At 59.9% G+C, this 56001-nt stretch carries 58 protein-coding genes, 1 tRNA gene, 3 pseudogenes and 1 riboswitch (2 of these 63 cut by a window edge); of the genes and pseudogenes, 24 read left to right on the top strand and 38 right to left on the bottom strand.

The window, feature by feature from the left end; all coding sequences use genetic code 11:
• Positions 1-33, bottom strand: the beginning of a protein-coding gene (locus ASF66_RS10240; protein WP_056843767.1) for a dermonecrotic toxin domain-containing protein. 5277 nt of this gene lie to the left of the window's left edge; 33 of the gene's 5310 nt are visible here — the first part of the coding sequence; its start codon is at positions 31-33; the stop codon falls past the left edge of the window.
• A gap of 112 nt (positions 34-145) precedes the next feature.
• Complete coding sequence (gene metR / locus ASF66_RS10235) at positions 146-1063, bottom strand: transcriptional regulator MetR (protein WP_056843944.1); 918 nt, start codon at positions 1061-1063, stop codon at positions 146-148.
• Positions 1064-1169: 106 nt separating this feature from the next.
• On the opposite strand from metR, the gene metE reads away from it, so the two are divergent.
• Together metE and ASF66_RS10225 are read left to right on the top strand one after the other, a co-directional pair.
• Positions 1170-3479: a 5-methyltetrahydropteroyltriglutamate--homocysteine S-methyltransferase gene (metE, locus tag ASF66_RS10230; protein ID WP_056843766.1), complete on the top strand. Its 2310-nt coding sequence runs from the start codon at positions 1170-1172 to the stop codon at positions 3477-3479.
• Between the two features lie 91 nt (positions 3480-3570).
• Positions 3571-4590, top strand: a complete 1020-nt coding sequence (locus ASF66_RS10225; RefSeq protein WP_056843765.1) for an alpha/beta fold hydrolase — start codon at positions 3571-3573, stop codon at positions 4588-4590.
• Between the two features lie 128 nt (positions 4591-4718).
• Here ASF66_RS10225 and ASF66_RS10220 read toward each other — a convergent pair whose 3' ends face one another.
• The 8 genes from ASF66_RS10220 to ASF66_RS10185 all read right to left on the bottom strand — a co-directional run bounded on the left by ASF66_RS10220 (position 4719) and on the right by ASF66_RS10185 (position 14070).
• Complete coding sequence (locus ASF66_RS10220) at positions 4719-6038, bottom strand: sigma-54-dependent transcriptional regulator (RefSeq protein WP_056843764.1); 1320 nt, start codon at positions 6036-6038, stop codon at positions 4719-4721.
• Positions 6035-7924 carry a sensor histidine kinase gene (locus ASF66_RS10215; protein WP_056843763.1) on the bottom strand — a complete coding sequence of 630 codons (1890 nt, stop codon included), beginning with the start codon at positions 7922-7924 and terminating at the stop codon, positions 6035-6037. The genes ASF66_RS10220 and ASF66_RS10215 overlap by 4 nt, the downstream gene beginning before the upstream one ends.
• Before the next feature lie 63 nt (positions 7925-7987).
• Complete coding sequence (locus ASF66_RS10210; protein WP_043185416.1) at positions 7988-8722, bottom strand: amino acid ABC transporter ATP-binding protein; 735 nt, start codon at positions 8720-8722, stop codon at positions 7988-7990.
• Positions 8719-9387 carry an amino acid ABC transporter permease gene (locus ASF66_RS10205; RefSeq protein ID WP_049862144.1) on the bottom strand — a complete coding sequence of 223 codons (669 nt, stop codon included), beginning with the start codon at positions 9385-9387 and terminating at the stop codon, positions 8719-8721. The genes ASF66_RS10210 and ASF66_RS10205 overlap by 4 nt, the downstream gene beginning before the upstream one ends.
• The gene (locus ASF66_RS10200; RefSeq protein WP_049862143.1) at positions 9384-10130 is read right to left on the bottom strand and encodes an amino acid ABC transporter permease; all 747 of its coding nucleotides are present in this window, start codon (positions 10128-10130) and stop codon (positions 9384-9386) included. The genes ASF66_RS10205 and ASF66_RS10200 overlap by 4 nt, the downstream gene beginning before the upstream one ends.
• Before the next feature lie 84 nt (positions 10131-10214).
• On the bottom strand, positions 10215-11129 hold the full coding sequence (locus ASF66_RS10195; protein ID WP_056843762.1) for a glutamate/aspartate ABC transporter substrate-binding protein: 915 nt from the start codon (positions 11127-11129) through the stop codon (positions 10215-10217).
• 301 nt (positions 11130-11430) lie between these two features.
• Complete coding sequence (locus tag ASF66_RS10190) at positions 11431-12705, bottom strand: glucarate dehydratase family protein (RefSeq protein WP_056843761.1); 1275 nt, start codon at positions 12703-12705, stop codon at positions 11431-11433.
• A gap of 60 nt (positions 12706-12765) precedes the next feature.
• Positions 12766-14070: an MFS transporter gene (locus tag ASF66_RS10185; RefSeq protein WP_177327981.1), complete on the bottom strand. Its 1305-nt coding sequence runs from the start codon at positions 14068-14070 to the stop codon at positions 12766-12768.
• Positions 14071-14209: 139 nt separating this feature from the next.
• On the opposite strand from ASF66_RS10185, the gene ASF66_RS10180 reads away from it, so the two are divergent.
• Positions 14210-15121, top strand: a complete 912-nt coding sequence (locus ASF66_RS10180) for a LysR family transcriptional regulator (protein WP_056843760.1) — start codon at positions 14210-14212, stop codon at positions 15119-15121.
• Positions 15122-15392: 271 nt separating this feature from the next.
• On the opposite strand, the gene ASF66_RS22035 is transcribed toward ASF66_RS10180, so the two are convergent.
• Positions 15393-15560, bottom strand: a complete 168-nt coding sequence (locus ASF66_RS22035; RefSeq protein ID WP_082223724.1) for a DUF2897 family protein — start codon at positions 15558-15560, stop codon at positions 15393-15395.
• Between the two features lie 204 nt (positions 15561-15764).
• Here ASF66_RS22035 and pyrF point away from each other — a divergent pair, with 204 nt between their 5' ends.
• On the top strand, positions 15765-16466 hold the full coding sequence (gene pyrF / locus ASF66_RS10175; protein ID WP_056843759.1) for an orotidine-5'-phosphate decarboxylase: 702 nt from the start codon (positions 15765-15767) through the stop codon (positions 16464-16466).
• On the opposite strand, the gene ASF66_RS10170 is transcribed toward pyrF, so the two are convergent.
• The 9 genes from ASF66_RS10170 to ASF66_RS10130 all read right to left on the bottom strand — a co-directional run bounded on the left by ASF66_RS10170 (position 16467) and on the right by ASF66_RS10130 (position 21964).
• Positions 16467-17231, bottom strand: a complete 765-nt coding sequence (locus tag ASF66_RS10170; protein WP_056843758.1) for an SDR family NAD(P)-dependent oxidoreductase — start codon at positions 17229-17231, stop codon at positions 16467-16469.
• 98 nt (positions 17232-17329) lie between these two features.
• Positions 17330-18523 (bottom strand): benzoate/H(+) symporter BenE family transporter, encoded by a 1194-nt coding sequence (locus tag ASF66_RS10165; RefSeq protein WP_056843757.1) that lies wholly within the window; start codon positions 18521-18523, stop codon positions 17330-17332.
• 109 nt (positions 18524-18632) lie between these two features.
• Entirely contained in the window at positions 18633-19004 is a 372-nt protein-coding gene (locus ASF66_RS10160; protein WP_056843756.1) for a glutaredoxin, read from the bottom strand.
• Between the two features lie 28 nt (positions 19005-19032).
• On the bottom strand, positions 19033-19578 hold the full coding sequence (gene folE, locus ASF66_RS10155) for a GTP cyclohydrolase I FolE (RefSeq protein ID WP_043185450.1): 546 nt from the start codon (positions 19576-19578) through the stop codon (positions 19033-19035).
• A 148-nt stretch (positions 19579-19726) separates the two neighbouring features.
• On the bottom strand, positions 19727-20011 hold the full coding sequence (locus tag ASF66_RS10150) for an XRE family transcriptional regulator (protein WP_056843755.1): 285 nt from the start codon (positions 20009-20011) through the stop codon (positions 19727-19729).
• On the bottom strand, positions 20008-20364 hold the full coding sequence (locus ASF66_RS10145) for a type II toxin-antitoxin system RelE/ParE family toxin (protein ID WP_056843754.1): 357 nt from the start codon (positions 20362-20364) through the stop codon (positions 20008-20010). Before ASF66_RS10145 ends, ASF66_RS10150 begins: the two co-directional genes overlap by 4 nt.
• A 60-nt stretch (positions 20365-20424) precedes the next feature.
• Entirely contained in the window at positions 20425-20982 is a 558-nt protein-coding gene (locus tag ASF66_RS10140) for a Smr/MutS family protein (RefSeq protein ID WP_049862134.1), read from the bottom strand.
• A 36-nt stretch (positions 20983-21018) separates the two neighbouring features.
• On the bottom strand, positions 21019-21339 hold the full coding sequence (locus ASF66_RS10135) for a hypothetical protein (protein ID WP_049862133.1): 321 nt from the start codon (positions 21337-21339) through the stop codon (positions 21019-21021).
• 34 nt (positions 21340-21373) lie between these two features.
• Positions 21374-21964, bottom strand: coding sequence for a cysteine hydrolase family protein (locus ASF66_RS10130; RefSeq protein WP_056843753.1), 591 nt, complete (start codon positions 21962-21964; stop codon positions 21374-21376).
• Positions 21965-22101: 137 nt separating this feature from the next.
• Between ASF66_RS10130 and prmB the strand changes: the two genes are divergently transcribed.
• Positions 22102-23010, top strand: coding sequence for a 50S ribosomal protein L3 N(5)-glutamine methyltransferase (prmB, locus tag ASF66_RS10125; RefSeq protein ID WP_056843752.1), 909 nt, complete (start codon positions 22102-22104; stop codon positions 23008-23010).
• A gap of 30 nt (positions 23011-23040) precedes the next feature.
• Here the strand turns inward: prmB and ASF66_RS10120 are convergent, their stop codons facing one another.
• The gene (locus ASF66_RS10120; protein WP_056843751.1) at positions 23041-23823 is read right to left on the bottom strand and encodes a hypothetical protein; all 783 of its coding nucleotides are present in this window, start codon (positions 23821-23823) and stop codon (positions 23041-23043) included.
• Between the two features lie 74 nt (positions 23824-23897).
• The gene (locus ASF66_RS10115; protein ID WP_236707091.1) at positions 23898-24863 is read right to left on the bottom strand and encodes an alpha/beta hydrolase; all 966 of its coding nucleotides are present in this window, start codon (positions 24861-24863) and stop codon (positions 23898-23900) included.
• Positions 24864-24990: 127 nt separating this feature from the next.
• Here ASF66_RS10115 and aroC point away from each other — a divergent pair, with 127 nt between their 5' ends.
• From aroC to ASF66_RS10100, 3 genes are read left to right on the top strand one after another with little or no spacing between them, the layout of a single operon-like run.
• Positions 24991-26082 carry a chorismate synthase gene (aroC, locus tag ASF66_RS10110; RefSeq protein ID WP_056843750.1) on the top strand — a complete coding sequence of 364 codons (1092 nt, stop codon included), beginning with the start codon at positions 24991-24993 and terminating at the stop codon, positions 26080-26082.
• Positions 26083-26087: 5 nt separating this feature from the next.
• The gene (locus ASF66_RS10105) at positions 26088-27266 is read left to right on the top strand and encodes an MFS transporter (RefSeq protein WP_056843942.1); all 1179 of its coding nucleotides are present in this window, start codon (positions 26088-26090) and stop codon (positions 27264-27266) included.
• A 19-nt stretch (positions 27267-27285) separates the two neighbouring features.
• Positions 27286-27831, top strand: a complete 546-nt coding sequence (locus ASF66_RS10100) for a hypothetical protein (protein ID WP_056843749.1) — start codon at positions 27286-27288, stop codon at positions 27829-27831.
• Positions 27832-27967: 136 nt separating this feature from the next.
• Here ASF66_RS10100 and ASF66_RS10095 read toward each other — a convergent pair whose 3' ends face one another.
• Entirely contained in the window at positions 27968-28246 is a 279-nt protein-coding gene (locus ASF66_RS10095) for a DUF3509 domain-containing protein (RefSeq protein ID WP_043185483.1), read from the bottom strand.
• 355 nt (positions 28247-28601) lie between these two features.
• Between ASF66_RS10095 and ASF66_RS10090 the strand changes: the two genes are divergently transcribed.
• The 10 genes from ASF66_RS10090 (at position 28602) to ASF66_RS10045 (ending at position 38117) form a co-directional block, all read left to right on the top strand.
• Positions 28602-29123, top strand: a complete 522-nt coding sequence (locus tag ASF66_RS10090) for an ankyrin repeat domain-containing protein (protein ID WP_056843748.1) — start codon at positions 28602-28604, stop codon at positions 29121-29123.
• 63 nt (positions 29124-29186) lie between these two features.
• Positions 29187-29717, top strand: coding sequence for a hypothetical protein (locus ASF66_RS10085; RefSeq protein WP_056843747.1), 531 nt, complete (start codon positions 29187-29189; stop codon positions 29715-29717).
• Between the two features lie 90 nt (positions 29718-29807).
• Positions 29808-29999 (top strand): PLDc N-terminal domain-containing protein, encoded by a 192-nt coding sequence (locus ASF66_RS10080; RefSeq protein WP_043185491.1) that lies wholly within the window; start codon positions 29808-29810, stop codon positions 29997-29999.
• A 199-nt stretch (positions 30000-30198) separates the two neighbouring features.
• The gene (locus tag ASF66_RS10075; RefSeq protein WP_056843746.1) at positions 30199-32298 is read left to right on the top strand and encodes an LTA synthase family protein; all 2100 of its coding nucleotides are present in this window, start codon (positions 30199-30201) and stop codon (positions 32296-32298) included.
• Positions 32299-32476: 178 nt separating this feature from the next.
• Complete coding sequence (locus ASF66_RS10070) at positions 32477-32713, top strand: hypothetical protein (protein WP_049862124.1); 237 nt, start codon at positions 32477-32479, stop codon at positions 32711-32713.
• 220 nt (positions 32714-32933) lie between these two features.
• Positions 32934-33275 (top strand): ribonuclease E inhibitor RraB, encoded by a 342-nt coding sequence (locus ASF66_RS10065; RefSeq protein WP_049862123.1) that lies wholly within the window; start codon positions 32934-32936, stop codon positions 33273-33275.
• A 376-nt stretch (positions 33276-33651) separates the two neighbouring features.
• Positions 33652-35061: a circularly permuted type 2 ATP-grasp protein gene (locus ASF66_RS10060; protein WP_049862122.1), complete on the top strand. Its 1410-nt coding sequence runs from the start codon at positions 33652-33654 to the stop codon at positions 35059-35061.
• A gap of 12 nt (positions 35062-35073) precedes the next feature.
• The gene (locus ASF66_RS10055; protein ID WP_049862121.1) at positions 35074-36024 is read left to right on the top strand and encodes an alpha-E domain-containing protein; all 951 of its coding nucleotides are present in this window, start codon (positions 35074-35076) and stop codon (positions 36022-36024) included.
• On the top strand, positions 36021-36854 hold the full coding sequence (locus ASF66_RS10050) for a transglutaminase family protein (RefSeq protein WP_056843745.1): 834 nt from the start codon (positions 36021-36023) through the stop codon (positions 36852-36854). The genes ASF66_RS10055 and ASF66_RS10050 overlap by 4 nt, the downstream gene beginning before the upstream one ends.
• A gap of 537 nt (positions 36855-37391) precedes the next feature.
• Entirely contained in the window at positions 37392-38117 is a 726-nt protein-coding gene (locus ASF66_RS10045; RefSeq protein ID WP_056843744.1) for an amidotransferase, read from the top strand.
• 37 nt (positions 38118-38154) lie between these two features.
• Here ASF66_RS10045 and ASF66_RS10040 read toward each other — a convergent pair whose 3' ends face one another.
• The 3 genes from ASF66_RS10040 to ASF66_RS10030 all read right to left on the bottom strand — a co-directional run bounded on the left by ASF66_RS10040 (position 38155) and on the right by ASF66_RS10030 (position 40682).
• On the bottom strand, positions 38155-39126 hold the full coding sequence (locus ASF66_RS10040) for a magnesium and cobalt transport protein CorA (protein WP_056843743.1): 972 nt from the start codon (positions 39124-39126) through the stop codon (positions 38155-38157).
• Positions 39127-39185: 59 nt separating this feature from the next.
• The gene (locus ASF66_RS10035; RefSeq protein WP_056843742.1) at positions 39186-39908 is read right to left on the bottom strand and encodes a lysophospholipid acyltransferase family protein; all 723 of its coding nucleotides are present in this window, start codon (positions 39906-39908) and stop codon (positions 39186-39188) included.
• A gap of 84 nt (positions 39909-39992) precedes the next feature.
• On the bottom strand, positions 39993-40682 hold the full coding sequence (locus tag ASF66_RS10030; RefSeq protein WP_056843741.1) for a crotonase/enoyl-CoA hydratase family protein: 690 nt from the start codon (positions 40680-40682) through the stop codon (positions 39993-39995).
• A gap of 212 nt (positions 40683-40894) precedes the next feature.
• Here ASF66_RS10030 and ASF66_RS10025 point away from each other — a divergent pair.
• A tRNA-Ser gene (locus ASF66_RS10025) sits at positions 40895-40984 on the top strand.
• Between the two features lie 407 nt (positions 40985-41391).
• Here ASF66_RS10025 and ASF66_RS10020 read toward each other — a convergent pair.
• Positions 41392-42360 (bottom strand): DUF932 domain-containing protein, encoded by a 969-nt coding sequence (locus ASF66_RS10020; protein WP_056843740.1) that lies wholly within the window; start codon positions 42358-42360, stop codon positions 41392-41394.
• A gap of 682 nt (positions 42361-43042) precedes the next feature.
• On the opposite strand from ASF66_RS10020, the gene ASF66_RS10015 reads away from it, so the two are divergent.
• A complete protein-coding gene (locus ASF66_RS10015; protein ID WP_162240083.1) occupies positions 43043-44374 on the top strand; it encodes a YfjI family protein in 1332 nt (443 codons plus the stop codon).
• On the opposite strand, the gene ASF66_RS22475 is transcribed toward ASF66_RS10015, so the two are convergent.
• A complete protein-coding gene (locus tag ASF66_RS22475; RefSeq protein ID WP_156463173.1) occupies positions 44371-45615 on the bottom strand; it encodes a hypothetical protein in 1245 nt (414 codons plus the stop codon). The two genes, ASF66_RS10015 and ASF66_RS22475, sit on opposite strands and share 4 nt — an antisense overlap.
• Before the next feature lie 501 nt (positions 45616-46116).
• Here ASF66_RS22475 and ASF66_RS10005 point away from each other — a divergent pair.
• Together ASF66_RS10005 and ASF66_RS23245 are read left to right on the top strand one after the other, a co-directional pair.
• On the top strand, positions 46117-46353 hold the full coding sequence (locus ASF66_RS10005; RefSeq protein WP_056843737.1) for a helix-turn-helix transcriptional regulator: 237 nt from the start codon (positions 46117-46119) through the stop codon (positions 46351-46353).
• Between the two features lie 346 nt (positions 46354-46699).
• A complete protein-coding gene (locus tag ASF66_RS23245; protein ID WP_056843736.1) occupies positions 46700-47326 on the top strand; it encodes an inovirus Gp2 family protein in 627 nt (208 codons plus the stop codon).
• A 146-nt stretch (positions 47327-47472) separates the two neighbouring features.
• On the opposite strand, the pseudogene ASF66_RS09995 reads toward ASF66_RS23245, so the two are convergent.
• The 6 genes and pseudogenes from ASF66_RS09995 to ASF66_RS09980 all read right to left on the bottom strand — a co-directional run.
• Positions 47473-48254, bottom strand: a pseudogene (locus ASF66_RS09995) (IS3 family transposase); the annotation flags it as partial.
• A 331-nt stretch (positions 48255-48585) separates the two neighbouring features.
• Positions 48586-49350 (bottom strand): SDR family NAD(P)-dependent oxidoreductase, encoded by a 765-nt coding sequence (locus tag ASF66_RS09990; RefSeq protein ID WP_056843735.1) that lies wholly within the window; start codon positions 49348-49350, stop codon positions 48586-48588.
• A 95-nt stretch (positions 49351-49445) separates the two neighbouring features.
• Positions 49446-49928, bottom strand: coding sequence for an amidohydrolase family protein (locus ASF66_RS22930; protein WP_236707090.1), 483 nt, complete (start codon positions 49926-49928; stop codon positions 49446-49448).
• Complete coding sequence (locus ASF66_RS22925; protein ID WP_236707089.1) at positions 49929-50375, bottom strand: hypothetical protein; 447 nt, start codon at positions 50373-50375, stop codon at positions 49929-49931.
• A 122-nt stretch (positions 50376-50497) separates the two neighbouring features.
• A pseudogene (locus tag ASF66_RS23240) lies at positions 50498-50875 on the bottom strand (methyl-accepting chemotaxis protein); the annotation flags it as partial.
• A 4-nt stretch (positions 50876-50879) separates the two neighbouring features.
• Positions 50880-51854: a PAS domain-containing protein gene (locus ASF66_RS09980; RefSeq protein ID WP_236707088.1), complete on the bottom strand. Its 975-nt coding sequence runs from the start codon at positions 51852-51854 to the stop codon at positions 50880-50882.
• 439 nt (positions 51855-52293) lie between these two features.
• Positions 52294-52355, top strand: a riboswitch (Fluoride riboswitch).
• 141 nt (positions 52356-52496) lie between these two features.
• Between ASF66_RS09980 and crcB the strand changes: the two genes are divergently transcribed.
• Both crcB and ASF66_RS22915 read left to right on the top strand, forming a co-directional pair.
• Complete coding sequence (gene crcB / locus ASF66_RS09975) at positions 52497-52871, top strand: fluoride efflux transporter CrcB (RefSeq protein WP_056843734.1); 375 nt, start codon at positions 52497-52499, stop codon at positions 52869-52871.
• Positions 52872-52892: 21 nt separating this feature from the next.
• Positions 52893-52985 (top strand): annotated as a pseudogene (locus ASF66_RS22915) (DUF190 domain-containing protein); the annotation flags it as partial.
• A gap of 123 nt (positions 52986-53108) precedes the next feature.
• Here the strand turns inward: ASF66_RS22915 and chrA are convergent.
• From chrA to ASF66_RS09955, 4 genes are all read right to left on the bottom strand, one after another.
• A complete protein-coding gene (gene chrA, locus ASF66_RS09970; RefSeq protein WP_056843733.1) occupies positions 53109-54326 on the bottom strand; it encodes a chromate efflux transporter in 1218 nt (405 codons plus the stop codon).
• A 119-nt stretch (positions 54327-54445) separates the two neighbouring features.
• Positions 54446-55180, bottom strand: a complete 735-nt coding sequence (arsH, locus tag ASF66_RS09965) for an arsenical resistance protein ArsH (RefSeq protein ID WP_056843732.1) — start codon at positions 55178-55180, stop codon at positions 54446-54448.
• Positions 55180-55650: an arsenate reductase ArsC gene (locus ASF66_RS09960; RefSeq protein WP_056843731.1), complete on the bottom strand. Its 471-nt coding sequence runs from the start codon at positions 55648-55650 to the stop codon at positions 55180-55182. The genes arsH and ASF66_RS09960 overlap by 1 nt, the downstream gene beginning before the upstream one ends.
• Positions 55651-55659: 9 nt before the next feature.
• On the bottom strand, positions 55660-56001 hold the end of the coding sequence (locus ASF66_RS09955) for an arsenic transporter (RefSeq protein WP_056843941.1). The gene runs 948 nt beyond the window's last position; only the last 342 of its 1290 coding nucleotides appear in the window; its start codon lies beyond the right edge, outside the window — the gene reads right to left on this strand; the stop codon is at positions 55660-55662.

Here is a 56001-nt window from a genome sequence, read left to right as displayed (position 1 = left end):
ACGGGCAACGAAAGGGGTAGGGGCTTCGCTCATGTGGACGGTTTCCTGATGTCGAGGCGATGACCGGTAGGGTCATCGCGCTCGCCATTACGAACCGTGAGCGAGGCGCCAGGGCGCTACTTAAATAGTGCTTGGCCTGCCGGACTCAACGTACGGCGCTGACGCCGTCCAGGGTGGAGAACGAGGTGTCCTTGGCAGTCAGCAGGAAGTCACGCATGTAGGGCGCGTCGAGCATGTCGGTGCGCACCGCTGCGTACAGCGTTGCAAACAGGCCCTTGTCGCCCAGGCGCTTGGCCTTCACATAGCCGCGCGAACTGTATTCGTGCAGCGCCCAGTGGGGCATGCCACAGACGCCGCGACCGCTGGCCACCAACTGCATCATCATCACTGTCAGCTCGGAGGTGCGTACCTGCGCCGGCTCGATGTCGGCCGGTTCGAGGAAGCGGGTGAAGATGTCCAGCCGGTCGCGCTCCACCGGGTAGGTGATCAGGGTTTCGCTGGCCAGGTCTTCGGGCACGATGAAGGGTTTGCTTGCCAGTACGTGCTGGTTGGCCACCGCCAGCATGGCCTCGTAGGTGAACAGCGGGACATAGGTAATGCCCGGCAGCTCCAGCGGGTCGGAGGTCACCACCAGGTCCAGGTCGCCACGGGCGAGGGCCGGCAAGGGTGCGAAAGCGAAGCCGGAGGCCAGGTCCAGTTCCACTTCCGGCCAGGCATCGCGGAATTGGTCGATGGTCGGCATCAGCCACTGGAAACAGCTGTGGCATTCGATGGCCATGTGCAGCCGGCCTGCGGTGCCGCCGGCCAGACGAGCGATGTCACGCTCGGCGCCGCGCAGCAACGGCAGTGTGGCGTCGGCCAGCTGCAGCAGGCGCAGCCCGGCGCTGGTGAAGCGAATCGGTTTGGTCTTGCGCACGAACAGTTGCATACCCAGGCGCTCCTCCAGTTCCTTGAACTGGTGGGACAGCGCCGACTGGGTCAGGTGCAGGCGCTCGGCGGCTTCCACCAGGCTGTCGGCCTCGCGCAGGGCGTGCAGGGTTTTCAGGTGACGGATTTCGAGCACCTTGGTCTCCATGAGTAGAACTTGTGATCAACACGAAAAGATTGAGTTTGTCTCATGTTGGTGTGGTTGTCGACAATGGCGCCATCATTTACAAGGAGCTGCACTCATGGCACTGGCCCACACCCTCGGATTTCCTCGTATCGGCGCTGACCGCGAACTGAAGAAGGCGCTCGAAGCGTATTGGAAAGGCGATCTTGACCAGGTAGCCCTGCGTCAGACCGGCCGCGAGCTGCGCGCCCGCCACTGGCAGTTGCAAGCGCAGGCTGGCCTCGAGTTGTTGCCGGTGGGCGACTTCGCCTGGTATGACCAGATGCTCGCGCACTCGGCTGCCTTCGGCGTGGTGCCCAGCCGTTTCGCCGATGCCCTGGGTGCCGATGGCAGGCCCACGCTCGACACGTTGTTCGCCATGGCGCGTGGTGCCGGAAGCTGTTGCGGCGGTGCAGCGGGCGAGACCCAGCATGCTTTGGAGCTGACCAAGTGGTTCGATACCAACTACCACTACCTGGTGCCTGAATTTTCTGCCGACCAGCGCTTCGTGCTCAGTTGGGAGCAGCTGTTCGAAGAGGTCGACGAGGCCGTCGCGCTCGGTCACAAGGTCAAGCCCGTGCTGATCGGGCCGCTCACGTACCTGTGGCTGGGCAAGGCCAAGGGCTCGGCCTTCGACAAGCTCGACCTGCTGGAACGGCTGTTGCCGGTGTACGGTGAGATCCTTTCGCGCCTGGCCCGGCAAGGGGTGGAATGGGTGCAGATCGACGAACCGATCCTTGGCCTGGATTTGCCCCAGGACTGGAAGAATGCGTTCGAGCGCGCCTACCACATTCTCCAGTACTCACCGCTGAAGAAGCTGCTGGCGACCTACTTCGCCAGCCTGGACGACAACCTCGGCCTGGCTGCGGGCCTGCCGGTAGATGGTCTGCACGTCGACCTGGTGCGCGCGCCCGAGCAACTGCCGGCAGTGCTCGATCGCCTGCCCACCTACAAGGTCCTCTCGCTCGGAGTGGTCAACGGCCGCAACGTCTGGCGCTGCGACCTGGAGGCGGCGCTTGCGCACCTGCAGCAGGCCCGCGAGCGTTTCGGCGCCAATCTGTGGGTGGCCAGTTCCTGCTCGTTGCTGCACAGCCCGGTCGATGTGCGCCGCGAGGACCGGCTCGATGCCGAACTCAAGAGCTGGCTGGCCTTCGCCGTGCAGAAGTGCGAGGAAATCGCCGTGCTCGTGCAGGCTCTGAACACGCCCGAAGCGCTGCAGGTAAAGCAGGCGCTGGCGCAGAGTCAGGCGGTAAGGGTCAGTCGCGAGCACTCACCGCGCATTCACAAGCCGGCCGTGCAAGCGCGCCTCGCAGCGGTGACGCCTGCCGACACGCAGCGTTCGTCGGCCTTCGCCACACGCATCGACGTACAGCGGGCGCACCTGCGCTTGCCGGCGTTTCCTACCACCACTATTGGCTCCTTCCCGCAAACTGCGTCGATTCGTCTGGCTCGCCAGGCGTACAAGTCCGGCAAGCTCTCGGCCAATGACTACACCGACGCGATGCATGTGGAGATTCGCCATGCGATCCAGGTCCAGGAGCGTCTGGGTCTGGATGTGTTGGTGCATGGTGAGGCCGAGCGCAATGACATGGTCGAGTACTTCGCCGAGCAGTTGGATGGCTACCTGATCACCCGCTTCGGCTGGGTACAAAGCTATGGTTCGCGCTGCGTCAAACCGGCGGTCATCTATGGTGACATCAGCCGCGAGCGCGCCATGACCGTGGACTGGATCACCTATGCCCAGCGACAGACCGGCAAGTGGGTCAAGGGCATGCTGACCGGTCCGGTGACCCTGCTGATGTGGTCGTTCGCCCGCGAAGACCTGCCGCGGGAAGTCCAGGCACGGCAGTTGGCCCTGGCGGTCCGCAACGAAGTGCAGGACCTGGAGCGCGCCGGGATCCGCATCATCCAGATCGACGAAGCGGCGTTTCGCGAGGGGATGCCGCTGCGTCGGGCCCAGTGGCCGGTCTACCTGGAATGGGCCGTGCAGGCGTTCAGGCTGTGCGCCAGTGGCGTGGCCGATGCGACGCAGATTCACACGCACATGTGCTACAGCGAATTCAACGACGTGATCGAGGCCATCGCCGCCATGGACGCGGATGTCATCACCATCGAGACCTCGCGCTCGGACATGGAGTTGTTGCAGGCCTTCGAAGCGTTCGAGTACCCCAATGACATTGGTCCAGGCGTGTACGACATCCATTCACCGCGGGTCCCGGACACCGAACAGATGCTGCGCTTGCTGACCCTTGCCGCAGCGCGTATCCCGGCCGAACGGTTGTGGGTCAACCCCGACTGCGGGCTGAAGACCCGTGCCTGGCCCGAAACCGAAGCGGCGCTGGTCAACATGGTCGCGGCCGCGCGCCAGGCCCGGCAACGGCTGGCCTGAGCGCGAACCACAGACCGTACAGCGGAGTTCATCAAACCGTCACAGAAGTGTGGCAGCGCGATGTACGAAAAGTCATCAGACTCGCGCCTCAATGGGGTTCTGCGTTCTGGTGCAAGTCATGCGTCTATGGGTGTTTCTGACCGCGCTGCTGTGCGGTCAGTGGGTTTTTGCAGCTGCACGCTGCGATGTCGATGTTCCGCTTCAACACGCTCCACTGGCTCAAGTCAGCCTGGCCTATCAAAGTATCGGTCGCGTCCAGGACCCAGCGCTGTTGCTGGTGATGGGGCTGGGTGGACAACTGATCGACTGGCCCGACGAAGTGGTCAGCGCCCTGTGTGAGCAGGGCTTTCGGGTGATTCGCTACGACAATCGCGATGTCGGCCTGTCGACCTGGTCGCAGCCGCCGTCGTCGGCCAACCTGGCCTTCGAGGTGCTGCGCTACAAGCTGGGCCTGGCGGTGTCGGCGCCGTACAGCCTGACCGACATGGCCGATGACGCGCTGGGTTTGATGGATGCGCTGCAGGTGCAGCGCTTCCACGTGTTGGGCGCGAGCATGGGCGGGATGATCGCCCAGCACCTGGCCGATCGTGCGCCGCAGCGGGTGCAGAGCCTGACGCTGATCATGTCGAGTTCCGGCGCGCCGGGCCTGCCGGAGCCACGTCCAGCCTTGCTTCAGCTGCTGGCCAAGCGCAGCGCGCCGAGCCGGGAGTTGGCGCTGCAGCAGCAGGCTGACTTGCTGGCAGCGTTGGGCAGCCCGCAGGTCGCCGACGATCGCGCCGAGTTGTTGCATCAGGCGCAGGTGTCATACGACCGGGCTTTCAATCCACTGGGGGTGCAGCGACAGGTCATGGCGATTCTGGCCGAGCCCAGCCGGGTGGCCTTGCTCAACCGCCTGCGGGTGCCGACGCTGGTGGTGCATGGCACGGCCGATCCGCTGCTGCCGGTGATGCACGGGGTGCATCTGGCGGCGCATATCAAGGGCAGCCAGTTGCGGCTGATACCGGGGTTGGCGCATCGCTTCCAGGAAGCCTTCAAGGCCCCGCTGCTGGGGGCGGTGCTGCCGTACCTGGCGCAGCAGCGGCAGCGTGAAGGGGTGTTGGCGGGGTTGTAACGGGTTTTGGGGTGTCAGGTAGGGCCTCTTCGCGGGCAGAGACCCGCTCCCACAAAAAAGCTGGTTGAGCGTTGACTTGTGGGAGCGGGTCTCTGCCCGCGAAGAGGCCCGCAAGCCAACCACACCTATCAGTTCAGCCCGTACTTCTTGACCTTGTCGAACAGGGTGGTCTTGGCCATGCCCAGCTCCTGGCTGGCCTGGCTGAGGTTGCCCGCCGTTCGCTGCAGAGCCTCGGTCAGCAAGCTACGCTCGAACGCCTCCACCGCTTCGGAAAAGCCCAGGCTGACCACGCTGGCCGCATCGTTCTTCTTGAAGGCCGGCAGGCCCAACGCATAGCGCTCGGCCACGTTGCGCAGTTCGCGGACGTTGCCGGGCCAGTCGTGGCTCATCAGGCGCGACACCGTCTGCGCATCGAGTTCCAGCGGCTCGCGGTCGAAGCGCAAGGCGGCCAGCTGCAGAAAATGCTGGAACAGCTCGAGAATGTCCTCACGACGCTCGCGCAGTGGCGGCAGCTCCAGCGTGACCACGTTGAGGCGGTAATACAGATCGCTTCGGAACTGGTTCTGCCGGCTCAACGCGTCCAGATCCGACTTGGTGGCAGCGATCAGGCGGCAATCCACGGCAATGCTCTGGTTCGAACCCAGGCGTTCCAAGGTGCGCTCCTGCAGCACCCGCAGCAGCTTGATCTGCAAGGGGATGGGCATGCTTTCCACTTCGTCGAGGAACAGCGTGCCCTGGTCGGCGTGTTCGATCTTGCCGATGCGGCGCTTGCCGGCACCGGTGAAAGCATTGGCCTCGTGACCGAAAATCTCGCTTTCGAACAACTGTTCCGGCAGCCCGCCGCAGTTGAGCGCCACGAACGGCTGTGGCTGACGGCGGCTGAAGTCGTGCAGGCAGCGGGCGACCAGCTCCTTGCCAGTGCCAGTTTCGCCTTCGATCAGCACGTTGGCCGAAGTGTCCGCGACATTGGCGATCAGCTCGCGCAGGTTCTGCATGGCCGGCGAGCGGCCGATGATGCGACCCTCCAGGGAGCTGCGCTCGGCCAGTTGCCGACGCAACGAGCTGACCTCGCGGGCCAGGCCGCGCTGCTCCAGCGCGCGGCGGACCACGTCCACCAGGCGTTCGGGCGAGAAGGGCTTTTCCATGAAGTCGTAGGCGCCGCTGCGCATGGCACCTACCGCCATGGAAATGTCGCCATGGCCGGTGATCAGCACCACCGGCAGGCTGGGGTCACGCGCCTTGAGTTGGCTCAGCAGTTCCAGGCCGTCCATGCCGGGCAGGCGGATATCGCTGACGACGATGCCGGCGAAGTCGTCGCCGATGCACGCCAGCGCGGCCTCGGCACTGGCCACGCCCTGGCTGGGAATGTCTTCCAGCGCCAGGGCCTGCTGGCAGCCGAGCAGTACATGGGGGTCGTCTTCGACGATCAGGACGGTCAAGGCGTTCATGGCGACTCGCTGGGCGACGCTGCCGCAAGCGGCAGGCTGAGAATGAAAGTGGTGCCACCGTCGGCCGGGTGCTCGACGGCCAGGTTGCCACCGGCGGCGGCCGCCAGGCTGGCCGACAGGGTCAGGCCAAGGCCCAGGCCGTGATCGCCGGGCTTGGTGGTGAAGAACGGTTCGAACAGGTGCTTGCGGGTCTCGACATCGATGCCGTGGCCGTTGTCGCGCACGCGCAGGGCGTAGCGCTCACCCTCCATGCGGCCGTCCAGCCACAGCGTCGGTTCCGATGCGCCAGCGGTGGCATCCAGCGCGTTGCCGATCAGGTTGACCAGAATCTGCTCGAGACGGGTCTGGTCAATGGCCAGTTGCAGCTCGGCGCACGTGCGTTGCACGCTCAGGTGGCTGGCCTCGATGCGGCTGGACAGCACCTGCAGCGCACCGTCCAGGGCCTTGCCCAGACTGGCCTGGCCCTTGTCGTCGCCACGCCGGGCGAAGGAGCGCAGGCTGGCGGTGATGCGGCCCATGCGATCGATCAGTTCGTTCATGGTGCTCAGGTTGGTGCTGGCCGTGTCCAGCGCTCCGCGCTCCAGGAAGCGCACGGTATTGCCCGACAAGGTGCGCAGCGCTGCCAGCGGCTGGTTGAGCTCGTGGGCGATGCTGGTCGACATCTGCCCGATGGCCGCCAGCTTGCCTGCCTGGACCAGCTCATCCTGAGCCTTGCGCAAGGTTTCTTCGGCCTGGCGGCGTTCACGGATCTGGCCCTTGAGCCGTTCGTTGCTGGCGCGCAGGTCCTGGGTTCGCTCGGCGATGCGGCGCTCCAGGTGGCTGTTGGCCTGTTCCAATGCCTCACGAGCGGCCAGGCGGGTGGCCAGCACCTTGCGTCGCTCGTTCCAGGCGATCAGCAGGAAGGCCAGCAAGGCAAACGCCACGGCCACCAGCACGCCCTGGACGATGGCTTCGTGACGCAGGTCCTGCAGGGAGGTGAGCAACGTGAAACGCCAGGGTGTGTCGGCCAGGCGCCGTGACTGCGACAGGTAGGTGACGTTGATGTCCTTGCCCGGCTTGTCGGTGTGGGTGGCGAAGGTCAGCAGCTCCACGCCATCGGCCAGGCTCTGGCGGGCGAGGGGTTCGAGCTCGTTGAGCGGCCACCAGTAATACTGCAGGCTGCGCGCCAGGCGCTCCTTGATTTCCGGGGTCAGCGGGCGTATCGACTTCAGCCGCCGTGCCGGATCGCTGGAGAGGATGATGATGCCGTTCTCGTCGCTGACGAAGGCTTCCAGCCGAGCTTTCTGCCAGCGTTCCTCCAGCGCCTCCAGGCGCACCTTGATGACTGCCACGCCGATCAGCTTGCCGTGCTCCTCAAGCCCATGAGCAAGGAAGTAGCCGGGTTCGCCGGTGGTGCTGCCGATGCCGTAGAAGCGACCGGGCTGGCCGCGAATGGCCGCCTGGAAGTAACCGCGGAAGGACAGATCCTCGCCGAGGAAGCTGTCGGCATCGCGCCAGTTGCTGGTGGCCTGCACGCGGCCGGTGGTGTCGAGCACATAGATGGCGCGGCTGCGGCTGCGCCGGTTCAGGCCTTCCAGGTAGTCGTTGACCGCTTGGCGATGTTCGCCGTCGGGGTCGTTGAGCAGGGTCGAGACGCTGTCTTCTAGCTCCAGCAGGCTGGGCAGGTAGGTGTACTTGGTGATTTCGCTTTCGACCGCACGCGCGTGCAGTTCGAGCTGGCGCTCGCCGTTCTCGGAGAGGGCGCGAATGCTGTTATGCTCGCTGACCAGAAAGCCCACGTAGCCCAGGCCCAGCGTCAACAGCAGGATCAGGGGCGGCAGGAACAGTTGGCGAATCAGGCGGGGCTTCACGATCAGGTCAGGCTTTGTGGCGGGCAGGCATTTCATCACAGTCGCCTTCAAGCAGCCAGCGTCCCGCGCCCGACAGCGCGGGCGCAGGACGGCCGGTCATCAGTGCTGCAGGATCTTGGCGAGGAATTGCTGAGCGCGGTCTGAGCGCGCGCTGACATCGCCGAAGAACTCTTCCTTGGGGCAGTCTTCGACGATCTGTCCCTGGTCCATGAAGATCACCCGGTTGGCAACCTTGCGCGCGAAGCCCATCTCGTGGGTCACGCACATCATGGTCATGCCTTCGTGGGCCAGTTGCACCATCACGTCGAGCACTTCGTTGACCATTTCCGGGTCGAGCGCCGAAGTCGGCTCGTCGAACAGCATGACCACCGGATCCATCGCCAGCGCACGGGCAATCGCCACACGCTGCTGCTGGCCACCGGACAGCTGGCCGGGGTGCTTGTGCGCGTGGGCCGACAGGCCGACGCGTTCGAGCAGTTGCAGGCCCTTTTTCGTGGCCTCTTCCTTGCTGCGGCCCAGCACCTTGATCTGCGCGATGGTCAGGTTTTCGGTGATGGTCAGGTGCGGAAACAGCTCGAAATGCTGGAACACCATGCCCACCCGCGAGCGCAGCTTGGGCAGGTTGGTCTTGGGGTCGGCGATGGAGGTGCCGTCGACCACGATGTCGCCCTTCTGGAAAGGCTCCAGGGCATTCACGCACTTGATCAGGGTCGACTTGCCCGAACCCGAGGGACCGCATACCACGACCACTTCGCCTTTCTTGACCTCGGTGCTGCAATCGGTGAGCACCTGGAAGTCGCCATACCACTTGTTGATGTTCTTGATGGAGATCATACGGCTAACCTTTTTTGCAGACGCTTGACCAGAAGGGAGGCGCTGAAACTGATGACGAAGTACACCACGCCGGCGAAGATCAGGAACTCGTTGGCCCGACCGATGATGTCGCCGCTGGCACGCGCCGAGTTGAGGAAGTCCACCAGGCCGACGGTGTAGACCAGCGAGGTGTCCTGGAACAGGATGATGCTTTGCTGCAACAGCAGCGGGGTCATCTTGCGAAACGCCTGGGGCAGGATGATCAGGCGCATGGTCTGACCGTAGTTCATGCCCAGCGCTTGCGCGGCGCCCATCTGACCCTTGGAAATGGACTGCACACCGGCGCGCACGATTTCACAGAAGTACGCGGCCTCGAACATCATGAAGGCCACGAGGCACGAGGTGAAGGCGCCCACCGGCGTGTCTTCGCCGGTGATCCAGCGCAGCACGAAGGGCACCGCCAGGTAGAACCAGGTGATCACCAACAGCAGCGGAATGGAGCGGAAGTAGTTGACGTAGGCGCCGGCGAAGCGCGACAGCAGCTTGTTCGACGACAGGCGCATCAGGGCCAGCACAGTGCCCAGCGCAATGCCGCCGATGACGCCCAGCACCATCAGCTGCAAGGTCATGACCATGCCGTTCCACATGCCCGGCAGGGCTGGAATGATTCCACTGAAGTCCATCATTTACCTCCCAGGGAGATCAGCCCAGGCACGGCAAGCTTGCGCTCGAACACCCGCATCAACAGCATCAGGCTCATGTTCAGGGTGAAGTAGATCAGCGTGGCCAGGGTGAAAGCCTCGAACAGATTGGCCGAGAACTCCGCGGTCTGCTTGGTTTGCGCCAGCAGTTCCATCAGACCGATCAACGAGGCCACCGACGAGTTCTTGAACACGTTGAGGAACTCGGAGGTGAGCGGCGGAATGATGATGCGGTAGGCCTGGGGCAGCAGCACGTTCCAGTAGATCTGCGACAGGCTGAAACCCATCGCTCGGGCGGCCGATTCCTGGCCGCGCGGCAACGCCTGGATACCGGTACGCACCTGCTCGCAGACCCGCGCAGCGGTGAACAGGCCCAGGCAGACCACCACGCTCAGGAACGCCGAGGTGGTCGGATTGAGGTCCTGCTTGTACCACTCCTGCATGCCTTCGGGCAGCAGGTCGGGTACCAGGAAATACCAGATGAACAGCTGCACCAGCAGCGGCACGTTGCGGAACAGCTCGACGTAGCAGGTCGCGATACCCGAGACCCAGCGGCTCGGCACGGTGCGCATGACACCCAGTACCGAGCCCAGCAGCAGGGCGATGATCCAGGCGACCACGGCAATGGCGATGGTCCAGCCCAGGCCGGAGATGTACCAATCCAGGTAGATCTCGCTGCCGACGCCAGTGGACTTGAAGAAGACGCTCCAGTCCCAGTTGTAATTCATGGGGAATACCCCTCGGAAATTGATTCACGGGCACAGGCTTTCACCCGAGCGCCGGGCGGCGTTCGGGTGAAATCAGGGTGGTACTTACGACTTCTTGTCGGGAGCCGGCTTGTCGTTGGGGTTGGCGATCAACGCCTTGAGCTCGTCGCTCATGGGGAAGCCCAGGTTCAGGCCTTTTGGCGGGATTGGCTGGTTGAACCACTTGTCGTAGATGCCATTGATGTCGCCCGAGGCGAACGTTGCCTTGATGGCATCGTCGACGGCTTTCTTGAACGGCTCGTCGCCCTTGCGCACCATGCAGCCGTAGATTTCATAGGACTGCGGTGTGCCAGTGACTTCCCAGTCGGTCGGCTTCTTGGCCTTGGCCATTTCGCCGGCGAGCAGGGCGTCGTCCATCATGAAGGCGACGGCACGGCCCGATTCGAGCATCTGGAAGGACTCGCCGTGGTCTTTCGCCGAGACGATGTTCATGCCCATCTGCTTGTCGGCGTTCATCGACTTGAGGATGCGCTCGGAGGTGGTACCGGCGGTGGTGACGACGTTCTTGCCTTTCAGGTCGTCGAAATCCTTGTAGGACGAATCTTTCTTGCTCAGCAGACGGGTGCCGATCTCGAAGATGCCGACGGAGAAATCCACTTGCTGAGCGCGTTCGGCGTTGTTGGTGGTGGAACCGCATTCCAGGTCGATGGTGCCGTTCTGCACCAACGGGATACGGGTCTGCGAGGTCACCAGGTTGTACTTGACCTTCAGGTCCGGCATGTCGAGGTCTTTCTTCAGGGCCTCGACCACCTTGAGCTGGATGTCATGGGAGTAGCCGACCGGCTTGCCGGACGCATCGGCAATGTACGAGAAGGGAATGGAGGCGTCGCGGTGACCGAGGGTGATGGTGCCCGAATCCTTGATTTTCTTCAGGGTGCCGGTGAGTTCGGCGGCCAACGCTGGAGTACTGATCAGAGCGGCGGCAATGGCGGCGCTCAGGAGTTTTGGAACGATGCGCATCAGTGAATCCTCGACTTTGTTTTTTTTATCGAGCCCGCAGGCCCTCGGGGTACGGCTAAGCTCGGCGGCTGGTATGCGCCGGTTTCGTTGAAGAGTGTAGAGCATGAGTCATGCCAAGGCGGGGGGATGTGGCTCAGAGTCAGGTCGGCTGGGGCAGGCGGGCGGGTAGCAGGGGTTTAGGGGTCAAAGTTTCGTTCGGAAATCCGAATATCCAAGGGTGCCATGGACGGATTTCCGAGTCGCTGCAAGCATCCGCGAGCCCTCTGCCCGCGAAGAGGCCCTTGGATCAAACCATCAATCCTCAAAACCGCGGCTTCACCGCCTTCCACTCAGGCTTGTACCGAGCCATCTGCCGCACGTCGTCCCGTGAACGAATCCCGCAGCGCAGGAACTGCTCATGCAACATGCCCAACTGGTCGCGATCCAGCTCCAGACCCAACCCAGGGGTCTTGTTGATCTTCACGCAGCCATCGACGATCGGCAGCTTGCCGCCCTTGATCACCTCTTCGTCCGGCTCCTGCCACGGATAATGGGTGTCGCAGGCATAGTCCAGATTCGGCACCGACGCGGCCACATGCGCCATGGCCATCAAGCTGATACCCAAGTGCGAGTTCGAGTGCATCGACACCCCCAGCCCCCAGGTCTGGCACATGCTCGCCAATACCTGGGTATCGCGCAGTCCGCCCCAGTAATGGTGATCGGCGAGTACGATCTGTACGCTGTTGCGCTCGACACTACGGCGGAACTCGGCGAAGTCGGTCACCACCATGTTGGTCGCCAGCGGCAGCCCGGTGCGTTTGTGCAACTCGGCCATGTCGTCCAGGCCGGGGCAGGGATCCTCATAGTACTGGAGACTGTCGCCCAGCAACTCGGCCATCCTGATCGACGTCTCCAGCGACCAGTTGCCGTTGGGGTCGATGCGCAGGGGATGGTCGGGAAAGGCCTTCTTCAACGCCAGAATGCAGGCCACTTCACGCTCGGGTTCCAAGGTACCGGCCTTGAGCTTGATGCTCTTGAAACCGTACTGCTCGATCATGCGCCTGGCCTGGCCCACGATCTGCTCCTCGTTCAACGCCTCGCCCCAGTTGTCAGCCGGGTAGGGCGAATCGACGTGCTCGGCGTACTTGAAGAACAGGTAGGCGCTGAAAGGCACTTCATCGCGCACCGCACCGCCGAGCAGGTCGACCAGTGGCCGATTCAGCGACCGCGCCTGAAGATCGAGCAGCGCCACTTCGAAGGCCGAGTAGGCATTGGTCACGGCCTTGCTGGCATGTGAACCGGGAGCCAGTTCGGCACCGCTCACGCTGGCCGGCTTGTGCCGGGCCACGGTGCTGGCGACGATCTGGCGCAGGCCATTGAGGTTGAACGGATCCAGGCCGGGCAGTTGATCCTTGATGGCCATCTGAATGGCCAGGGCCGGGGCATCGCCATAGCTTTCACCCAGGCCGACGTAGCCGTTGTCGCTTTCCACCTCGATGATCGAGCGCAAGGCATAGGGTTCGTGGATACCGCTGGCGTTGAGCAATGGCGGGTCGCGGAAGGCGATGGGGGTGACGGTGACACGTTTGATCTTCACAGGCGTTCTCCTCGGTATGCAGGCGCGCCGCAGCGGGCCATTCCTTGTGGGGTGCGGCGGTCAGTGTGCGGCGGCAGGTTGCAGTGGCTTGTCATCGGGCTTCTGCCCACGAGGCCGGGTGCGGGCGAAGAACACCACGATCGCGGCCAGCACCGAGGTCGCGGCCAGGCCGTAAAGGCCGCCCTGGATCGAGCCGGTCTTCTCTTCCAGAAAGCCGAATACGGTGGGCGCGACGAAGCCGCCCAGGTTGCCCACCGAGTTGATCAGCGCCAGGACGGCGGCGGCGATCCGGGCGTCCAGATAGGCCTGCGGGATAGGCCAGAACAGCGCCGATGCCGCCTTGAACCCCACCGCAGCGAAGCAGATGGCGACGAAGGCGAACACCGGGCCGCCATAGGTCGACATGAACATACCTCCAGCCGCGATGATCAGCGTCGTCGCCACCCACGCCTGCTGGTGCTTGAAGCGGGCGGCGAGGGCTGCAAAGCCATACATGGCGGCAATCGAGATGATCCAGGGGATGGAGTTGAACAGCCCCACTTCGAAGTCCGAGACGTTGCCCATTTTCTTGATCATGCTCGGCAGCCAGAAGGTGGCGCCATAGATGGTCAGCGCCACCGAAAAGAAGATGAAGCAGAACACCAGAATCTGGGTGTCGGCGAGCAGCTTGAAGATCGACGGCTTGACCACATGCTCGGCTTCACGGGCGCGCTGTTCCTCGGCGATCACCCCGCTCAGGGTCGTCTGCTCGGCAGGGGTAAGCCACTTGGCCTCATGGATGTGCGATTGCAGCCAGTAGTAGACGAACCCGCACAGCGCCACCGATGCGCCACCTTCGATCAGGAACATCCACTGCCAGCCATGCAGGCCCAGCCCGGTCACGCTCAGCAGGGCGCCGGTGATGGGGCCGGAAATGATCGAGGCGATGGCCGAGCCGCTGAGGAAGATCGCCATGGCCTTGCCGCGTTCGCTGGCAGGCAACCACTGGGTGAAGTAGTAGAGCACGCCGGGATAGAAGCCTGCCTCGGTGACGCCGAGCAGGAAGCGCATGACATAGAAACTGGTCTCGCCTTGAACGAAGGCCATGCCCATGGCCACCAGGCCCCAGGTGAACATGATCCGGGTCAGCCAGGCACGGGCGCCGAAACGTTGCAGAAGCATGTTGGAGGGCACTTCGAACAGTGCGTAGCCAACGAAGAACAGACCAGCGCCCAGACCATAGGCCGCAGCGCCGATGCCCAGGTCGGTTTCCATGTGGGTGCGGACGAAACCGATGTTCACCCGGTCGATGTAGTTGACGATGAACATCACGACGAACAGCGGCAGCACGTGCCGCTTGACCTTGGCCACTGCGCTGGCGAGCACGCTGGGGTCGACGGCACCGGATTGAACGTTCAAGGGCGACACTCCGATCATTGTTTTTTTTGGAGGGCTCGATCATGAACTTGGGGTATTGTTTCAGTCCAATTCAAGTTGGCACTTGATTGATACCGAGGTTGAATCAATGTTCGAACTCAGCCAGCTCCGTTGCTTCACCACCGTGGCCACGGAACTCAACTTCCGCCGGGCCGCCGAGCGCCTCAACATGACGCAGCCGCCGCTGAGTCGGCAGATCCAATTGCTTGAGCATCATCTGGGCGTCGAGCTGTTTACCCGTAGCACGCGCAGCGTGGCGTTGACGGCGGCGGGTCGGGCCTTTTTCATCGAGGCGCAGAATCTGCTGGAGCGTGCCCAGCAAGCTGCGGTGTCGGCACGCCGCTTCGCCGATGGCGACATCGGCTCGGTGAACATCGCCTTCGTCGGCAGTGCGGTGTACGAATTCCTGCCCAGGGTCATCGCCGAAGCGCGGCTCAAGCAACCGCAGGTGAAAATCGACCTGTCGGAAATGAACACCTACCAGCAGCACGAGGCCTTGCGTGCCCGGCGTATCGATCTGGGCATCGCCCGCGCGCCGTTGCTCGACAGTGGTTACCTCACCGAATGCCTGGTGCGCGAACCGTTCGTGCTGGCAACGTCGGCCACCCACCGGCTGGCCAATGCAGCCCAGATACGTGTGCAGGATCTGGACGGCGAACCGTTTCTGATGTACTCGCACGCTGCCTATCCGCCGTTCAACGAATTGCTCACCGGCATGCTGCGTTCGGCTCAGGTGACCCCGCAATACGTGCAGTGGCTGGGTTCGTCGCTGACCATCCTGGCGCTGGTCAACGCTGGCATGGGGGTGGCGTTGGTGCCGCGCTGCGCCACCAGCGTGGTCTTCAAGAATGTGGTGTTCCGCGATGTTGATCTGGGGGAAGGCGTGCAGAGCGAACTGCACCTGATCTGGCGAGAGAGCAATGACAATCCGGCGTTCGCCATGCTGCTTGAGGCAATCAAGGGCGCAGCCAAGGATGGGTGGGGCGGAGAAAATAGCTGATCAAAAAATGATCAGCTTTCGCTGAGCCTTGTGGCCCGTGGCCTGCAGCGTGTTCTCCCAAGCTTATCCACAGGCAGGTGCACGTCGAATGTGCACAACCCCTTGAAACTGCTCGTTTTTTAATCGACGGCTGGAAACGCTGGTGGGCCGTGGCCTGCAGGGTATTGCACCCAGCTTATGCACAGCCTCATGCAGCTTTTTCTTGGATAACCCATGAGAGTGACTAGCCAGCCTCCCAAGGCGCAAAGACACCCGGGAGGCTGAGTACCAGTCAGCGGTTTCGTGCGTCCTTGGCATCCATCTCGGCGTTGCGTTCGTGCACCTTCTTGAGCTGCTCGTCGGTCAACGGCAGTTTCTGCGCGCTTTGCTTGAGCACCAGCAATCCACCGACGATCGAGCCGATGGCCACCAACAAGATCAACCAGGCATACCAGGGCATGAGGACACTCCTTGAACAGTGCGCCGAAGATGCGCGGCGCTTGTAGAGATTGGAGCGACAGGGTGTCGCAGTGGTTCCATCATAGCCCGTTCCTGCCCTGTGGCGACGCCGCCTGATGTTGGCGCGGACACCGTGGCAACCCCCCGAGCCGGTAAAATCCGCTACAATGCGCGCCGATTTCGACCCGCCTTCAGAGAGCCCGCCATGTCCGCCTGCCAGACTCCCATCATCGTCGCCCTGGATTACCCAACCCGCGAGGCGGCTCTGAAGCTGGCCGATCAGCTGGATCCCACGTTGTGCCGGGTCAAGGTAGGTAAGGAGCTGTTCACCAGCAGTGCGTCGGGCATCGTCGAAACCCTTAATGACAAGGGCTTCGAGGTATTCCTGGACTTGAAATTCCACGACATCCCCAACACCACCGCCATGGCCGTCAAGGCTGCGGCGCAAATGGGTGTCTGGATGGTGAACGTGCATTGCTCTGGCGGCCTGCGCATGATGGCGGCGTGTCGCGAAGTGCTGGAACAGCGCTCCGGTGCCAAGCCGTTGCTGATCGGCGTGACCGTGCTGACCAGCATGGAACGAGAAGACCTCGCCGCCATCGGCCTGGACATCGAACCACAGGAGCAGGTGCTGCGTTTGGCGGCGCTGGCGCAGAAGGCCGGCATGGACGGTCTGGTCTGTTCGGCACTTGAAGCTCAGGCCCTGAAGGCTGCGCATCCCGCACTGCAGCTGGTCACTCCCGGCATTCGCCCGGCGGGCAGTGCTCAGGATGACCAGCGCCGTATTCTGACCCCGCGCCAGGCGCTGGACGCCGGCTCCGACTATCTGGTGATCGGCCGTCCGATCAGCCAGGCCGCCGATCCTGCTCAGGCGCTGGCCGATGTCGTGGCGCAGATCAACGCCTGATCAGGCCTGCTTGGGCTGACCGTTGGAGGCGTGCAGCCCGCCGTCAACGGGCAGGTTCACACCGTTGACGAAACGCGCGTCGTGGCTGGCCAGGAAAGCGATCACGTCTGCCACTTCTTCGGCCTCGGCAGCGCGGCCCATGGGAATGCGCTCGGCGAATTTGTCCATCAGGGCCTTGTCGTCGGCCATGCCTGCTGTGAGCTCGCTCTTGGTCAGGGCAGGGCATACGGCATTCACGCGTACACCCTGGCCGCCGTATTCAAGCGCCAGGGCGCGGGTGAAGTTCGTGACCGCACCCTTGGCGGCGTTATAGAAGCTCATGCCCCAGTCGCCGCCCAGGCCCGATACCGACGACACGTTGATGATGCTGCCGCCGCTCTTGAGCAGGTGCGGCATGGCGGCGCGGCACCCGTAAAACACACCGTCCACGTCAATCGACATCACGCTGCGCCAGTCGTCCAGCGAGGCCTCGGTCAAGGCGCCCGACGGGGCCACACCAGCGTTGTTGACCAGCACGTCCAGTTGGCCGAAATGCTCGACTGCACGCTTGACCAACTGTTGCACGTCTTCCCACTTCGAAACATCGGCGCTGACGACCAGACTCTGGCCGGGGCCGATGCCCTTGGCCACGGTTTCCAATTTTTCAGCGTTGCGCCCCACCAACACGACGCGAGCGCCCTCCTTGGCGAAGCGTAGCGCGGTGGCCGCGCCAATGCCGGAGCCCGCGCCGGTGACGATCACGACTTTGTCCTGGAAACGATTCATACATGTGTCCTCTGTGATGTGGAGTTACAGGTGTGAAAGCGTCGCCGCAGGTGCGGTTCATTCGGCTTGATGACAATCCTTTAATGATGCTTCAGGTATCAGGCTTTGCGCGCATTGAGGATGAGCAGCGTCAGGACCCCGGCGATGATGCCCCAGAACGCCGAGCCCACCGAGAACAGCGTCAGCCCTGAAGCGGTCACCATGAACGTGACCAAGGCCGCTTCGCGCTCCTTGGGCTCGCTCATGGCTTGAGTCAGGCCGTTGATGATCGAGCCGAACAGCGCCAATGCAGCGATCGACAGCACCAGCTCCTTGGGCAGTGCGGCAAACAGCGCAGCCAGCGTGGCGCCGAATGTGCCGGCAATGGCGTAGAACACACCGCACCAGACCGCCGCGGTGTAGCGCTTGGCCGGATCTTCGTGAGCCTGTGGGCCGGTGCAGATAGCTGCACTGATGGCAGCCAGATTGACGCCGTGGGAACCGAATGGCGCCATCAGCAATGAGGCGATGCCGGTCACCGAAATCAACGGCGAGGCTGCCACCTGGTAGCCGTCGGCGCGCAGTACGGCGATACCGGGCATGTTCTGTGAGGTCATGGCAACCACGAACAGCGGAATGCCGATGCTGATGGTCGCGGCCAGCGAGAAGGACGGGGTGGTCCACTGTGGTTGGGCCACCTGCAGGCTGAAATGGCTGAAGTCGAGCAGGCCGAGCAGCCCGGACACCAGCGTACCGATGACCAGCGCTGCCAGCACCGCATAGCGTGGCGACAGGCGCTTCACGATCAGGTAGGTGAAGAACATGCACAGCACCAGGGCGGTGCGGTGTTGCGCGGCGACGAAGATTTCGCTGCCGATCTTGAACAGGATGCCAGCCAGTAGCGCGGCGGCCAGCGATGCCGGCAGGCGCTTGAGCAGGCGCTCGAAACTGCCGGTCAGGCCACAGATCGTGACCAGCACCGCACAGGTGATGAACGCGCCGATGGCCTCGGCATAATTTACGCCGCCCAGGCTGGTGATCAACAGGGCCGCGCCCGGCGTCGACCAGGCCACCGTGATGGGCGTGCGGTAACGCAGGGAAAGGCCGATGCTGCACACTGCCATGCCGATCGACAGGGCCCAGATCCAGGAGGATATCTGCGCGGTCGTCAAGCCGGCAGCCTGACCCGCCTGGAACATCAGCACCAGGGAGCTGGTGTAGCCGGTCATCATGGCGATGAAGCCAGCCACCACCGCAGAGGGAGCAGTGTCGGCCAGCGGGCGCAGTGGGGCAGAGGTGACGGGGTTGGGCATGGCGGTCGGATCCTTGTCCTGAACAGCGTCGGTCAAGGGTAAGCCAAGGTGTCCGGCCAGCAGCGGTACAGCGGCGCGATCAATCGACGATACAGCTGGGCGACAGCGATCAGGCTGCCGCGAAGCGCTGGTTCAGGTAATCGATGATCACCTTGGAATCGTACATCCAGGTAACCTTGCCGGCTTCCTCGATGCGCAGGCACGGGACCTTGATCTTGCCGCCTTCGGCCAGCAAGGTTTCCCGAGCCACGCTGTCGTTCTTGGCATCGCGCAGGCTCGCCGGCACATTGAGTTTGTGCAGTGTGCGGCGGGTCTTCACACAGAATGGGCAGGCGTGGAATTGATAGAGCGTCAGCCCGCTGGCTGCGCGATCCACCTCGGCCTGGGCCTCGGCGGTGCGCTTGCGCCGCGGGGGGCGGGTGAGCAGGTCGCCCGCCACGATTACCTGGCCCAGTCCGATACGCAAGGCTTTCATCAACATGTGGCAGTCCTCGAGATTGGGGTGCGGCTTATTTGATCAGGCTGAGAAACTCGCTGCGGGTCGCCGCGTTGTCACGGAACTCGCCCAGCATCACCGAGGTGATCATCGAGGAGTTCTGCTTCTCGACGCCGCGCATCATCATGCACATATGCTTGGCTTCGATGACCACCGCGACACCCAGCGCGCCGGTGACCTGCTGCACCGCATCGGCGATCTGCCGGCCCAGGTTCTCCTGGATCTGCAGGCGGCGGGCGTACATGTCGACGATCCGCGCGACCTTGGACAGCCCCAGCACTTTGCCATTGGGGATATAGGCGACATGGGCGCGCCCTATGAACGGCAACAGGTGATGCTCGCACAACGAATACAGCTCGATATCCCGGACCATCACCATCTCGCTCGCATCGGAGCTGAACAGGGCTCCGTTGGTGACCTCGTCGAGGGTCTGCTCGTACCCGCGGCACAGGTACTTCATGGCTTTGGCAGCGCGTTTGGGCGTGTCGAGCAGGCCTTCGCGGGTAACGTCCTCGCCCAGCTGGCCAAGGATCTCGGTGTAGTTCTGTTCCAGGGACATGATCAAACCTGTGGGAAAATATTTCGCAGACGCGAAGGGTACGGCTCCGCTCGCACGGGTGCAAGCGGGGCGTTATTCGTCACGCCCTTCGAGCATGGTGCGCTTGAGCATCACGTAAACCGCCATGGTATTGAAATGGCTCTTACTATCACTCCGGCACAAGCCGAACTTCAACGCGCTGACCAAGAGCTCGTGCGGCGCTGGCCAAGGTGGCCAGGGTCATGCCGGCATCGTTCTGATCGAGTGCCCGATCGACTGCGGTGCGGCTGGTGTGCATCCGCTCGGCCAAAACTTTCTTGGAGACTTTCTGGAGTTTCATGGCTTCGGCGATCTGCCATGCAATGACTCTTTTGAGCGCAGCAGCGGAAATCTCGTCTGCCAAACCCTGCTCGACAAGGAAATCGTCGAAATCCGAACCCATGTGCTGATTCATTGCGGGTGCCTCTTGAGTGTTGCCTTACGCATTCGGGCCGTTGCCAAGTCAGCGGCAGGTGTCTTCTGACTTTTCTTGATGAAGCCATGAAGTAGCAACAACGTGCTGCCTTCGACGGTAAAAAGCACCCTGGCGGTAGTGTCTGCCAGATCGGTCCGCACTTCCCACAGTCCGACTTCCATTTTGCGTACAACCGGCATTCCTATCGGCCAGCCGAACTGGACGGTCTTGATGTCCGTGCCAACCGCCTTTCGATCTCCTATGGGCAGTTGGATCAGCCAGTCGCGTACTGGTTCGTTACCGGCTTCCGTGCGATAAAAACTGACGGTCAATGTCGGGATATTCTTGGTCATCGCCCGAGCGTAGCTAAAAGGGTACGCACTTCAAGGTTCGGCCGTCAGCCACATGTTACGTTATTCGTCACGCCCTTCGAGCATGGTGCGCTTGAGCATCACGTAAACCGCGCCGGCGCCGCCGTGGCGGGGCTGGCAGGAGGTGAAGCCGAGCACCTGCGGGTGCTGGCGAAGCCAGGTGTTGACGTGGCTCTTGATCATCGGCCGCTTGCCGTCCAGGCGCACGGCCTTGCCGTGGGTCACGCGTACGCAGCGGATTTCGAAACGGGTGGCTTCGGCGAGGAATGCCCAGAGGGTTTCGCGAGCCTTTTCCACGGTCATGCCGTGCAGGTCCAGGCTGCCTTCGAAGGGAATCTGGCCGACCTTGAGCTTGCGCATCTGGCTTTCCTGCACGCCATCGCGGGCCCAGTGCAGGTCGTCCTCGGGGCCGACGTCGATGACGAACTGATCGGACAGGCCATCGACGGTCGTGACGTTGGTCCCCACCGTCGCAGCCTGACGCAGCGCTTGCAGCTTGGCCTTGTCGGCCTTGGGCTTGCCGGTGTCGGCACGGTCGTGCCGGATCGGCTTGACGCCGCGCATCTGGTCCTTGAACAGGGAAAATTCGTCGTCTTGCATGAAGGCCTCCACCACGGGAGCGCTAGTCTACGCGACTCAATCGTGCTTTTTCATCAGGTGCGGGGCCAGATCGAGTTCACGGCTGCGGCGCATCCCGCGGCGGCTGCGCCGCCAGAACCACAGGCCCAGATACAGAACCAGCACGCCGATGCCTGCCAGTATGGCCGCGCCGGTGGTCGTGGTGTCCAGTCCGGTCACCTGGGGCGGATGCCCAAGCAAGGTAGCGATGCCGGCCATGGCCAGCAGCAGGCCAAGGGTCAGCAGCACGGCACCCAGCGCTGCGCCGAGACGGTAACGCCAGCCACCTGAACTGCGCTTCCTGAGCCTGCGCGCATTGAAACCTTGGGATGACTTCATTGATTCCTCGATGGCGATCGGGCCGGCTTGAAGGTCAGAGCAGATCGCCGGTCATGGCGACCGCAGCGAAGTTGTCGCGCATGATGGCCATTTCGGCTTCCTGCACCTTGGCCGCAGCTAGCACGCCATCGCCCTGGGGCAGGTCGCGAGTGGCGCAGGCATCGGCCACCAGCGTGCAGCGATAGCCGTAGTCCTTCGAGGCGCGCACCGTGGTGCTGACGCTGGAGTGGCTCATGAAGCCGCAGACGATCAGGTCCAGATGACCGTAGCTCTGCAGCAGTTCGTGCAGGCCGGTGTTGTTGAAGGCATTGGGCATGCGCTTTTCGACCACCGCTTCGTCGCCCTGGGGTTCGAAGCCCTTGATGAACTCGCCACGCTCCCCCTGGGGGTCGAACAACCCACCCACGGTGCCCAGATGGCGGATGTGCACCACGGGACGCTTGGCTGCGCGTGCCGCAGCCACCAGTTTGGTGATGTTGGTCAGCGCCTCGTCCATGCCCGACAGGGCCAGGTCGCCACTGAGGTATTCCTTTTGTGCATCGATGATGATCAGGCTGGCATTGGCGATCCGCGTGGGCGGGAAACCGCGGCCGCTGAGTTGGAACATCGTCTTTGGAACGGACATCGGGGGCTCCTTTGGCTAGGGCTTTTGCCGCATTGTCCTCTGCTGGAGCCGTTCTGTGAATCGGATTGAGCGAACATGGCGAAAATCGCCTGCGGCCCTCTGTTAATATCCCGGCTTGATTCGACCGAGGAGCTTTTGTGATCACTTCCCGCTTGCGCACCGTGCGCGACCACATCCGTTGGGCCGTCAGCCGTTTTCATGGCGAAGAACTGTTCTTTGGCCACGGCACCGATAACGCCTGGGACGAGGCCCGCCTGCTGGTGCTGGGCGCGTTGAACCTGCCCTACGAAATCGCTGACAGCTACCTGGACTGCCGTCTGGAAGAGGACGAGATCGTACGTGTGCAACACCTGCTCAAGCGGCGCATCGAAGAGCGCGTGCCGGCCGCCTACCTGATCGGCGAAGCCTGGTTCTGTGGCATGTCGTTCATCGTCGACGCACGGGTGCTGGTGCCCCGTTCACCGATCGGCGAGTTGATCGAAAACGGCTTCGAGCCATGGCTGAGCCAGCCACCGGCGCGGATCCTCGACCTGTGCACCGGTTCGGGCTGCATCGGTATCGCTTGCGCCGATGTCTTCCCGGAAGCTGAAGTCATCCTGGCCGACCTGTCCTTCGAGGCGCTCGAAGTGGCCAATCAGAACATCGAGCGGCACGGTCAGGAAGAGCGCGTCTACACCGTCCAGGGTGATGGTTTCGAAGGTTTGCCGGGGCAGCGGTTCGACCTGATCGTATCCAACCCGCCCTACGTCGATGCCGAAGATTTCGCCGACATGCCGGCCGAGTATCAGCACGAGCCGGAACTGGGCCTGGCCTGTGGCGACGACGGCTTGAACCTGGTGCGACGCATGCTGGCCGAGGCGGCGGATCATTTGACCGACAAAGGCCTGTTGATCGTCGAGGTCGGCAACAGCCAGGTGCACGTCGAGGCGCTCTATCCGGAAGTGGATTTCGCCTGGCTGGAGTTCCAGCGCGGTGGGCATGGCGTGTTCATGCTCAGCGCCGAGCAGTGCCGCCAGCACCAGGCGCTGTTCGTTTCGCGGATCTGATCGCGTAAGCCCGCTTCACCGCGGCTGATGCTAGCGGTGAGTGGCGATCCAGATCAGCAACGCGGCCTGGAACACGGCGAACGCGATCAGGCAGGCGATGGTGAAGCGCAGGCCGCCTTCTTCGCGCGAGAACTTGCCGATCCGCTCCTGTTGGGTGTGCAGTTTCAGCTCCATCTCCTGCAACTGCTGTTCGGCCAGCTGCAGCATCTCGCTGGCCGCCAGCACCTCGACCACCTGGACCTTTTCCGGATTCCAGGTGCTCAGCAACTGGCTGACGGCAATGGGGTGATAGCGGCCCTTGAGGCGTTGCACGTCGGCGTACTCGACATTCAGGCCTTGGGTGCGCAGGGCGTGATCGCGGCGATCCAGGCCTGCCGGTTGCAGCGCTTCCTTGCTCGACAGCGCTGCGCCCTGCAGGGTGTAGTGCGGCCAGTGACGCTGAAGCCAGGCGGTGGCCTGGGCCATGACGAAACGGCCCAGGCCGCGGTTGACCGGCTCCAGTTGCAGACCCGCTTCGCTGCCCAGAGTGACCTGCTTGAGCTGGTGGTCGACCCATACGTCCAGCTGGTTCTGTTCCTTGCGCACACGCTGGCCGGGCAGTTGGATGTCCAACCGCAGCAGGCTCAGGGCCGGGTCGTGGCGCTCGGCCAGGCCGAACTGCACGAAACGCAGCGGGCGTGGGCCGGTCGCCCGGTCGGCGGGCAGGGGCGCCAGGCGCAGCATCCTGAACTGCTCGGCGGTGACCTCGGCCCATGGCCGCGGCACCTGCGCAGGTTCATCGATGTCGGCGTTTGGCGGGTCTTGTTCGGTCATGGCGCGATCCTCTTCACGCAGCTTGTATCGGCTACCTCGACCCACTCTTGAGTGCGCCCGGCGCAGAGCGCCGCTCAAAGCCCCTGAATGAAGGGCACGACGACGCGGCCCAGTTCTGCAGCCAGCGGCCGATTGTGGTCACGGTACGATTTGAGCTGGGACGGCAGGTCCATCGGCACGATGCGCAGGACATGGTTCATGCCGGGAATGATCGCCAGCTGCGCGTCCGGCTTGGCGCGCTGCAGTGCCTGCGCATCGCCGACGCCCACCTGGATGTCGTGGCTGCCCTGCACGATCAGCGCCGGGATCTTCAATGCAGCGAAGGCTTGCGCAGGGTCCTGGCGCAGCAGCGAAATCAGGTAGGGCTGCACGCTGGGGCGAAACAGCACCTGCAAGGGCTGGGGTACGTCCGGGTCGTATTGTCCTGCCTCCAGGCGCTCGATCAGTTGATAGCTGCGCGGCTGCAGTTCGGCCGGCAGACGCTCGCCGATCTGTTCGCGAAGCACTTCACCCAGGGGCCGGCCGCTGCCCGACAGCGATACCACCGCATTGGCGCCAGCACGTTGGGCGGCCAGGGTGGCGATCAGCGCACCCTCGCTGTGACCAAGGATGACCAGCGGGCCGAAACGCGGATCGCGCTTGAGCTGCGCGCTCCAGGCCACCGCATCGTCGACGTAGCCCGCCACGCTCAGGTCGCGTTCATCGGGCGTGGCCTTGCGGCCGGTTGCCACACCGCGTTTGTCGTAGCGCACACTGGCGATGTTGTTCTGGGCCAGAAGCAAGGCAAGCTTCTTCAGACTGTCGTTGCGCCCGGCTTCGGGATTGTTGCCGTCGCGGTCGGTAGGGCCCGAGCCGGAAATCATCAGCACCACAGGGACCGGCCGGTCGGCGCGGGGCACCAGCAGCGAGCCGTACAACGTGCCTTGAGCCGTCTGCAACTCGATCGGGCGCCTGGCGATGTCGGGCGTGGCGGCCAGTGCCGCGGCGCTGCTGGCGAACAGGAACACGGCAAGCAATCGGAACATCATCTGCAACATCATCGAGCCACTATCCAGGGAAGTGCGATTTGGACTGGGGCGTCTGGCTAAGGTTCAGGGATGAACTGGCCGTCGACCCTGCGTATACTGGCGCCCTGTCTGATTCGGTTGATTTCGCGGAGCGCCCTGCATGTCCGGCAATACCTACGGCAAGCTGTTCACTGTCACCACCGCTGGCGAAAGCCATGGCCCGGCGTTGGTCGCCATCGTCGACGGCTGCCCGCCAGGCCTTGCGATCTCCCTGGACGATCTGCAGCGCGACCTGGATCGCCGCAAGCCGGGCACCAGCCGGCACACCACCCAGCGCCAGGAGCCCGACGAGGTCGAGATCCTCTCCGGCGTGTTCGAAGGGCGGACCACCGGTACCTCCATCGGCCTGCTGATCCGCAACACCGATCAGAAATCCAAGGATTACTCGGCAATCAAGGACCTGTTCCGTCCCGCCCATGCCGACTACACCTACCATCACAAGTACGGCGAGCGCGACTACCGCGGCGGTGGCCGCAGCTCGGCGCGCGAAACCGCCATGCGCGTGGCGGCCGGGGCGATCGCCAAGAAGTACCTGGCCACCCAGGGCATCCTGATTCGCGGCTACATGAGCCAGTTGGGCCCGATCCAGATTCCCTTCAAGAGCTGGGACGGCGTGGAAGACAACGCCTTTTTCAGCCCCGACCCGGACAAGGTGCCGGAGCTGGAGGCCTACATGGACCAGCTGCGCCGAGACCAGGACTCGGTCGGCGCGAAGATCACCGTGGTCGCCGAAGGCGTCATGCCCGGCCTGGGCGAGCCGATTTTCGATCGTCTGGACGCTGATCTGGCCCATGCATTGATGAGCATCAACGCGGTCAAGGGTGTGGAAATCGGCGCCGGTTTCGCCAGCGTGGCCCAGCGTGGCACCGAGCACCGCGACGAGATGACGCCCGAGGGCTTCCTCAGCAATCACGCAGGTGGGGTGCTGGGCGGTATTTCCTCGGGGCAGCCGATCGTCGCTCATCTGGCCCTCAAGCCTACGTCGAGCATCACCACGCCAGGACGCTCGATCGATGTCCACGGCCAGCCGGCCGACATAATCACCAAGGGCCGCCACGATCCGTGCGTGGGCATCCGCGCCACGCCGATTGCCGAAGCCATGATGGCCATCGTTCTGATGGACCACCTGCTGCGTCATCGTGGGCAGAATGCCGACGTCAAGGTCGATACCCCGGTGCTGGGCCAGCTTTGAGCGCGGTGCCGTCGCCTGCGGGACATGCAGTCCCGTATTGGCGACTGTCCACCTTCTACCTGTTCTACTTCGCCCTGCTAGGGTCGACGGCGCCGTTCCTGGCGCTGTACTTCCATCACCTGGGCTTCGACAGTGCGCGTATCGGTGAGCTGGTGGCGATCCCGATGCTCATGCGCTGCGTGGCGCCCAATCTCTGGGGCTGGCTGGGCGACTACACCGGTCGACGCCTGGCCATCGTGCGCATCGGCGCGGTGTGTACGCTGGCCAGTTTCTCGCTGATCCTGCTGGAAACCAGCTACGCCTGGCTGGCGCTGGTCATGGCGCTGCACGCTTTTTTCTGGCACGCGGTGCTACCGCAATTCGAAACCCTGACGCTGGGCCATTTGCAGGGGCAGACGGCGCGCTACAGCCAGATCCGCCTGTGGGGTTCGATCGGCTTCATCCTGACCGTCGTCGGCCTGGGCCGAGTGTTCGAAAGCCTGAGTCTGGATGCCTACCCCTATACGCTGCTGGCGATCATGGCCGGGATCGTCGCGGCCAGTGCTTGGGTGCCCAATGCACCGGTTGGCGAAGGCCCGCGTCGAACGCCGGGGGACGGCTTCATGAAGCAACTGGTTCGCCCTGGCGTACTGGCGTTCTACGGGTGCGTGGGGCTGATGCAGCTCAGCCACGGTCCGTACTACACGTTTCTGACCCTGCACCTTGAACAGTTGGGATACAGCCGCGCGGTGATCGGCATGTTGTGGGCGGTCGGTGTAGTGGCCGAAGTATTGATGTTCCTGGCCATGAGCCGGATCCTGGCGCGGTTTTCCTTGCGCCACGTGCTGGTCGCCAGTTTCCTGTTGGCTGCGGTGCGCTGGCTGTTACTGGGCAGTTTCGCCGAGCACCTGTGGCTGCTGGTGCTCGCCCAACTCATGCACGCGGCCACCTTCGGCAGCTTCCATGCCGCGGCTATCCATTTCGTGCAACGCAGCTTCGGCATCCATCAACAGGGGCAGGGGCAGGCCCTGTACGCAACGTTGGCCGGTGTCGGTGGCGCTCTGGGTGCTCTGTACTCCGGTTACCTGTGGCAACCGCTGGGCGCCACGGGGACGTTTGCTCTGGCTAGCCTCGCCGCATTCGCCGCCGCCCTGATCATGCTCAAACGCTCGCCTGCAACGCTCCCGCCCGCAGCCAGCCACTGACCCCATTCGAGGATTCTGCATGAGCCGCTTGACCGTCTATCACCGCAGCACGCCCGACATCCCCAACAAAGTGTTGAGCCACCCTGAAGACATCGCCGCGACCCTGGCCGAGCTGGGCATCGGCTTTGAACGCGCCGAAGCGACGCTTCCCGTGTCCAGGGAGGCGAGCGCGGAAGAGGTCATCGCGACCTGTCGAAGTGAGGTCGATGCCTGGATGGCCAAGGGAGGCTACATGAGCGTGGACGTCGTCAGCATTGACGAGGATCACCGCCCGCAGGCCTCGAACCAGGCCGAGCTTCTGCGTGAGCACCGGCTGGAGGGAGAATGGGTTCTGTGCGTGGTGGCCGGGCGTGCCCAGTTGAGCGTGCACGCCGGTGACTACGTGTATGCCGTGCTCTGCGAACGTGACGACCGGATCACTGTACCGCCAGGCGTAACGCATTGGCTGGACCTGGGCGAACGTGCACGGTTCGTCGGCCTGCGTATCCTCACCGATTCCCATGGCTGGCGACCCGATTACGTGGATCAGCCCGTGCACGACCTGTTTCCGCGGATGGATGACTGATTCCAGCTTCGTCCAGGCGAAAAAAAACCCGGTACCAGGATGCGCCAGGTATCGGGTTTTGCAAGAAACAGAGCAGAGGAAACAGGGTGTATCAGTCAGGCCAAGCCAAGCTTGCCGGATAGATCAGCTGCGCTAATCAGGCCGAATGGTAGGTCGGCAGGGCAAAGCGGTTCTGACTTTGCAGCATGTTGATTGCTGGCAGCTGACTGGCTTCACCGGCCAGATCGCGGCGGATGGCGCTGATGACCCAGGTCAGTTGCTCAGGGGTGTGCAGTTGAGCGTAGGAAATCGAACGCTTGATCTGTTTGCCATCGGTGTCACGCAGGGTCAGCAGGACGGCACCATCCGGGCGTGGCTGGGTGGTCACTTCGTACTCGGAGAAAACGGAAACGAATTTTTCGTGGAGGAAGTTCATGTGCAGCTCCTAGCAAGTTGGCAGGCATGTCTAGGTAGTTGCAGCGAGTGTGCCAAGTCTCTTTAAAAATAAAATCCTTATAAATCAGCAGCTTGGGGATTATGCTTTTTTTGCCCTCCGTGCAATTTGCATGAACAGCCATTTGACATGCTGCATTTTGCGCGGCGGAGTAAGGCGAGCGATGAGTCGTTGCGAGGGAGTGAGGCGCGCGCAATGGATTTTTTCCCATGGCGCTACTGTCTATGACCACAAATCGCCAATAAATTCCCGATTCGCGGGTGATAGCCAGGCTCTGTTGCAGGCTTGAACCCAAGCGGGAACACTGTCTACCGTGATCCATTGCCAGGAGGTTTCCATGACCCAGCCCGAAGCTCGTCAAATGAACGATGAAGAAGCCGCCGAGTTCGCCGAACAGGTGTTCGATGTTGCACGCAACGGTGACGCGCAGATGCTTGAACGCCTGCTGGAAAAAGGCCTTCCGCCCAATCTGCGCAACCACAACGGCGATACCTTGTTGATGCTGGCGACCTATCATGGTCACCTCGATGCCACACGGTTGTTGCTCAGGTACAAGGCGGATCCGTTGATTGCCAATGACAAGAACCAGTTGCCCATGGCCGGTGCCGCCTTCAAGGGTAACCTGCCGATCGTGCAGTTGCTGATAGAGGAGGGCGCCCCCGTCGATGGCGCTTCGGCTGATGGACGCACGGCGCTGATGATGGCGGCCATGTTCAACCGTACGGAAATGGTCGAGTACCTGTTGGCGCAAGGGGCCAACCCGGCTGCGGTGGATGCTCAGGGCATCAATGCATTGGGCGCCGCACGCGCCATGGGTGCCAAGCTGACCATCGAACAGCTGGAGAAGCTGGCCGCCTGATACCCGTCTGGCTGATTTGCGGCTATCCTTGCGGCCATTTTCCAGCGCCGCAGGGGTTGCCTCATGAAACAGTCACTTGTCGAACTCATCGGCAAAATCAGTTCCGGCTGCATGCGCGATGACGACATCGATCGCATCGCCGATGAGGCCGCCCAGGCCTACGCCGACCCCCAGGCGTTCCTCACTGCCAATCCCGACATCAATTACGACGACAGCTTTCCGATTCCCTTGGGCGAATGGGTCGTGGTGGGCAGCCTGCCCGACACGGTGATCTTCCAGGCCGATACCTACTCCGAGCTGCTGCAGCAGATCATCGATTCGTTCGGGCCCGACGTCACGTTCAACATCAAGCCCAAGCAGTTGAACAAGATCGATGCGTTGACTGCACTCAATCGTATCCAGGTGCAACTGGCTGCCATGAGCAAGGATCAGGGAGGGTACGTGCTGTTCGATTTCAGCCAGCCACTGGATGATGAATTGCAGATGGTGCTGGTGTACGGCAAGGATGCCGATCGGGTCGCGGCACTGGGGGCCGAGTTGCACATCAGGGCCGTGCCCGCCCTGGAAGCGTTGCGCGTGGCAGTGCACGTCTGAACGCAGCCTTCACCTTTCGCACGGCGACCACGGAACCCCTGCGACACGCCGCTATCCTAGTTGATGCATGCCATCCACAAGGAGTATCACATGGGTTCCACTTTCAATAGCCTGATCGGCCTGATCATCCTCGCGCTGGACATCTGGGCGGTCATCAACGTCATCAAGAGTGGTGCCTCGACCGGGGCCAAGGTCCTGTGGGTACTGCTGATCATCCTGCTGCCGGTACTGGGCCTGATTATCTGGGCAATCGCCGGTCCACGCGGCAACGTGCGGGTCTGAATCAAACAGGTCGAACCTGCAACGGGTTCGACCTGCCTGCCCCGGCGACGTATCATCCTCGGCCCGACCGCCGTTTCGCGGCCGATGCGTAGCATCTGAACGGAATTTTCACCTGTCTTCACGGACAATCCGCGCCCAGATTTACCCTACGCACTTCCAACAGATCCCAACAATAGACCTCAACGGACCTTTCCTACACATGGCTACTCCGGACGCCTTGAGTCAAAAGCAGGCCGCGCGCGGCAAACTGCAACCGACCGTCAAATCGCACCTGGCTTACACGCTGCTCAGCGGCCTGGCGATCATGCTGATGCTCAGCGGATTGCGCCTGGCATTGCTGATGTACAACCGCGAGATGATCGGTGATACCCCAACCAGCACCTTCGTCGAAGCCTTCTTCAATGGCTTGCGCTTCGACCTGCGCCTGGTGGTGTACCTGCTGATTCCACTGCTGCTGGCCGTGCTCAGCGCACGCGCCATGCGCTGGCGCGGGCTGTTCCGGGCATGGCTGACCATCGCGTCCAGCGTGGTGCTGCTGTGCGGCCTGATGGAAATGGACTTCTACCGCGAGTTTCACCAGCGCCTCAACGGCCTGGTGTTCCAGTACGTGAAGGAAGACCCCAAGACCGTGCTGAGCATGATCTGGTACGGCTATCCGGTGGTGCGTTACCTGCTGGCCTGGGCCTTCGTAACCTGGCTGCTGAGCCTGGTGTTCAAGGGCTTCGATCGCCTGACCCGTCCGCGGGTCGCGGCGCCCGCCAATGTCGGCCGTTCGGTTGCACCGTGGTACGCACGAGTGGGCGTGTTCGTGGTGATCCTGCTGATCGCCGTGGTCGCCGCGCGCGGCACCTTGCGCCAGGGGCCGCCGCTGCGCTGGGGTGATGCCTACACCACCGATTCGAACTTCGCCAACCAGCTGGGCCTCAACGGTTCGCTGACGCTGATCGCTGCCGCGAAAAGCCGCATGTCCGAAGACCGCGACAACATCTGGAAAGCGACCCTGCCGCAGGATCAGGCGCAGAGCACCGTGCGTGACATGCTGCTCACACCTCATGACACCTTGGTGGACGACGACACTGCCGCCGTGCGTCGCAACTTCCAGCCGCCTCAGGCCAACACCCTGCCGATCAAGAACGTCGTGGTGATCCTGATGGAAAGCTTCGCCGGTCATTCGGTGGGCGCGCTGGGCGCCGAAGGCAACATCACGCCTTACTTCGACAAGCTGGCCCAGGAAGGCCTGCTGTTCGACCATTTCTTCTCCAGCGGCACCCATACCCATCAGGGCATGTTCGCCACCATGGGTTGCTTCCCGAATCTGCCGGGCTTCGAATACCTGATGCAGACCCCTGAGGGCAGCCACAAGCTGTCCGGCCTGCCGGAGATGCTCAGCGCCGCGCGCGGCTACGACGACGTCTACGTCTACAACGGCGACTTCGCCTGGGACAACCAGTCCGGTTTCTTCAGCAACCAGGGCATGACCACGTTCATCGGCCGCAACGATTACGTCAATCCGGTGTTCTCCGATCCGACCTGGGGCGTGTCCGACCAGGACATGTTCAACCGTGGCAACGAAGAACTGGCCAAGCGCGGCGCTGCCGGCAAGCCGTTCTATGCACTGCTGCAGACCCTTTCCAACCATGTGCCCTATGCCTTGCCGGCCGAACTGCCGGTGGACAAGGTCACCGGTCGTGGCAGCCTGGACCTGCACCTGACCGCCATGCGCTACTCGGACTGGGCCCTGGGCCAGTTCTTCGAGAAGGCGCGCAAGGAGCCGTACTTCAAGGAAACCCTGTTCATCGTGCTGGGCGACCATGGCTTCGGCAACGAGCAGCAGATCACCGAGATGGACCTGGGTCGCTTCAACATTCCGTTGCTGCTCATCGGCCCCGGCATCCAGGAGAAGTTCGGCAAGGTCAACCACACCGTCGGCTCGCAACCCGACGTGGTACCGACCATCATGGGTCGCCTGGGCGGCGCCAGCCAGCACCAGTGCTGGGGGCGTGACCTGCTCAACCTGCCGGCAGGCGATCCTGGCTTCGCCGTGATCAAGCCTTCGGGCAGCGAGCAAACCGTGGCCATCGTCAAGGGTGACCGTATTCTGGTCGAGCCGCGCGACATGGACACCCGCCTGTATCGCTACCAGCTGGGCCGCGAGTTCGGCGCCCAGTTGATCCCCGATACCGACGCCAACGCCTCCGATGTGCCGCAGTTGCGGGCCAAGCTGGACTCGTTCATCCAGACCGCGACCAAGAGCCTGCTCGACAACACCGCAGGTGCCGTGGAGAGCAAGCAGGAGTAAGTAGCTGACGCTCTGTGAAAAGGCCCTTCGGGGCCTTTTTTTCATGGGGTGATCGAGCCCGTTCCGGTACACCTCCGGCAATCTGCCGTCCGGAACGAATGCCGGGCGTTGCGAGTCAACGTTGAGTGAGCTTATCCAGCAGCTTCCTGCCTGAATTGCGTCGAGGAGATGTACAACAATGAAAGAGTGGAAAATCAGCTTCTTCAACAAGGATGGCGTACTGGACAGCATGGCGATCAATGCTGACACCTGCCCGTCGATCGAAGAGGCGGCGACCCTCGTGCGCTCCAGGCTGTACCCGGTCGCCGCCGAGCTGGATGAAGTCAACCTTCCCGATACCGTAGCCTCGCCGGTCGCCAAGACGCTCAAGTCTCAGCACAGCGTGGAAATCACTGCCATTACCGAAGTCGTGTGAACCGCGAGTGATCCGGGCCATTGGCACAGGCCCGGCCTTCGCGTTACTCTGCGCTCGAGGTCCTTGAGGATCTCGCTGCTCGTCTTTGCATCCCGCTTCTTGCGACACGCTCGATTCCAGGCGCTGCGTCACTGACGCCGCACCGCACCCATTCCTTGTCCCGAGGAGGTTCTGGAAGTACTGAAAGTCTATCCGTCGTTATTGCTGAGGGAGACGATTCATGAGCACAACCTATCAAGAAGACATCAGCAGCAATGTATTACGCCGCATGAAAGAGGGCGGCTTCGATTTCGCCCGCATCCATCCCATCGAGTTCTACGCGGTCTTTCCCGATGAAGACCGGGCGCGCACGGCTGCCGGCAAGTTTCGCGGCGAGTCGCTCAACGCCCAGATCAGTGAGCGCGACGACGGTGCCTGGCATCTGGAATTGAGCAAACTGATGTACGCCACCCACGGTGGCATCGGTGAATTCGAGCAGGATTTCGAAGCCGTCGTCGAACCCCTGGGCGGTGAGATCGAAGGCTGGGGCGTCAAGCACGAAGTCAGGCGTCCGCAGGCCTGAGCCGGAGTGAACCACAGCGGCATGGTGGTTCACGCTTCCCATCGAATGACAGGCAAAAAAAAGCCGCTCTCAAGGGAGCGGCGAATGGGAATTCGATGGATTCCAGCAAGCGCCAAGCTTTTGCCGGTTTCGATGAAATAATTATCAGCTAACGCCGCAAGCTATTGAATTCAACTCTGTCTATGCTGGTCATAGAGTCAAGCCGCTTGAACAATCCGCTTCGCAATGAAGCGTATGTCATCGGCGTTCGGACATTGCCGCACAAGAACGGTGCACGGTTCTCGATCAGGGATCCCAAGCACTTGATTTAATGGCACATATGCCGATGGCACGGGCCTTGCGAAGGCTCTTGGATCCGGGTGACAAGGAGTACGGCATGAGCCGCACCTATTATGATGAGATGTACGATGCCGACGGCCAGGTTCGCCCGCATTACCGGGAGTTCGCCCGTTGGTTGGCCGAGACGCCGCAGGAATTGCTTGCCCAGCGTCGACGCGAGGCCGATTTGTTGTTTCATCGCGCCGGTATCACCTTCACCTTGTACGGCGACGAGCAGGGCACTGAGCGGCTGATTCCTTTCGACACCATTCCGCGCAGCATTCCTGCCAGCGAATGGCGGATCGTGGAGCGCGGCTGCATTCAGCGCGTCAAGGCGCTGAACATGTTTCTGGCGGACCTGTACCACGACCAGCGCATCATCAAGGCCGGCATCATTCCCGCCGAGCAGGTACTGGCCAACGAGCAGTATCAGCTGGCGATGCAAGGCCTGGACCTGCACCGCGACATCTACTCGCACATCTCCGGGGTCGACCTGGTGCGTGACGGTGATGGCACCTATTACGTACTCGAAGACAACCTGCGCACGCCCAGCGGTGTGAGCTACATGCTCGAAGACCGCAAGATGATGATGCGGCTATTCCCCGAGCTGTTCGCGGCGCAGCGCATCGCACCCGTGGATCACTACCCCAATCTGCTGCTCGACACCCTGAAAAGCTCCAGCGCCATCGACAACCCCAGCGTGGTCGTGTTGACGCCGGGTCGCTTCAACAGCGCGTTCTTCGAGCACGCCTTTCTGGCGCGCGAGATGGGTGTGGAGCTGGTGGAAGGGGCCGACCTGTTCGTGCGTGACGACAAGGTGTTCATGCGCACCACCGACGGACCCAAGCCGGTGGACGTGATCTACCGCCGCCTGGACGATGCCTTTCTCGACCCCTTGGCCTTCAACCCCGATTCCATGCTGGGCGTGCCTGGTCTGCTGGCTGCGTATCGCTCCGGCAACGTAGTACTGGCGAATGCCATTGGTACCGGCGTAGCCGACGACAAGTCGGTCTACCCCTTCGTGACCGACATGATCCGCTTCTACCTCGACGAAGAACCGATCCTCAAGAACGTGCCGACCTGGCAGTGCCGCAAGCCCTCGGAGCTTTCCCACGTGCTGGCCAATCTGCCGGATCTGGTGGTCAAGGAAACCCAGGGCTCGGGTGGCTACGGCATGCTGGTGGGGCCGTGTGCGAGTGCCGCGGAAATCGAAACCTTCCGGGCGCGCATCAAGGCCCGGCCCCATGCCTACATCGCCCAACCCACGTTGTCGTTGTCGACCTGCCCGACCTTCGTCGAGAACGGCATAGCGCCACGCCATATCGATCTTCGCCCCTTCGTCCTCGCCGGCCGCGAAACCCGCGTGGTGCCCGGCGGCCTGACCCGCGTGGCCTTGCGTGAAGGCTCGCTGGTGGTGAATTCGTCGCAGGGCGGCGGGACCAAAGACACCTGGGTGGTCGAGGATTAAGGATGCCTGCCAATGCTAAGTAGAACTGCCTCTGATCTGTATTGGATGTCGCGCTATCTGGAGCGCGTCGAAAACCTGGCGCGCATGCTCGATGTCAGCTATTCGCTGTCGCTGATGCCCCAGGACGGCCGGGGTGACGGCCTGGATGAAATCGCCATGCCGTTGTTGATCACCGGCACCCTGGAAGACTACCTGGCGCGCCATGGCAAGCTGCACGCCGAACGCCTGCTGCATTTCTTCGCCCTGGATCCGGCCAACCCGGCCAGCATCTACAGCTGCCTGGGGGCGGCGCGTGCCAGCGCCCATGCGGTGCGCGGACGCATCACCGCCGACATGTGGGAGAACATCAACTCCACGTGGCTTGAGATCCGTGGCATTGCCGAGCAGGGCGTGGGTCGCTACGGCATGAGCCGTTTCTGCGACTGGGTCAAGGAGCGCGCCCACCTGTTTCGCGGAGCGACCTATGGCACCCTGATGCGCAACGACGCCTTCCGCTTCATCCGTCTGGGCACCTTCATCGAGCGTGCCGACAACACCCTGCGTCTGCTCGATGCACGTTACGAAATGCTTGGCGATGAAGCCTATTCGGTCGACGACAGCTCGGCACGTGGCTACTACCAGTGGAGCGCGCTGTTGCGCGCGTTGTCGAGTTTCGAAGCCTACACCGAGATCTACCGCGACGCGCCGGCGGCCAAGCCGGTGGCGGAGCTGTTGCTGCTGCGTGCCGACGTGCCGCGCTCGTTGCGCGCCTGTACCGAGGAGATCAACCAGATCCTCGCCGACCTGCCCGGTGCCAACGGCCGTCCGGCCCAGCGTCTGGCGGCCGAGCTGGACGCGCGTCTGCGCTACACCGGCATCGGCGAGATCCTCGACGAGGGCCTGCATGAGTGGTTGAACGAACAGATCCCACTGGTGCGCCAGCTGGGCAACGCGATTCACAGTTCCTATCTGGAGGCTGTATGAGGCTCAACATCAGTCACGAAACCGCCTATCACTACGATGATGAGGTGCGAGCCAGCATCCAGTACCTGCGGCTGACACCCCACGACAGCGAGCGCCAGCGCATCCTGAGCTGGCAACTGGACCTGCCGCGTCCGGTACGGGCCCAGCTCGATCCGTTCGGCAACATCCTGCATGTGCTGACTCTGGACGACCCTCACGATGCAATCATCATTGCCGCGCGTGGCCAGGTCGAAATCGATGAGACCCGTGAAGCCGAACATGAAACGCAATCACCACTGCCGTTCCTGCGCTTCACTCGGCTGACCGACGCCGACGATGCCCTGCGTGCCTTCGCCGCCCAGCAGTGCCGCACCCGGCGCGACCGCAATGGCCTGATCGACCTGATGCAGGGCCTGCACCAGCGCATCGCCTACACCAGCGGCGCAACGGCCGTGGACACCAGTGCCGCTCAGGCCTTTGCCAGCGGTGCCGGAGTCTGCCAGGACCACACCCACGCGTTTCTTGCCTGCGCTCGCAGCCTCGGCATCCCGGCGCGCTATGTGTCGGGCTATCTGTTCACCGAAGACACCGAGCACATGGCCAGTCATGCTTGGGCCGAAGCTTGGCTGGACGACGCCTGGTACAGTTTCGACGTGACCAACCAACTCGCGCGGCCCGAGCGCCACTTGAAGCTGGCGGTTGGCCTGGATTACCTAGACGCCTGCCCGGTACGCGGCATGCGTCGCGGTGGCGGTTTCGAACAGATGCACGCCAAGGTCCTGGTCGCGCCGAGTGCGCCCGTCGTCAGCGTGGCTGTCCAGCCCCAATCGCAGAGCCAGACCCAAGGCTAGGCGTTCAATCTGCGCCATCGCCGGGACTGCGGGCCTGATGATGGTTTCATGCCTGGCTCCCACCGTTCAACTGAACAACCTGCCCAGATTGGGCAGGATCAGTACCAGGGTCATGGTGAACACGATGAGTCCGGCCTGACGGATTTTCGGATGTTTGAACATGGCAGACTGCCTATGAGTTATGTTCTTCCTGGCGCCAACGCGTGCTACAACCTGGGTTGAGCTTGGCGAAAAGGTGCACCCCCACGACTCGATGCACCCAATCGGCGGCATCAATAGTCATGCTTTTACCTTAGAACCCTTGATTGGCGCGGCTTAGAACGCTTTGCTGCAATTCAACGGGTTTTTCGAATCGAGTTCGACTAAGGAACTCTTCCGCTAAATTCGAACATGCCGGGCTAGACAGCCAAGACCGGGAATGCCCGTCTGCAGAGGCAATCTACCGTTCATCGGCTGAATTCGAAGCGGCTTCACTTGCCAGCGGAATCGATTAACGGGCAGGCTTGTCACCTGCGTTCCCTCTTCTTCGAGTGACCTATGACCCTCAACATCTGCATTCTGGAAACCGACGTCCTGCGGCCCGAACTGGTCGAGCAATACCATGGCTATGGACGCATGTTCGAAAGGCTGTTTGCCAGCCAACCCATTCCTGCCCGGTTCACCGTGTTCAACGTGATGAATGGCGAGTATCCGCCTGCCGATGCCCAGTACGACGCGTATCTGGTGACGGGCAGCAAAGCGGACTCGTTTGCCACCGACCCCTGGATCGAGACGCTGAAGGCGTTCTTGCTGGAGCGCTACCAGCGTGGCGACAAGCTGCTGGGCATCTGCTTCGGTCATCAGCTGCTGGCGCTCCTGCTGGGCGGCAAGGCCGAGCGCGCTACCCAAGGCTGGGGCGTGGGAACCCACGAGTACAGCCTGGCCAATCGCGCGGCCTGGATGACCCCGGAAATCGAGACCCTGACCTTGCTCATCAGCCATCAGGATCAGGTCACCTCGTTGCCCAAGGACGCATCGGTGGTGGCGTCGAGCGAATTCTGCCCGTTCGCGGCCTACCAGATCGGTGATCAGGTGCTGTGCTTCCAGGGTCATCCTGAATTCATCCACGACTACTCCCGCGCGCTGCTCGACATTCGTCAGCAGCACCTGGGCGAGCCGGTGTACCAGCAAGCCATTGCCAGCCTCGACCGCGATCACCACGGCATCACCGTGGCGGAGTGGATGATGCGTTTCGTGGCGCAGGGTACTCAGCCCGCCCAGTGAAGGGCAACGGGCTGCGGTGACGGCTCTGCGCGTCGGGCTACAGCCAGCCGGCGCGCTTGAAGCCGGCGAACAAACCGCTGCAGCCGGACACGATCACACCCAGCACGATGTAGTAACCGTAGTGCCAACTCAGCTCGGGCATGTTTTCGAAGTTCATCCCGTAGATGCCGGCAATGGCCGTGGGGAAGGCCAGTATCGCAGCCCAGGCGGCAAACTTGCGCTGGGTGATGCTTTGTCGTGACGACTCCAGCAGCAGGCCGATCTCGATGGTCTGCGTGGCGATGTCGCTCATGGTGCCCAGGTCTTCCATCTGCCGCGTCACGTGGATCTGCACGTCGCGGAAGTAGGGGCGCATGTTCTTGTCGATGAACGGGAAATCCAGCCGTTGCAGCTCCTCGCTGATCTCGACCATGGGCGCCACGTAGCGCCGCATGCGCAGCAGCTCGCGGCGCAGCCCGTGCAGGTGCTGGATGTCGGCCTCATTGAGCGAACCCCCGAGCACCCTGCGTTCCAGTGCTTCGATCTCGGCGTGGATGGTCTCACTGACTGGCTGATAGTTTTCGGTCACGAAGTCCAGCAGCGCATAGAGGACGAAATCTTCACCGTGATCCAGTAGCAGTGGCCGGGCCTCGCAGCGCTTGCGCACCGAAGCATAGGACGCCGAATGGCCATTGCGGCAGGTGATGATGTAGCCACGCCCGGCGAAGATATGGGTCTCGACGAACTCCACCTTGTCGTCGCGGCGAATGGGCGAGTAGGTGACGATGAACAGCGCATCGCCGAAGGTCTCCAGCTTGGGCCGGCTGTGCACCTCCAGGGCGTCTTCGATGGCCAGTTCGTGCAGGTCGAACTGCTTCTGCAACTGGCTCATCTGCTCGGCGCTGGGCTGCTCCAGGCCAATCCACACGAAATGCCCTGGGCGCCGTGCCCACTGCGCGCCTTCGTCGAGGTTGATATCAGTAATCTTCTTGCCCGCGCTGTATACGGCGGCGGCGACCACTCGGCCCATGATGTTCACTTCTTCGGTTGGCGGGGCGGCCCGTATGGGCCCGCTGTGGATAGGAGTGTCTAGGCGCGGCGCAGTTCGTGGTCCAGTTCATCGATCGTCTGCTGCATCTGGGCGCGGCAGCGTTGCAGCAGCTCGGCGGTGTCCTTGTGCGTCAGGCCTTGGGTGGCGATGGGCGCCAGCGCCCGCACACGCACCTGGCCACTGCGCCAGCGGCCCAGGCGCAGCGTGCGCCGATAGCGGCTGATGCACACCGGGACGATAGGCACGCCGGCATCGATGGCCATGTGAAAGGCACCTTTCTTGAACGGCAGCAGTTCATCGGTGCCGTTGCGGGTGCCTTCGGGAAAGATCCAGATGGAGGTGCTGCGGTCACGCAGCGTTTTCGACGTGAGCTGCAACGAGCGGCGAGCCTCTCGGGCGTTCTCGCGATTGACCAGGATGTTGCCGCCCAGCCAGAACAACTGACCGAACAGCGGGATCAGCCCCAGGCTCTTCTTGCCGACCGCCACCGTGCGCGGCGGCACGATACCGCCGAGCAGGAACAGGTCATAGTTGGACTGATGATTGGCGACCATCACGAAACCGGGTGGCTGCGCGTTCAGCGAATCCACTTGCGCCTCGACCTTTACCCCCAGCACCCGTCTGGCGGGCAGTGAATAAAGCCGGGCAAACAACCGGGTGTTGTCGGGATGAAACGGTCGACACAGCCCGAGCAACAATCCCAGCACACCCACTGCAATAAAATGCAGCCCCAACAACACGAGACGAACGGCGTAGAGCATCCTGCGCAATACCTTCAACGGAAACCATCAGTGTACGGTCGTGCACCCCTATCGGCAATCGGCGGTCCGGCGTGCCCACTTCGGTCAGAAGCCCTGCTCTTGATCGAGCAGGATCGCTTCGTCGAGGGTTTCCAGAAACGCGCGACGTGCCTTGAGCTTGGTCTTGGCATGAGCTTTCATGTTCAGCTTCTGCAACCGCTGCGCGGCGGCCAGCGCAGTTGCCTGCAACTGCTCGGGCGCGACGATCTGATCGAGAAAACCGGCCTGCAACGCGCCGGCCGGGTCGAACATTTCCGCGCCGATCACCGAGCGCTCGAAGGCCGCACGCCCCAGTCGATCCCGCGCCAGCTCGATGCCGGCATGGTGCATGGTCATGCCGATCTGCACCTCGTTCAGACCGATATGGAAAGGCCCCTCGACACCGATCCGGTAATCGGCCGACAGCAGCAGGAACGCACCCTTGGCCACCGCGTGCCCCGGGCAGGCGACGATGACCGGAAACGGGTGGCTCAACAGCCGGCGGGCGAGGGTAGAGCCCTGGGTGACCAGGCTGATCGCATTCTGCGGGCTGGAGGTCATGACCTTGAGGTCGTAGCCCGCCGAGAGAATGCCGGGCTGGCCGGTGATGATCACCACCGCACGCGCCTCCACGGCTTGGTCCAGAGCGTCGTTCATCGCGGCAATGACCTCGGGCGAGATGGCATTCACCTTGCCGTTGTTCAGGGTCAAGGTGGCAATGCCGTCCTCGAATCGGTAATCGACCAGCTCGTTCATGCGCTATTCCTTATCATGTTGTGGCGCCGACGTTACCCAGCCTTGTCGGCCGGGTAAAGCGCCGTGACTGACTGACCAGTCACGCCAGCACTTGCGAAGAAATCCAGGGCTTTGCTTAAGCGCATGAAAATCTTGCAAAAAAGCTTTGCCATCACGAGCGCTTTCGACTACATTAGCGCGCCTCGACAGACCGAACAGGTTTGCAGAGAAACGGTGAAGTGTCCGAGTGGCTGAAGGAGCACGCCTGGAAAGTGTGTATACAGGAAACTGTATCAAGGGTTCGAATCCCTTCTTCACCGCCATATTATACCCAGAGAGCCCCGCTATGCGGGGCTCTCTGTTTTCTGAGGCTTGTTGTTCCCCCATCTAGCCCCCCACTTCAATGCCGCGTCTCCCGGAACCTCTATGTGCTTACAGCGCTGGAGAGGAGCGAAAGTCCTTACAGGTTCCAGGTGGCGTGGACAGGGCGTTGATAAAGCTGCAGAGCACCGTGATCAGCATTGCACCGCACATCACTGCGAGGGCTAGGTTGATCTTCACCACTACGACCAGAGTCGCTGAGTACAGTGCGACTGCAAGCGTGAGCAGTGCGCATACGATTTTGAGTTTGTGCATTCTGGTTCTCACGTAATTGAGCTGATGCTCAGCTGCAGCAGCCACATAGAGCCCGCCACATGGCGAGCAGGTATCGGTTGGTGGTCTGCTATTGCTACGCCGCTAAACTTAATGCGCTGTGAAGGGCTCGTTGCTTGAGAGCGGCGCCTTGGCCAAACCAGGCAGAATCCATTCGATAGTCAGCCGACCTGGCCCGCTTTTCATGATCCACAAACTCAGTAACCGCGTTTAGAAGTCCCCAGGCCGTCCCCTTTGCTGATGCTAGGCTAGCGCCTTTGCCTCTGCCCTCAAACAAGCCACTGGCTTTCGCAATCGCATGGCGGTTGGTTTGCTGGCCCTGCGCGGTAACGCTTGTCGATGCCACACTGAGCACTTGGTTGAAAAAGTGCTCAGCTTCTTTGTTAGATACCTTCCGCTCGGCGAGAGCCCGCATTTGGTACATGAACTCATCCCACCGAGAGGCTGCAATACCCAACTGTTTTTTAACGACGCTTGGATCAAATCGAGTATTGTGAGGGACTTTTATAGCGCTGGTAGCGCCATTGAGTGACAAGGCTAACGTGTTGTTGCACACCACCCGAACACTCGTGGGCGTTGCGGTGGTCGCTAAGGTGCCATCACAGGACGTAGCCAGCAGTAGATATCCGCCCACCTCGTCACCTCCTTTCAACGCGACGGACTGTCCCGTTCTCGCCAACGCCCAGAACTTTCGGCCGCCTTTGAGTACTCCTGCCGTTTCCAGTTCATAGCCTGAGGATTCTGTAAGGTCTCTGTAGAATTCAAGAACTTCATTCGGCTGGACCACTTGATAGCGGCACGACACGACTGATAATGGTTCTAGCGTATCCGAACGAAACAGCACTTTTTGGTCCACGAACGTGCGGCTCTCCGGATTCCCATTCCCGCTAATCGATTCGTAGTGCACAGGACTGGACTTAATCTGCCAATCCATCCCGGCCTCGCGTTGCCAAACTTCTAGCGGTTCTCCGCGAACAAGCTTGCTGCCGAGCCCGTGCCACGGCGTAGATCCGACGTACGCCATATTCTGGATTTCGTGTGCCATATTAAATTCCTTTCAGTTGATTGGATGGAGGCGGCCAAAGAGGCGACCGCATCGCATGCAAACGTGAGTGAGCGCTTGGTTTATTTTTGGCTCTTGGTATTTGATCTTTAGAGCTATGTCAAGTGCATCGAATAGACGCTTAGCCAGTTCTTCAAGCGCAGTAAGTACTACCGGGTTTTTGCTTAGGCTAGGATGGAAAGAGAGGTGTCGAATTATTAGCCGATTTACTGCCTTCGCGCCGAGGGCGATGCGACGGGCCGAGGAAATAGGAAGAATTCTACTGCTGTGACAATAGGGGCAAGTACAGAACATAAGAGAAGACTCGAATGGTGTGTTCGCCTCGGTTATATATATCTAAAAACTATTGGAATGAGAACTAAGGCCTGTTGCCGGTCCGATCAGTCGCGTGTCTTGGTGTAGCAGCTATTTCCGCTATTCGTAGCAGAGTAGCGAGGTACAGCCCCCTAATGCACCTCTGATTTACGTGTAACGGGTGTGTAATGGCCCGTAATCATTTCAAAAGCCCCGGCGTTGGGTTTCACAATGATACTTTTCTCTTACCAGCCATTTCCGGCTGATCGGAGGCTCCATGTATCACTCTTATTGTTACCCCGCCTTACCAATCCCTGGTGCGCCATACCCGGCTCCATCATTAGCACACCCCTGCTTCAGTTCGGCGGTTTTGGAAGCTGCTGAAAATCTTAAGCTTCCCCATCCGTTCGTCTGTCTCACCGCATTGAGTGCTATCGCGGCAGTGCTGCAAGAGCTGGTAGATATTGAAATGCCCTCTGGTAACGCTTTGCCGGTGTCGCTGAACACGTTGATCACTGTTCCCTCTGGTGGAGGGAAAAATAGGACGATAAATCTCTTTAAGAGATCAATCGAAGAGTTTGAGACCCAGCAGGTGCTGGCGAGCAAGGGAGAAATGGCAGCCTATAAGACTAAATTCGAAATATGGTCTCATCAGCGTAAAGACTTGCTGAAAAAACAGTGCAAGGTACTATCAGGGGATGAGTTGGTTGAATTGATGATCGCTCACGATCAAAAAGCCCCGATACCTCCGAAACCCTTTCGGATGGTCTTTGAAGATACTACCCCTGAGGCTCTGCTCGGATCTCTAGGTGCGGGTGGCCATGGTGCATGGTTGGTAACAAGTGAGGGCGGCATCATTCTTTCGCAACACTCAATGAAGAATATGCCAGCTCTTAATCAGCTTTGGAGTGGTGACCGAGTCACTGTCGACCGCAAAACCACGGGTAGTTTTGTGTTGGCAGATGTCAGGATCTCGGTATTAATCATGAGTCAGCCTGGAATCTTCGAAGACTTCATCAACCGGTACGGCGGTTTGGCACGAGAGTCTGGGTTCTTTGCACGATGCTTGGTATTGGCTGTTCCACCGAGTGTTATTGGTCAGTATGAGGACGACCAAGTGCTGGACTGGCAAAACCTTGAACAATTTCACGTAGTGTTGCGCCGTTTCTTGAGCATGAGCGTGAGCGGGATAAGTCGCTCCGCGGTCAGGTTCTCTCCTGCAGCCCGCAGCAGGTGGGTGGTAATTAAAAATGCAGTGGTCGACGAGTCAAAGATGGGAGGCCGATTCACTGACTTTCCGGATCTGGCTGCGAGGACACCTGAAAATATCGCACGGATTTCTGCATTGCTTCATTTCTTTGAAGGACGAAGCGGGGATATTACTGTCGAGACTTTGGACTATGCCTGCCGCCTTTGCTTCTGGCACATTGATCAGTTCGTGCAGATGTTCTCCAAAAGATCTACTGGCGAGGAGGATGCAAAGATTTTATTTGGGTGGTTTTTGGGGAGATACAATAATAACTCCCAAGTCGCCCATCGAAAAACTGCCGTGAGGCAAGCGTGTCCCAACTCTTTGAGAAAAGACGGCCGATTTAATGCGGCCTTTGAATTGCTCGCATCTAGGGGGTATGTAGCAACTCAGGTTTTTGGCAAGGGTGCTCAAGGGGTCATCTTCTACCCAAGAGGATATGGTAACGGCTAATTTTTAAGAGGCTCTTTCAAAATCGCCTTTAACAAATTTGCGGCACGAGATTTAAAGCCTATCTTCTCAAGCCGGTCCTTTAATTGCTTGGATGCCATAATATTCTTATCTGATGAGTCATTCTTCATTAAGGGGCGCGCCTCATTCAAGCGTATAAGTGCATCTGAAAAGCTGCGTGGGTATTTTTTAGGACTGACTTCAATAGCGGGCTTAGGGTCCTCGAATAAACTGTTGTCATCGATCAATACCCTAGTGCAATACTCTATAGTGCTTTCGCTTTTTAATTTAATATTCGCTCTGAGGTAGCTAGCTATGTTTGATGTCTCACTGTGTTCCCGCCAGTAACGGCTGGCCTCGTTATTTTCTTTTATATTTTTTATGGTGGCGTGAAATTTAAGGGCCGCGTTGTTTAAGACGTCTAGCTTTGTTAGTTCTCGTTGATTTGGGCATTGGCTTGGAAGTGCTTCAAGAATCTCCTTGAGCGCGTAGATTTGGGACGGCAAAAATAAAATGTTTGTTTTGTCTACCCAGATGGGAATCGGCCCACTGCCAGTTGAGGGGAGCGAGTCTGAGATGGAAAACAAAAAAAACTCCATTTGGAAGCCATGCTGCACGTCTGTTTGCAAGTCCTTGAAAGTGCTGGAGTGGGCCGCGGTCGCGGTTAAGCGCTGCGACTGATTCACCCAAGATAATGCGCTTGAGCTTGAGGGTAAAAGTACGTCTTTTTGGAATAGAGACGGGGGACTTGCGGGTCTAGGCAGCGTAATGCCGAACCACTTTTCTAGACTGTAGGGGGCAGTGTAAAGGTGATAGAAGGCTTTGATACGTTCGCTTCTGCTGGCAGTAGTTAGAGATGAGCTATGATTATACTCAACAAAGCAATTATGAACGCTTTCGTGAAGTTCTTCAGTAGATATGGATTTTCCGCTAGTCGATATTATAGCGTCGAACCGAGAGATTTCTTTTCTGCCACCTATTGCGATGGTCTCGAGTGTCGCACTCGGGATTTGTAGATATTCTGCCTGATGCTCACGTTCGCTTGCTTGATAGTACTGGGGGGTGAGCGAGAAGTTTTCATTCTCGTAAAACATCCTGACGGTCCTATCATGCGGAATTGGCACGACTGTTGAGACGTTTGCCCATCTTACGAAATCTACGAACTCTGAAATTGAAAGGTTCAACTCGCACAGTGAATCCTCCAAGGAGAATGGCCTTCGATTTCTTCTCAGATTGTTGGTCATGCTTCGCCTCTGCAGATGTGCTGTCTAGTACCTCCATCCTAGCAGGCAAAATGCTCGACGGGCTGAGCGGGTATCGCACGATGGCAAAAACACCTTCGATTTGATGATCTGCGTTCTCATGAACCGATGCTACCGCCTCAACATCTTTCACCGGGGTAAGTCATGGCAATCGTCTAGAGGCCAGCCTAGCGAGCTTAGCGTCAGTGGCAGTTGGCATGGCGCTGTGATGCGCGTGCCGTCGAATCAGGACGCACCGCAAGCGTCCCTAACGCTATGGTTCAATGATTACTTCCAGGCCATTAGAGAACGGAAGGAAGGGTGACAGACCTGATTGCACCACGGTGCAAAGCCTAAGCTGGGTCCTGAAGCCGTTGCTATAAGCTGACGCGCGAATCCATCCATCGATGTAATAGCATTGTAATCACACGTAATGGTTCCAAAATCGTCTTTCGCGGATAGCACTCATGTACTGTCAGTCCATCGAGTCCAAGGGAGCGTTATATGAGCCAGTCTGATTTTATTGCGTTAGCTGTGATTCCCTGTGTCCTGCGCCTGAAGGTAGTCATGAGACGCACAGGGCTTTCTAGATCCTCGCTGTACAGTCTGATGGATCCCAATTCTAAGTACTTCGATCCCAGCTTCCCGAAGCGGATCTATTTGACGGGGAGAATAGGGGGAGCTATCGGTTTCATCGAGAGTGAGGTCAGCCAATGGATTGAGTCGAGGATCACGGCTTAATCACTGTCTTATTTTTGGATTAACTCGACAGTAGATTCCTAAGGATTAAATCGAAGTGCGCGTATGCAGCTCGGGGGCTTGCGCTGCACTAGCGGTGGTTGGAGATGTCGGGTTGTAACGGTACCCTCTAATAGGGCTTATAAGAGCCGGTTTAAGCGGAGTAAGAGGATTGCTTGCGCTGTGAGGCTGTTGATGGAATATCACCTAGTAGACCCTCGTATGGGGCGTTAGCGATAGCCTAGGGTAGTTAACTAACCCTGCTTTCTGCTATCACTACTATCCAAACATATATCCATCCCCAAGAGGAGATGGAAGATTTATACACACACATGAATTAGGTGTCTAGATGAGTAAAGCAGTTAGTCTCAATATCTTCTCTTACTTTGAGATCATTGATGGCGTATTACAGTACGCGATGAGGAATTACCGCAGGTTGCTCGTAGTGAGGCTAGAGCTGCGCTTTCCGAAGTGCATGTCTACTGGTGAGATACCGGGGAATGAGGCACTAGGCAGATTTGCTAAGTCTTTAAGGTCCAAAATAGAGTTCCAACGTGCAAGAGCCAGTAAGGGGGGCAAGAGAGCGCATCCTACAGATGTGCGACTGGTATGGGTAAGGGAATTCGGTCCTGTGAGTAAACGACCTCACTATCATCTCATGGTCGTTGTTAATCGCGATGCTTATCGCGGTGTAGGCGACTTGAATTCCAATGACGATAACCTAGCACGCTGCATCCAAGGTGCTTGGGCAAGTGCCTTGAGACTGAATCCTGATGCGTACAGGGGACTGGTCAGCTTCTCTCGGGGAGGGCAATACTACATCATCAACGGCAATGGGTATAAGCGGGTGATGGGGGCGATGCAATACCTCTCTAAAGAGTATTCTAAAGTGCAGGATGGAGCTCGTAACATTGGTTATAGCCTCGCTCGTAAGGACTTGATGACCCACGGATGTAGCATCCAGTGCCTTCATTAGTTGGTAAGAGTCACTACGCCAGCAATACTTGTCGCGGCGGATCTGGTAATAGAGTATCCAATTAAGGAATAAGCATCTATCATGAAAAACTTTAGCAATCCACTGTTTACAGATAAATAGATGAGGTCTGAATAGTCCCGGATTTTCTAGACACTCTCCAAGCTCGGAAAATAGCGTTTTTCATACTCTACTGGAGACAGCAGCATAGCACTGCTGTGCCAGCGTTTAGGGTTATAGAAAATTTCGATGTAATCGAAAATATCACCTCGGGCGTCTTCGCGCGTTGTGTAGATTTTTCGTCGGATTCGCTCCCGCTTCAAAAGCTGGAAAAAGCTTTCGGCTACGGCACTGTCGTGGCAGTTTCCTCGCCGACTCATGCTGCTGATTACATTATTGGCCTTCAAGAAGCTTTGCCAGTCTGAGCTACTGAACTGACTACCTTGGTCTGAGTGGATTATCACTTGCTACTGTGGTTTGCGTCGCCAGACAGCATCAACATCGCATCGATAGCCAGGTCGCTGCACATCCTTGGCTTCATTGACTAACCAATTGCTTGGCGGGAGAACAGATCCAGCACTACTGCCTGATAGAGCCATCCTTCATAAGTGCGGATGTAAGTGATATCTATCCCCCAGACCTTGTTCGGCTCATTGACCTTGAACTGCCGCGCGAGGTGGTTAGGCGAGGCCACTGTTGGTTTTCTACCGTAAAACCCTAGACGCCGCCGATAGCCCGTTTGCGAACGCAGTCCCTCGGCCTGCATCAAGCGCCCAACTCGATTTCGCCTGCATGCTTCTCCCAGCTCACGCAGGTCATCGTGAATTTGGCGATAGCCGTATACACCTGCACTCTCCAGCCAAGGATGTTTGATCAAGCCAGGCAGGCGTTGATCTTCTTTTGCTCGGGCAGATTGAGGCTCGCCCAGCCAGCGGTCTCCGCACCACTGTGAGGACGCCTGCGGCGAAGAAGCCGATACCAGCCAGCGCGAAATACCAGGAGCGACCGAGGGTTATGAGGCGAACCCCACCCACGACCATGAAGAGCCCGGAGGCGACGATCACCAGACCGAGCGCGCTCAGCACGATGCCTCTAAGTCCAAGGGTTTTCCCTTCGGCGTGGCTTGGGCAGGAGGAATATTCGGGCAGACGGCGTGTCTCCTGATAAGTCTTGGCACGGCTCGCATGACCGCCGCCATTGGTTTGAAGAGCAAGGAACGAGCGTTCGCCGATATGGCAAGAACGCTCGTTTGCAGGCGGCGATCAGCGCATGACGAGCCCGCCATCCACCGAGATGGATTGGCCAGTCATATAGCTAGAAGCCGAGCTGCACAGCCACAGGACAACGTCTGCAATTTCCTCGGGGCGGCCATGTCGCTGCATGGGAATGCCGGGGAGCATTGCATCGAGGGCCTCCTTCTGTCCGGCGGCGACCATTTGGTCTACCATTGGCGTCCAGATCAAGCCGGGGCACACGGCGTTGACGCGGATATTACGGGTGGCGTACTCCGGCGCCGCGCTTTTGGTCACGCCCAGCACGCCATGCTCGACAGCATGGTAGGTGCGGCGTTCGGCACCGCCGACCAAGCCTCCCGGGGAAGAGCAATTCCCGATCGCGCCGCTTCCCTGCTGCCGCATATGCTGCAACTCGTACTTCATGCAGGCCCTGATACCGCGCAGATTGACCGAGTTCACACGATCGAAGTCCTCGACCGTGGCGTCGGCGGTCTCCGCGAGAGCGTTCTGGATGCCGGCGTTGTTGAAAGCCACGTCCAGGCGGCCGAAGGTGGAAACGGTTTCCTTGATCATGGCCTCGACTTCGCCCAGATCGCCCACTTTGCAGCGGATGCCGATAGCCTCGAATCCAGCCGCTACTAGCTCGTCGGCGGCGGCGCGCGCGCCGTCGGTGTTCACGTCCGTAAGCGCAACGCAAGCGCCTGCTCGAGCGAAAGCCTTGGCGGTCGCCAGGCCGATGCCCGATGTTGCGCCAGTGACAAGTGCGACCTGTTTTCCGCAAGAGTTTTTCATAAATCAAGTTCCTCCGTTGGATCTGTCCTGAATAAAGATGGGTGATGCATCGGCCCAGTATCCGGAGACGCCTCTTGTGCGGCTGCTCTCTCGAGCTACGTGCTAGGAGCCTTCCCAGGCTGTGCAACAGGCACGCGTATGCGATAGACCCTCGCGGCCGTGCCATGAAACAGCGCAGCCTTCTCATCAGCCGAAGCCGACCTGAAGATGTACTTCAGAGCGTTCCACAGCGGCACGAAGCCTGCACAGCGTCCATCCGGTGGATAGTCGCTTTCCATTAGGCAACGGTTGACGCCAAACGCCTCGATGGTTGTTTCCACATAAGGGCGCCAAGCCTTGGCCAGTTCGCCATAGCCAATGGCGTCGCGACGCTCTTCGAACCCGACGCCCCAGAAGGGCATACCTAGCCCACCCACCTTGCAGTGGATATTTGGACGCCGATCAGCCTCAATCATCAGCCGGCGGTAGTCATGGAACACTCGTTCCCTCGCCGATGCGTTCAGTTCTATCGCCATCGCATGCCCACAGTGATTCAGGACAATGGTGGTGTCTGGAAAAGCGTCCGCCAGCTCGATCACCTAGGGCAACTGGTGATGGAACACCGCTGCGTCGAAGCTCAAGCCGCGTGCGGCGAGGTGGGCGAAGGCTGGGCGGAAGCCAGGGCTCTTCATCACGCTGCCCGGTGGTCTATTGGGAATGAACCGATAGGGCGCGTCTGAGGGGGCTTCGATGGTGACCTGGCGTACACCCCGGAACCGCTCCGGCGCGCGCTCCATCGCCTGGTCCAGCAGTTCAGCCAATTGATCGCCCAGCCGCAGGTCGGCATGGCCTACAATGGCGACGCAGGCCCGGCAGCCGTAGCGGCCGCTGTCGCACATTGCGCCGATGCCGTTGGCGAACTCGATCTCGCCGAGCGGGCGCAGTGCCGAGGGGCCATCCGTCTTTGCAAAAGCCAAGGTCTCCCCGTACATCGAAGCGACAATCCGGTGGCCTGCACGCGTATCTGTTAGATAATCGTCAATCATGTATCGCAGATCAGGCCCGTCGAACAAGTGGTGGTGTGCGTCGATGATTGGGAGAAAACTATCCTACTAGCTCGTATTGAAACGGTTGTAGCCATATACCGCTTGCTAACGCAGACTCATAGTCAGCCGACCCAGCTCACGGCGGTTTTTGGAATCACCTCTGACTCATCCAGCTTCGAGGCGAACATACTGACTGCCTCGACCGCATCACTGGTACCGGTCCGGATCTGCAGGATGACCATTCCCGCTTGCTCTGCAAGACATACTCCTCGCTGAGCCCCTGCATGGGTTGCGTTGATGCTGGCAACCGCTTCCCTTGTCTCAGACAAAATTCTGCCGATCATTTCAGCAATTTCACTGGTCGAACGGCTTGTCCTTCCCGCCAATTGCCGTACCTCATCGGCTACAACAGCAAAACCACGACCTTGATCGCCCGCACGGGCAGCCTCGATAGCGGCGTTAAGCGCCAGTAGATTCGTTTGATCCGCAATGCTACGTATTGTGTTAACTATTGCTGTGATCTGCTCGGAGCGATCGGCCCAATTGGCCGACCAAACGAGCTGACGATTCAATGTGATCTGCGATGAGGCGTACTTCCTTCGCGGTCTCTTGAATGATCTCTGCTCCCTGCTCGGCAACCTTTTCAGTCTCGGCGGAGATATGATATGCACGGGATGCACCTCGAGAATCTTCTTCGAATTTCTCGACTCGTAGGGTTATATCACTTGCATATTTGACAATCTTGAAGAGTTTTCCTTCTGCTTCGAAGACAGGATTGTAAGTGGCCTCAAGCCACACTGGTCGCCCATATTTGGCAACCCTTCTAAATTGGCCACTGGAAAAATTTCCCGAGTTCAATCCCTTCCAGAATTCGGTGTACCCACTGCTGTCCACTAAACTAGCTTCGCAAAGCATTCGATGGTGCTTACCTTTCAGGTCACCTAAAACAAAACACATCGTTTTCAGAAAATTTTCATTCGCATGAAGAATATTGCCATTCAGATCGAACTCAATCGACGCTATGGCCCTGTCTATTGCATTAAGCTTACTGCTTGCTTCAGCTTCCTGGAGCACCTTCTGGCTAACATCTAGTGCATACTTTACGACTTTGTAGACCTTCCCATGCTCATCTAGCACAGGATTGTAGCTGGCCTCGAGCCAAACATTTTGACCCTTCGCGTCGACGCGTTGAAATGTTCCCGAAAAGAATTCGCCGGATCGAAGCTTAGTCCAAAACTCCGAATACGCTGGGCTTCGCACAAGCGTGGTTGGGCATAGATCGGAGTGGGACAAGCCTGAAACTTGTTCGACACGATAGCCCATGACTCTCAAAAAGTTAGCGTTAGCGCTCATGACCTTACCGTCGAGACTGAGCTCCACAATAGCCATCGAGCGATCCAATGATGCTACCAATCCTTGGTGTTTTATTATTTCAGCTTCCTTAGACTCCAATTTACGCTTCAGTGCTGAATTGAACACGTTGTCTACCCTTGGATTAGATTTGTAGCGGCATACGTCATATCGGCAGCAAATGAGAAAGCACAATGCCGCCACGGATTTTTTTCAATTATTCCGACAGACGGAAAAGGTGCGAGATCTTGAGTGACGCGTTTCGAGGCCATTCCTTACTGGCAGTCGTAAGACTGCAAATTTTGACGAATTCTCAAAAAATCGTTACTGGTGGTAAAATACGTTATTCGAGCTAATTTATTCATAACAATCAGTATCTTAGGATTAATATTCTACTGACTACCACTTGGGAGGACTAAATTGAAAATCCAATTTTCCTACTTTCGAACTCCCAACGAGGCCGCCTGACTTGCTTAAGTCTCCATGACAGAAGAGGCAGTGCTTCGGGCGAACGCACTGATTTAAGTGCGTGGAGGTTGAAATTTTCAGTACCGATGCTCTACTATCTTTCTTTGCAGGAGATGGCATTCCTCTTTGAAACCGCCTTGTGCTGATGATGCCTACGTGAACCCTGGACAGGGAGCGTAGGTGTGCCCCCTGTCCATCAATTTAGGACAGGATTGTGACTACCATTCTCATATCAGCTTCCTCTCTCTGTATGCGGTTATCAGTACCTTCTCGGCTCTACCAGCCCAGAGGAGATCTGCAGCTATGCTGAAATCACTATTTGTTATCGCCGTTGGCGCATCACTTGGTGCTTGGTTGCGCTGGCTTCTGGGCATGAAGCTCAACGCGCTCTTCCCGACAATTCCCCCAGGCACTGTGGTGGCGAACATGGTCGGGGGGTACATCATCGGCCTAGCCATCGCGTTCCTGGCCGCATCTCCCTCCTTAAGCCTCGAATGGCGCCTGCTAATCATCACGGGTTTTTGTGGGGGACTTACCACCTTTTCAGCCGAAACAGTTGCCCTAATTCAGGAAGGAAGATTGCTGTGGGCGCTCGGCTCAATCTCATTGCACGTCGTAGGCTCGTTAGCGATGACCGCTGCCGGACTATTGTCCTACCAAATAATTGGTACTCGCTGAGGAGATTGAAATGAAGGTTATATGGTCGTTTTCTTCACCCAACAAAATCGTCGTTATGAAGGGAAAATTTTTGGCGAAGGGATCGTAGACGCAGCTAAGGAAATGCTGCTTCAACTGCCCAAGATAGGCGCATGGATGGGTACGATTTACGTATGTCTGGGGATTTTCCGATTCTAAGAGGCACCTATACTCGATATTTCGGGCTGTTTCAACGCATTGCAAGGCTCAGCTTGATGCTTATAGGACCAGTGCTGACAGCCATCCTATTAAGCCGCAACCCAAGACAACCAGCCAAAGTGGGGCCCTCCAGAACATCAGGGCAACAAAAGCCATCAGCGCCAATCCGAAGTCCGCGGGTTTTGATATGGCACTTGTCCAGACCGGGTTGTACAAAGCCGCCAAAAGTAGCCCGACCACTCCCGCGTTGACGCCTACCAGCGCGGTCTGGATGCGAACGCTATGCTTCAGTCGTTCCCAGAATGGCAACACGCCGAGTATGAGAAGGAATGAAGGCGCGAAAATAGCGATGAGGCATATTGATGCGCCCGTCCAACCTGAGGGCTGGACGTTCATAGACGCACCGAGAAATGCTGCAAAGGTGAAAAGCGGACCCGGTACCGCCTGCGCTACGCCATATCCCGCCAGGAATGCATCGTTGGCAACCCAACCGTTGGGTACCGTTGCCACCTGCAGCAACGGCAAAACGACGTGCCCGCCGCCGAACACTAATGAGCCGGCCCGGTAAAAGTCGTTCGACATGGCGAGTGTTTGAGAGGGCCAGGCCTGCAGTAGTAATGGAAGGCCTGCCAACAGGCTGAAAAACACCGCCAATGAAACCACACCCGCTTTCCTGCTGACTGCGATCGGTAACGATTCTGCAGCTAGGCCTTGAACAGGTTTCAAAAACATCAAACCGACTCCAGCCGCGCAGACCATTATACCAAGTTGCCCAGGTGCATTGGGCAACCAGAGTGCTGCGCATGCCGAGAAAGCGGCGATGGTCACGCGAGGCACGTCAGTGCAAAGATTGCGGGCCATGCCCCAGACTGCTTGCGCAACGACCGCAACTGCGACGATTTTGAGTCCGCTCAATAGGCCGACTGGGAAAGGGGCTCCCCACTTGGCCATACCCTGAGCAAATAAAACCAGGGCGATAGCTGATGGCAATGTGAAACCGGCCCACGCAGCAATGGCACCTGACAAACCGGCACGCGATAGCCCCAACCCTATGCCAACTTGACTGCTTGCAGGTCCTGGAAGAAATTGGCAAAGTGCGACCAAGTCGACATAGCTGCGATCGCTCAGCCATTGCCGTCGAGTAACAAACTCCTCGCGAAAGTACCCCAAATGTGCAATCGGGCCTCCGAAAGACGTAAGTCCCAAGCGTAAGAACGCTAGAAACACTGACCAGGCGGAATCAGGTTTTATCGCTTTAGTGCCGTTTTCTGCTGACAATACTCAAGCTCCACTGTAGCTGATGCCATTGGATTACTGAAATCCACCCACTCGGATTTGGAGCAAGCTCAGCACTCAACATGGGGATCGAGATGAGCCCTATCTGGCAAAATGTTTGTCTAGATAGAACGCTGGTTCACCCGTTTGGAAAGGGCCTCGGCGTCTTCCTTGCGTTCCGAATAGCGGTCTACCAGGTAACTCTCTCGACCTCGTACCAACAACGTGAATTTCACCAATTCCTCCATCACGTCCACTACCCGATCGTAGTAGGCAGACGGCTTCATGCGCCCGGCTTCGTCAAATTCAAGGAAGGCTTTGGGTACCGAGGATTGATTCGGGATCGTGACCATACGCATCCAGCGGCCCAGGATACGAAGCTGATTGACCGTATTGAATGACTGGGATCCACCACATACCTGCATCACAGCCAACGTCTTGCCTTGCGAGGGTCGTACTGCGCCCAACGTCAAAGGTATCCAATCGATCTGCGCCTTGAACACGGCCGACATCGACCCATGCCGTTCCGGCGAACACCACACCTGACCCTCGGACCACAGCACCAGGTCGCGCAGTTCCTGGACTTTTGGATGTTCCACCGGTGCATCATCAGGTAACGGCAGACCTGAAGGGTCGAAGATGGCCGTCTCTGCGCCCATGAGGTTCAGGAGTTGCGCTGCCTCTTGGGTCAGCAACCGACTGAACGAACGCTCACGGGTGGATCCATAGAGCAACAGGATGCGAGGCTTGTGGTCGGGCTGCATATCCTGGGCAAGCTTCTCAGGCGTAGGCACATCGAGCAGGGCTAGGTCCAGGCTGGGAAAGTCTTCCGGATATTCGGATGTAGGCTCGATCATTACAGCGCTCCAATCCTGTCCAACGCATGCTTGAGCTCTGTTGAACTGAGCGCATCCAAATCCAAAGCAAAGAAGGCCGTAAATCGGTTCCGGATAGTTGTCACGGTGGCATCAAAGGCTGCCTGCTTCTCCTCGTCGCGGCCAATGACATCCGAGGGGTCAGACAGCCCCCAATGACTCTTGATAGCTGGGCCAAAATAGACGGGGCAGGGCTCGCCTCCAGCCTTGTCACAGACGGTGATCACAACGTCAGGGGGATTATCCTGGAAGCTCTCTGAACCCTTGCTATGTAGCACTGACGTATCGATGCCGAGCGCTTGGAGGGTACTGACCGCCCGAGCATTAAGTCGTCCGCTCGGAAAGCTGCCGGAGCTCACTGCTGTGATGCCTTCAGGGGCCAGATCGTTGAACAGTGCTTCAGAAAGCACGCTCCGACAGCTATTGGCGGTACACATGAAAAGGATTTTCATCGGTGGTTCCTAGGCTTGGATGCTGAGCCGCAGGGCGAGTGCGGCCAGGGTAATAAGCAGAACAGGGATGGTCAGCAGGCTGCCAACCTTGAAGTAGTATCCCCACGTGATTCGGATGTGTTTTTGAGCCAGTACGTGGAGCCACAGCAACGTGGCCAGGCTACCGATCGGAGTGATCTTGGGCCCCAAGTCGCAGCCTATGATGTTGGCGTACACCATGGCCTGATGGACCACGCCTGTGGCCTGACTGGCCTGGATGGATAGGGCACCGATGAGCACGCTGGGCATGTTGTTCATAACAGACGACAGCAATGCAGCCACCACACCGGTACCCATAGTTGCAGTCCACAG

This window comes from Pseudomonas sp. Leaf129, assembly GCF_001423465.1.
GTDB classification, from domain to species: domain Bacteria; phylum Pseudomonadota; class Gammaproteobacteria; order Pseudomonadales; family Pseudomonadaceae; genus Aquipseudomonas; species Aquipseudomonas coleopterorum.
The sequence above is the reverse complement of the archived record's forward strand: the minus strand, read 5'-3'. Positions and strand labels throughout refer to the sequence as shown.

Excerpts from the sequence above, each read along its gene's own strand:
- ASF66_RS10145 (WP_056843754.1), bottom strand. The coding sequence starts at position 20,364 with ATGACCAAGAATATCCCGACATTGACCGTCAGTTTTTATCGCACGGAA.
- ASF66_RS10150 (WP_056843755.1), bottom strand. The coding sequence starts at position 20,011 with ATGAATCAGCACATGGGTTCGGATTTCGACGATTTCCTTGTCGAGCAG.
- ASF66_RS10060 (WP_049862122.1), top strand. The coding sequence starts at position 33,652 with ATGAGCCGCACCTATTATGATGAGATGTACGATGCCGACGGCCAGGTT.
- ASF66_RS10225 (WP_056843765.1), top strand. The coding sequence starts at position 3,571 with ATGGGGTTCTGCGTTCTGGTGCAAGTCATGCGTCTATGGGTGTTTCTG.
- ASF66_RS22925 (WP_236707089.1), bottom strand. The coding sequence starts at position 50,375 with ATGATTGACGATTATCTAACAGATACGCGTGCAGGCCACCGGATTGTC.
- ASF66_RS10205 (WP_049862144.1), bottom strand. The coding sequence starts at position 9,387 with ATGATGGACTTCAGTGGAATCATTCCAGCCCTGCCGGGCATGTGGAAC.
- ASF66_RS10035 (WP_056843742.1), bottom strand. The coding sequence starts at position 39,908 with ATGCTCTACGCCGTTCGTCTCGTGTTGTTGGGGCTGCATTTTATTGCA.
- ASF66_RS23245 (WP_056843736.1), top strand. The coding sequence starts at position 46,700 with ATGAGTAAAGCAGTTAGTCTCAATATCTTCTCTTACTTTGAGATCATT.
- ASF66_RS10165 (WP_056843757.1), bottom strand. The coding sequence starts at position 18,523 with ATGCCCAACCCCGTCACCTCTGCCCCACTGCGCCCGCTGGCCGACACT.
- ASF66_RS10160 (WP_056843756.1), bottom strand. The coding sequence starts at position 19,004 with ATGTTGATGAAAGCCTTGCGTATCGGACTGGGCCAGGTAATCGTGGCG.
- ASF66_RS10055 (WP_049862121.1), top strand. The coding sequence starts at position 35,074 with ATGCTAAGTAGAACTGCCTCTGATCTGTATTGGATGTCGCGCTATCTG.
- arsH (WP_056843732.1), bottom strand. The coding sequence starts at position 55,180 with ATGATCGAGCCTACATCCGAATATCCGGAAGACTTTCCCAGCCTGGAC.
- ASF66_RS10020 (WP_056843740.1), bottom strand. The coding sequence starts at position 42,360 with ATGGCACACGAAATCCAGAATATGGCGTACGTCGGATCTACGCCGTGG.
- ASF66_RS10085 (WP_056843747.1), top strand. The coding sequence starts at position 29,187 with ATGAAACAGTCACTTGTCGAACTCATCGGCAAAATCAGTTCCGGCTGC.
- ASF66_RS10005 (WP_056843737.1), top strand. The coding sequence starts at position 46,117 with ATGAGCCAGTCTGATTTTATTGCGTTAGCTGTGATTCCCTGTGTCCTG.
- metE (WP_056843766.1), top strand. The coding sequence starts at position 1,170 with ATGGCACTGGCCCACACCCTCGGATTTCCTCGTATCGGCGCTGACCGC.
- ASF66_RS10065 (WP_049862123.1), top strand. The coding sequence starts at position 32,934 with ATGAGCACAACCTATCAAGAAGACATCAGCAGCAATGTATTACGCCGC.
- ASF66_RS10090 (WP_056843748.1), top strand. The coding sequence starts at position 28,602 with ATGACCCAGCCCGAAGCTCGTCAAATGAACGATGAAGAAGCCGCCGAG.
- ASF66_RS10080 (WP_043185491.1), top strand. The coding sequence starts at position 29,808 with ATGGGTTCCACTTTCAATAGCCTGATCGGCCTGATCATCCTCGCGCTG.
- ASF66_RS22035 (WP_082223724.1), bottom strand. The coding sequence starts at position 15,560 with ATGCCCTGGTATGCCTGGTTGATCTTGTTGGTGGCCATCGGCTCGATC.
- ASF66_RS10070 (WP_049862124.1), top strand. The coding sequence starts at position 32,477 with ATGAAAGAGTGGAAAATCAGCTTCTTCAACAAGGATGGCGTACTGGAC.
- pyrF (WP_056843759.1), top strand. The coding sequence starts at position 15,765 with ATGTCCGCCTGCCAGACTCCCATCATCGTCGCCCTGGATTACCCAACC.
- ASF66_RS10180 (WP_056843760.1), top strand. The coding sequence starts at position 14,210 with ATGTTCGAACTCAGCCAGCTCCGTTGCTTCACCACCGTGGCCACGGAA.
- ASF66_RS10200 (WP_049862143.1), bottom strand. The coding sequence starts at position 10,130 with ATGAATTACAACTGGGACTGGAGCGTCTTCTTCAAGTCCACTGGCGTC.
- ASF66_RS10135 (WP_049862133.1), bottom strand. The coding sequence starts at position 21,339 with ATGAAGTCATCCCAAGGTTTCAATGCGCGCAGGCTCAGGAAGCGCAGT.
- ASF66_RS10075 (WP_056843746.1), top strand. The coding sequence starts at position 30,199 with ATGGCTACTCCGGACGCCTTGAGTCAAAAGCAGGCCGCGCGCGGCAAA.
- ASF66_RS09960 (WP_056843731.1), bottom strand. The coding sequence starts at position 55,650 with ATGAAAATCCTTTTCATGTGTACCGCCAATAGCTGTCGGAGCGTGCTT.
- ASF66_RS10050 (WP_056843745.1), top strand. The coding sequence starts at position 36,021 with ATGAGGCTCAACATCAGTCACGAAACCGCCTATCACTACGATGATGAG.
- folE (WP_043185450.1), bottom strand. The coding sequence starts at position 19,578 with ATGTCCCTGGAACAGAACTACACCGAGATCCTTGGCCAGCTGGGCGAG.
- ASF66_RS10040 (WP_056843743.1), bottom strand. The coding sequence starts at position 39,126 with ATGGGCCGAGTGGTCGCCGCCGCCGTATACAGCGCGGGCAAGAAGATT.
- ASF66_RS10100 (WP_056843749.1), top strand. The coding sequence starts at position 27,286 with ATGAGCCGCTTGACCGTCTATCACCGCAGCACGCCCGACATCCCCAAC.
- ASF66_RS10140 (WP_049862134.1), bottom strand. The coding sequence starts at position 20,982 with ATGCAAGACGACGAATTTTCCCTGTTCAAGGACCAGATGCGCGGCGTC.
- ASF66_RS10195 (WP_056843762.1), bottom strand. The coding sequence starts at position 11,129 with ATGCGCATCGTTCCAAAACTCCTGAGCGCCGCCATTGCCGCCGCTCTG.
- crcB (WP_056843734.1), top strand. The coding sequence starts at position 52,497 with ATGCTGAAATCACTATTTGTTATCGCCGTTGGCGCATCACTTGGTGCT.
- ASF66_RS22475 (WP_156463173.1), bottom strand. The coding sequence starts at position 45,615 with ATGACCAACAATCTGAGAAGAAATCGAAGGCCATTCTCCTTGGAGGAT.
- ASF66_RS09990 (WP_056843735.1), bottom strand. The coding sequence starts at position 49,350 with ATGAAAAACTCTTGCGGAAAACAGGTCGCACTTGTCACTGGCGCAACA.
- ASF66_RS10215 (WP_056843763.1), bottom strand. The coding sequence starts at position 7,924 with ATGAAATGCCTGCCCGCCACAAAGCCTGACCTGATCGTGAAGCCCCGC.
- ASF66_RS10220 (WP_056843764.1), bottom strand. The coding sequence starts at position 6,038 with ATGAACGCCTTGACCGTCCTGATCGTCGAAGACGACCCCCATGTACTG.
- ASF66_RS10045 (WP_056843744.1), top strand. The coding sequence starts at position 37,392 with ATGACCCTCAACATCTGCATTCTGGAAACCGACGTCCTGCGGCCCGAA.
- ASF66_RS10170 (WP_056843758.1), bottom strand. The coding sequence starts at position 17,231 with ATGAATCGTTTCCAGGACAAAGTCGTGATCGTCACCGGCGCGGGCTCC.
- aroC (WP_056843750.1), top strand. The coding sequence starts at position 24,991 with ATGTCCGGCAATACCTACGGCAAGCTGTTCACTGTCACCACCGCTGGC.
- ASF66_RS10030 (WP_056843741.1), bottom strand. The coding sequence starts at position 40,682 with ATGAACGAGCTGGTCGATTACCGATTCGAGGACGGCATTGCCACCTTG.
- ASF66_RS10120 (WP_056843751.1), bottom strand. The coding sequence starts at position 23,823 with ATGACCGAACAAGACCCGCCAAACGCCGACATCGATGAACCTGCGCAG.
- ASF66_RS10115 (WP_236707091.1), bottom strand. The coding sequence starts at position 24,863 with ATGATGTTGCAGATGATGTTCCGATTGCTTGCCGTGTTCCTGTTCGCC.
- ASF66_RS10210 (WP_043185416.1), bottom strand. The coding sequence starts at position 8,722 with ATGATCTCCATCAAGAACATCAACAAGTGGTATGGCGACTTCCAGGTG.
- ASF66_RS10095 (WP_043185483.1), bottom strand. The coding sequence starts at position 28,246 with ATGAACTTCCTCCACGAAAAATTCGTTTCCGTTTTCTCCGAGTACGAA.
- ASF66_RS10130 (WP_056843753.1), bottom strand. The coding sequence starts at position 21,964 with ATGTCCGTTCCAAAGACGATGTTCCAACTCAGCGGCCGCGGTTTCCCG.